Source organism: Marinibaculum pumilum (assembly GCF_042646425.1).
Classification (GTDB): domain Bacteria; phylum Pseudomonadota; class Alphaproteobacteria; order Ferrovibrionales; family Ferrovibrionaceae; genus Marinibaculum; species Marinibaculum pumilum.
In genome coordinates this window covers 1-57141 of the sequence record NZ_JBHRTR010000010.1, presented here as the reverse complement: position 1 = coordinate 57141, position 57141 = coordinate 1, and the positions used below count along the sequence as shown (strand labels likewise).

Sequence of the window (57141 nt, the reverse complement as noted above, 5' to 3'; positions counted from 1 at the left end):
CGGTGCCGTCTCGGGCGCCTGCACCGGCTTGCCGGCCTTGCGCCAGGCACCGAAGCCGCCCTCGATATGGGCGACATTCTCAAGCCCCATGTCCTGTGCGGTCTTCGTGGCCAGCGCCGAACGCAGGCCCCCGGCGCAGAAGAAGATCAGCTTCTTGCCGCTGGCAAAGACTTCCTTGTGGTAGGGGCTCTCCGGGTCGATCCAGAATTCCAGCATGCCGCGCGGCGCATGCAGGGCGCCGGGAATCCGTCCCTCGCGGTTCAGCTCCCGGACGTCGCGGATGTCGACCAGCTGGGTGTCGTCGCGGCCGGCCGCCTCCGCCGCCTGGTCGACGGACAGGGTCTCCACCTCGGCCATCGCCTCGTCCACCAGCGCCTTGTAGCCCTTCTTCATCGGCATCGCCCATCCTCCCGCATCGACTGCGCGTCCTTGCTGTCAGTAATCGTATTTCCAGTTGATCCCGACGGACGAGTTGGAATCCACGCCGACATCGGTTTCCACCTGGATGTTGTCGGTCAAATCAACCTGCACCGCAACCGATCCGGAATTGCTCTCCAACCCCTGGCGCACGCCGACATAGACGTCGTCGGTGATGTAGCGCCCGGCATTCAGCGCCGGCTTGCCGTCGGCGCTGGAGCCGACGCTGAGCACATCCAGGCCCAGTGCCTGCCGCACCTGGCCGGTAATCCCCGCCCCCGGCGACCCACGCCCGGTCAGCGCCGCCAGCGAGGTGGCCACCTCCAGCGCCTCCGCCGGGGAAAGCTGCGCGGTGCGGCGGTTGAACAGCACCGCGGAGATGATGTCGCCTTCCGGCATCGACGGGTTGGAGGTGAGGTTGAGCTTCGGATCGGAGGCGGTGCCGCTGATGACGATGTTGGCGGTCGCCGTCTCGCCCTCGTAGCTCATCACGATGTCGATGTCGGGATTGGGCGGCGTGCCGCCGCTGAAGCCGATCACGCCCTTGGTCAGGTTGAACTGCCGCCCCACCAGGTTGAAATTGCCGCGCACTGCCGTGATCTGGCCGGTAATGCGGGGATTGTTCGTCGTGCCCGCGACCTGCAGGTTCCCCGACCAGGTCGATTCCAGGCCGCGGCCGCCGACCGTCATGCGCGGCGGAATCGTCACCGCGATGTCCAGCCGGGTGCGGCTGGGCTTCGCCGCCTCCCGCGGCTCCTGCGGGTTCAGCGGCGGCGCGCCGGGCCGCGGCACCACCGTCACCGGGATCACCGTGGCCGACGGCGGCAGGCCGCCGCCGATCTGGATGTCGAGGGCCGCGACGGTGACCTGCCCCTCGACCGTGTTGCGCAGCGGCGTGCCCGAAGCCGTCAGGTCGGCGGAGATCGTCGCCGTCGCCAGGTCCAGTCGCGCGGCCACGAATCGCTGCGTGGCGAGCTTGACCTCGAAGGCCGGCAGCGGGTCGCCCTCCAGGTCGATATGACCGGTGACGTTGATCCGGCCGCCGGCGGAATCGCCGCCCTCGGCCCGGATCTCCAGGCGCCCGTCCTCGCCGCCATCGACCCTGGCCTGAAGGTCGGTGACGATCGTGCCGGTGGTGTAGTTGCGGTAGACGCCGTCCTGGATCCGGATGCTGCCCGGCACGCGCGGCTGGCCCAGGGTGCCGCCGATGGTCAGGTCCGCCTCGAAACGGCCGCCGATCTCGCTGTCCACCGGCACGAACACGCCGAGCTGCGCCAGGTCCCCCGACCAGGACAGCCTGCCATCCAGCGCCCCCGCCTCGTCGGGTTCCGGGAACAACGAACCTGCCGGGCTGCGCAGCGGCACGGCAAGGTCCAGCCGCCCCGGATCGGCGCCCAGGGCCTGCCATTCCGCGCGCAGGCCCAGGCGCCGCTCGCCGAGCTGCGCGCGGGCGGTCACCGTCGACGGCGGCAGGCTCTGGTATTCCTCCTGCACCGGCTTCAGGTCGGTGACCTCCAGGACAACGTTCCCCTGCGGCCGGCCGGGGCGCAGCTGCAGGTCAGCTGTCATGTCCGCCGTGCCGGTGAGCGGCAGATCCTCCACCACCAGCCCGGCCAGGGCCAGGGGCAGCTGCGCCACCACGACCTTCGCCTCGATCGCCGCGGGCGCGGAGGTGGCATCGACGGCCACCTTGCCGCCGCCATCGACATCCAGCCGCAGGCCCTGCAGCGCAATCTCCTCGCCCTTCATGGCCAGCGCGGCGCTGCCCTGCTGGCGGATCGCCTGCTTTCCCAGGGAGAGGCGGATCCCCGACAGGTCGGCGGTCAGCTCCGGCGGCAGGCCCTTCAGCGCCGCCTGGGCGGCGAACGAAAGCGGCTTCTTGCGGCCGCCGACATTCAGGTCGCCGGCGCCTTCCAGGCTGGCGCGCATCTGCGCCGCCAGGTCCCCCTCCGCGCGCAGGGTCACCTTGTCGAGGACCGCCTCGGCCTGCTCGACCTCGGTCAGCTCCAGGTCGACCGTGCCGCGCGGCCCGGCCTCCGCCATCACAAGGTCGGCCTGCAGGCGGGCGCTGCGGACCTCCAGGCCGGCGTCCGGCATGGCCAGTCCGCTGGCGATCACGTCGGCGGTGACACCCTGCCCCGCCGGCTTTGCCGCCAGCGTCACACCACCTTTCAGGCCGCCGGAAAGCGGCGCGCCGAAGCGGCCGGTCAGTCCCTTCAGTTCCGCGATGTCGAGATCCAGGCGCCCCTGCGCCAGGCTGCTGTCCAGGTCGACCGCCAGATTGCCGCTCAGCGCCGCTTCCGCCAGCGCGCCGCGCAGGTTCTCGACCTTCAGGGTGCCGCCGTCGGCGGTTATCGCCAGGCCGGTCTGCAGCCGCACGGGCAGGTCCATCGCGCGCCCGTCCAGGGCCAGGTCCATGTCGAGCGGCAGGCCGAGGGACGGCGCCTTCGCCGTCAGTCGCCCGGAGGCCGGCGTGCCGGCCAGGACCGCATCCTGCATCTGCAGCTCCGCATCCAGGGCCGGCGCAGACAGGTTGCCGGCCAGGTCCACCTGCAGGGCCGCCATGCCCGACATCTCCATGCCGGCCAGCGCCGACAGGGCGGACAGGTCGGCAAGGGTCACCTGAAGGTCGGCATCCAGCCGCTCGGCCGCCAGCTGCGCCTCCCCACCGCCGGAGGCGGCGATCGCCGCGCCCTTCAGGCTCAGGTTCGACACCGCCACCCGCGCCGCGCCGTCGCCCCGCGCGTCGAGTTCCAGAATTGCCGTCTCGCCCAGCAGCGGCTGCAGCGGCAGGTCGTCATAGCCGAAGTCGCGGAGGCGGGCCGACAGGCTGGCCTGCCATGCGCCGGGTTCGGCTGCCGCCAGGTCGCTGCCGGAGGCGGTGATATCGGCCTGCAGGCCGCCTTTCAGCGGCACCCCGAAGGCGCTGCCGAGGACTGCCAGATCCGGCGCGTCCAGGCTGGCCCGAAGCGCCGCCGGGCCGGTGGCACCGCCCTTGCCGCTGGCCGTCAGGGTCAGGTCGGGCAGGGTCACTGTCAGATTGTCGAAGGTGAGGGCCTCCGCCTCGGGATCCGCGCGACCGGACAGATCGAGTTGCAGTCCGCGGTCCAGCAGCGCCTGTGCCGACGGATCGGGCAGGCCGACGGAATCCGCCCCGCCCTTCACCGCGATGTCGATCTCCGGCAGTCCGGCATCGCCCAGCGGCACGACCGGGCGGGCGCTGGCTGTCAGGGAGAGGCCGCGCAGCGCCATCCCGTCCTGCGCCACCTGCCGGGCCTCGACCGCAAGGTCCAGGGTCGGCTCCGACATTGTGCCCCCCAGGTCGAGGCGCAGCCGCGGCCCCTGCAGTTCCAGGCCGGGCAGGAAGGCCTGCAGGGCCGCCGCATCCAGCCGGTCGACAGTCAGCGCGGCGCTGACCGGCCCGGCCAGGGGGTCCATTGCCGCCTCGCCGCTGAGGGACAAAGCCGGGGTGGTCAGCGCCAGCTGCCGGATGGTCACCTTGCCGCTGGCTTCCGATCGCGCCTCCAGTTTCAGCTGCTGCGACCCGCCGGCGAGCGGCCGCGCCGGTTCCGGCAGCAGGGCGGCGACATCGCCCTGCAGGTCGATCTGCAGGTCGGTGGCTTCTCCCGCAGCGGCATAGGCGGCGCTGAAACGGCCGTCGATCCGCGCGATCTCGCCCACCCTTGCGGCGATGTCGCCAGTGACCTCCGCCAGGGTCCCGCTGCCGGTGATGCGCAGGCGCACCGGCGCCGTCGGCGGCCATTCCGCCATCGCCGCGATCAGCCCGCCGGCCGGCTCGTTCACCTCCAGCTCCAGGTCGATCCGGTCGGCGCCGGCCGACGGCGTGATCTCGGCGCGGCCGGTGACCCTGCCGCCGACCCCGTCCTTGCGGCGGATGTCCAGGCTGAGCTCCGCCCCTGCCTGCGGCGTGACCGACGCCTGCGCCTGCAGGTCCAGCAGCGCGGCCATGCCGGCGACGGGTTCCGCGATCGCCACATCCTGCAGGTCCACCTCGCCGATTGACACGGCCACCGGCAGGTCGGGCAGCAGGGTGTTGGGGTCGAACGGCGCGGAGTCCTGTGGGGCCTCGTCGCCGCCCGGCAGCCGGGCAATGTCGATGCGGCGCGCCGTCAGGCTGTCGACCCGCAGCACGCCGGACAGCAGGCGCCAGGGGTCCCAGCGCAGCTGCGCCTCCGCCAGGGTCAGCCAGGTGCCCTCTTCATCGGCGATACGCACATCCTGTACCGAGATCGCGCCCGGCAGGCCGGCGGACAGACCCCCTATGGTCACCTGCGCCGTGCTGCCGGAGGTCGCCTCCGCCACCTGGCCGACGATCCAGGCGCGGCCGCCTTCGGTATTCACCCAGGCCAGCAGGCCCGCGACCAGCAGCAGCGGCAGCAGCAGCACGACCGCCAGCACGCCGCCGACGCCCCAGAGCAGGCGGCGCCGCAGGCGCCCGCGCCTGGCAGCGCGGGGTTGCGTCGCGGCCTGGCCCGGCGTGGCACCGGGATCGGGTTCGGCCGAGGGGGGCCGCGCTGCCGGATCGTTGCTCATCTCAGAAGGCCTGTCCCAGGCTGATGTAGAACTCGACACTTCGGTCGATGCTGCGGCGGTTCAAGGGGAAGGCAAGGTCCAGCCGGGCCGGGCCGATCGGCGTGTAGTAGCGGAAGCCGAGCCCGGCCGCCCATTGCAGATGCTCGGAGAAGTCGGGGTAGATGTTGTTGAAGGCATTGCCGCCGTCGATGAACGGCACCAGCCCGAAATCGTCCAGGAAGCGCCAGCGCATCTCTGTCGTCACGGCAAACATCGACTTGCCGCCGATCGGCTGGTCGGAGGCGTTCAGCGGCGAGACGCTCTGATACTTGTAGCCGCGCAGGCTGCCGCCGCCGCCCAGATAGAACCGCTTGTTGGCCGGGATCGAGCCCCGCGTCTCACCGAAGATGGAGCCGACCTGGACCCGGCTGGCCAGGACGAAGTCCCGCGCCTCGTCCAGCGGCAGGTAGAGGGTGCCGTCCACCATCGCCCGCACGAAGGTCAGGGTGGTGTCGGATTCGCCGAAATAGGGCGTCATCTCCAGGTTCAGCTTGCTGCCTGTCGTCGGGTTCAGCAGGTCGTTGCTGGTATCGCGCGTGACCCTGACGGGCAGGCCGGCCAGGCGCACATTCTCGCGCCCTTCGGGCGATTCCACGCGGGACAGTTCGCCGGAAATGCCGATGCTCTGGGTCCAGTTCTCCCACAGCGGCCATTCCAGGCCGGCATAGACGCGGGTGCCCCGCACGTCATAGGCCTCGGTGTCGATCTCGCCATAGGCGGCCTGCAGCGCCAGGGTCTGGCGCGGCGCCATGAACCAGGGCCAGCGAAAGGTGGCGTCGGCGGAATTCGCGACCCGCGAGAACTCGCCCGCCAGGCGCAGCGACTGCCCCAGGCCGAACAGGTTGCGATGCTCCCAGAAGGCACGGACGCCGGGCCCGTCGGTGGTGGAATAGAAGGCGCCGGCACCGATGCTGCGCGGCTTCGCCTCTTCCACCTTGACGTTGACCGGCGCCTCGTCCGTGCCTTCCGGCGGGCGCCGCGGCGGCGCGGCGGTGACCAGGGAGAACAGCCCGCTCTGCGCCAGGTCGTCGCGAAAGCGCTTCACCCGGCTGGCGTCATAGGGCTGGCCGACCGCCCAGGGCACACGTTCGCGGATATATTCGGGATCGACATCCTCGACCCCTTCAATGGTGACCTGGCCATAGGTTATCGGCGGACCCGGATTGACCACATAGTCCAGGCTCATGGTCTCCTCTGACAGGATCACCCGTGCGTCGCGGTCCACCACCCGGGCATAGGGCCGTCCCCGGTTCTTCAGGTAGTCCAGCAGCAGGCCTTCGCTGGCCAGCAGGGTCGAGGAGACCGCGGGCATGCCGATATGCAGGCCCATGATCGAAAGGATGTCCTCCGGCAGGTCGGGCGGCGCCGCGCTGCCGACGAATTTCACGTCGGCTTCCGCCAGCACGAAGATATTGCCCTCGTCGACCTTGAGTTCGACCTCGACCGGCCGGCTCTGGTCGCGGATCTCGACCTCGACCTCCGCATTGAAGAAGCCTTCGCTCTTCAGGATCTGCTCCAGGGTCTGCGCATCCTCCCGCGCGCGCCGGCGCAGCAGGCCGATATCGCTGGGCAGCCGGTCGATCTGGCGCTGCAGTTCGGACGCCTCGTCGAAGACGCTGCGGGCGCTGTCCGTCAGCTGGCCGGTCACCGCCACCGTGTAGGGGATGCCCGCTGCCTCGGTCGCCGATTCACCGCCGGCAGGCGGCGCCTCGGCATCCGGTGCGGACGTGCCGGAGGCCGCCTCGGGCGCGGCCTGCTGTGGGGAGTCCGGCGCCTGCTGGCCCAGCGCCACGCCCTGCAGGGCACAGAGCCACAGGCCGGCAATGCCGGCGAGGGCAAGCAGCGCCGGACGTTGCCGGCGGCGGTCTGGGGGTTCCGGGCGTCGCGCCGGCACTGGCATTCTGTCGTCGCTTCCCTGCCTCGGGGGGACGGACGCCTGCCTCACCGGCCGCCCGTCGCAATGCTGCGACAGGCAGAACAGCCCGGCGACGGGCCCGGCGATAGGCATCGGCGGCCGCTGCGGCGCATCCGCAGGGCCATCTGCGGGAAGGTTCAGCCCGTGGTCAACCGGGCCCGTAGTGGATGTAGTCGGCCCACTGCCGTTCCAGCCGCTTCAGCACGTCGCGGACCAGCACCGCGCTGTCCTCGGAGACATCCCCCTCGACAAAGGCGTCGGCCTGCGAGTTCTGCAGTTCCTGCAGCTGGGTGCACAGGGCCAGGCCCTTGTCCGTGAGCCGCAGAAGGACGGAACGCTTGTCGCGCGGAGAACGTTCCTGCTCCACATAGCCCGCATCGGTCAGCTGCTTGATGTTGTAGCTGATGTTGGAGCCGATGTAATAGCCCTTCTCCATCAGGTCGCGCGCCGTGACCTCCTGGTCTCGGATGTTCGTGAGCAGCAGCGCCTGCATCGAATTCAGGTCATCGACACCCAGGCGGTTCAGTTCGTGCCGGATCACGTCCAGGAACCGGCGGTGCAGCCGTTCGATGGCCCTGGTTATGTCGAGATAGATGTCACTCACGCCTCATCCTCGCCGCGCGCCCTGTCCAACCTCGTTCGGGGAGAAAACCGCGGCAGTGTAGTGCCGGTCGCCAAGCGCGGGCAACGCCGCAGGCAGCCGATGCCGCAAATGCTTCCGCAGCCGCCCTGTCGGGGGCGCGACGAACCTGCCGTTCGAGCGGGGGATCTGGGTACCGCGGCAGCAGCCCGCAGGCCGCTCCGACGGGATGGGCTGGACGACAGCGCGAGACACCCGGAAGGGCGCCCTTGCACCATCCCTCCCTCCGCCGGGAGCGGACCGCCTTCCGGGAGCGGGCCAACGGCGCCGAAGCGCCGCCTCACGGAAAGAAGCGAAAAAAAATGGGGCGGAGGCCGGGGGGTCCGTCCCCCGCCCCAAAGACACCGTTCCCTACAGGACTGGCCCGAAGGGGTCGAACCACAGAGGTGGCTGCGGAAGACAACTGCGGCACGACGGTGTCGGAACTGAAAGCCAAGAACCCAAAACCGGATCACTTGGCATTCGGAAACTTCACTGCCGACCCCCGACAACGAAGCGATAACCATTTGTTAAATACTCCACAGAACCGCAGCGGTCGTCAATAAAAAAATTACCGTTCGTGCGATTTTATACGATCCAATTTGCCGTTTTTAGCTATGATATTCTAGCTTTTGTTTAAACGATTACATTTAAAATTCGCGAACAAATTCACCGCAAATTTATCTGCAATTCGACCGAATTCCCCGCAATCCCGCTCCGCCGCGGCGGCCGCTTGAAGGCCGGCGGCCCCGGTGCCACTTTTGAGGCTCGTTGAAGATCAAAGCGGTGACCTGCCGATGGGAATCATCGAAAGCCTGATCGTTCTCGCCCTGGTCCTGATCCCGCTGTGGCGGGTGTTCGAGCGGACGGGGCGCAGCGGCGCCTGGTCGCTGCTGGCTGCCATCCCCGGCATCGGCGGCCCGATCGCCGCGCTGCTCTGGGGCTATGGCACCTGGCCAAAATACGAAGCTCCGGCGGGTCCCGGGTCGGACATGGGAAGCGGCGGCAGCGATGTTGCGCCGCATGCCCCGCCGCCGCCCCCTGCCGGCCCGTCCGCGCAGTGAGATCCGGTACCGGAAGGAGTTAGACGATGGCATTCCTCGGCGGAGTGGTCGGCCTTGCCCTGCTGGTGCTGACCGTGATCGGCGCCTGGCGGGGCCTGCAAAAGGCCGGATTCAGTGGCGCCTGGTCGCTGCTGCTGCTGGTCCCGGTGGTCAATCTCGTGATGCTCTGGGTCTTCGCCTTCATCAGCTGGCCGGTGGACGATCCGACCGGACGGTCGGTCGCCCGCACCGACTAGGCGCTCGGCATTCGCTAGCGCCGCCGCCGGGCGGCCATCTCCGCCAGGGCCTCTCCCATCATCCTCTGCGGCTCCGGTCCGCCGGAATAGGCATCGGCAAAGCAGTCGATGCCGGCCTCGATGCCGTCCGCCAGCGCCAGTTCCTCCCACCGCGACAGCAGCCGCTTCTGCAGCCGGATCGCCGCCGGGCCGCCGCGCAGGATATCGTCGACGCGGGCGCCGACCGCCGCCGCCAGCCCGTCCTTCGGCGCCACGGCGCTGAGGAAGCCCCAGTCCAGCGCTTCCCGCGCCCCGAAGGTGCGCCCGGTCAGCAGGATGTCCTGGGTGCGGCCCCAGCCGATCAGGCGCGGCAGCAGGGCCGCCTCGATCACCGAGGGAATGCCGACCCGCACCTCGGGCATGCCGAACACGGCGTCCTCCGCCGCGATCCGCAGGTCGCAGGAAGCGGCAATCTCCAGCCCGCCGCCCAGGCAATGGCCGCCGATCGCAGCCACCACCGGGACCGGGCAGGCGCGGATCGCGGCGCAGACTTCGTGCAGCCCGGTGATGAACGCCCTTGCGCCGGCCGCATCCAGCTGCGCCATCTCCGACAGGTCTGCGCCGCCGATGAACGCCTTGCCCGCCCCGGCCAGCACCACGCAGCGCAGCTCCGTATCGTCGGACAGGCCGCGAAAGGCATCCCGCAGCCGGGCGGCAAGCAGGCCGTTCACCGCGTTCAGCTTTCGCGCACGGTCGATCGTCACCCGCACCACGCCGGGCCGCGCGGGATCCGGCGCCACCTGCACCGCGCCGTCCGCATCGCCCTCCGCCCGCGCACCCGCCGTCATCGCGTCACCGCCATCGTTCCGTTCCTCCCGCATCCCGGCCGCGACCGTCACGTCATGACTCGCGCCGCCCGGCAGGCTAGCATCGTCGCAAAATATCGACACGGGGGGAGACAGACATGACCGACCAGCGCATCGGCAGGACCGGCAGGCGCCGCGCATCTGCCCTGGCCTTCGCCGCGGCGGGGCTTCTCGCCCTCGCCGCCGGTCCGGCAGCTGCGGAAGGGCCGGCCCCGGTGATCTTCGTGCATGGCGACAGCGACACCGCCGGACTGTGGATGGTGCAGGCCTGGCGGTTCGAATCCAACGGCTATCCGCGCGACCGGCTGCGCGCCGTCGATCTGGACCGGCCGAGCGCCCGCAGCGATGACGGGGTGCCGCAGGAGAACCGCTCCTCCACCACCGACGTAGCAAGCCAGCTGGGCGGCTTCACCGCCCGCACCCTGATCGAGACCGGTGCCGACAGCGCCGCCTTCGTCGGCAATTCCCGCGGCTGCCAGACCATTCGCAACTATGTCCAGAACGGCGGCGGGCGGCATATCGCCGATGCCATGATCCTGGCGGGCTGCGTGCATCACGGCGTGTTCAACTTCCCCGGCGCCGCGCAGGGCAGCGAATATAACGGTGCCGGACGCTTCCTGACCGCGCTGAATGCCGGGCCCGAAGTGCCGGAGGGCGTGAAGACGGTGACGATCCGGTCCGACCGCTTCGACCTCTACGCCCAGCCGACCGGGGAGTGGATCGGCATGGCCGGTGTGCCGCTGAATGTCGGCCATGACGGCGCGGCGCTGGAGGGTGCGGACAACCGCGTCCTGCCCGGCGCCGACCATCGCGAGACCGGCTATTCGCCGGAGGCCTTCACGATCATGTACGAGGCGATCACCGGCAAGAAGCCCGACACCATCGCGGTGACCCCGGAAGCGGCGCCGCAGCTGGACGGCAAGGTCAGCGGCTGGGCCAACGGCCGGCCGACCAACCGGCCGCTGGCGGGCGCGAAGGTGACGGTCTTCCCGACCGATCCGGAGACCGGCGCACGCGCCGGCAATGCCGTGCATGTGAAGACCGTCGGCGCCGACGGCATGTGGGGGCCGTTCATCGCCGACCCCGGACAAAGCTACGAATTCGTGATCGAGGCGGACGGCTATCCCGTGCACCATATCTACCGCTCGCCCTTTCCGCGGTCCTTCGACCAGGTCAGCCTGCGGCTCTATCCCTATGAAGGCGCGGCGGCGGAGGCGGAAGGCGGTGCCGCCATCGGCATGATGCGGCCGCGCGGCTATTTCGGCGCGCAGCAGGACCGGGTGATGCTGGACGGCGAGACGGCGCCCGGCCTGCCGGACAGCGAGGTGCCAGGGGTCTGGAAGGTGTTCAAGACCCTGCCGGAGGCGGCGCCGCAGACGGTGGTCGGCCATTTCGAGGACGAACGCCTGGCCGGCATGGCCTGGCCGGTGGATGGCCATGTCAGCTGGATCGAGCTGACCTATTGACGGGCAGATCGGCACGGGCGGCGGGTCGGTGATCCCGAACGCGGAACCGGTCCTGCTGCATGGCGGGCCCATCCACACCATGGCAGGGCCGGGGGCGGTCGCCGATGCCGAGGCGGTGCTGCTGGTCGACGGCCGCGTCGCCGCGACCGGCAGCCGGGCGGAGCTGAAGGGGCGGGCCAGTGCCCCCTGCCGGGAGGTCGACCTGCAGGGTGCGACGGCCCTGCCCGGGCTGGTGGACACCCACCCGCACCTGCTGCACTTCGCGATGCGGCGGGGGTCCTTCGTCGACCTGACCGACGCCCGCAACCATGCGGACATCGCCGAGCGGATCGCCGCCCATGCGGCCCGGGTGCCGGCGGGCGAGTGGATCTACTGCACGCCGGTGGGCGAGCCCTGGTACTTCATCCGCCGGTCCTGGCGGGACCTGGCGGAGCGCCGGCTGCCGGACCGTCATGTCCTGGACCGCGCCGCCCCCGACCATCCGGTGATGATCCAGGCCTGGACCCCGGTCACGCCGAACGTCGTCGCCTTCAACAGCCATGCCCTGCGCGCCCTGTCGATCACCGACTTCATTCCCGACCGGGTCTGCGGCGTGGAACTGGAGAAGGACGATGACGGCCGGCTGACCGGCCTGATGCGCGGCCCGGTCAACAACATGTACTGCTTCGATCCCTGGTGGACGCAGATCCAGAGCAAGCTGCCGCCGCCGAGGCTGGACCTGCCGGCGACCACCCGCGCCGCCATGGCGGACTACAACCGCATGGGGGTGACCGCTATCTACGAGGCCCACAACATGGTGGAGCCGCATATCCAGGCCTATGCCGCCCTGCATGCCGCCGGCGACATGAGCCTGCGGGTGATGGCGGCGATGGAGGTGGAGCCCTACGCCTTCGCGCCGTTCCAGCCGAAGACGATGGCGGAGTTCGAGGCCGCGCTGGAGCGTGCCCGCGCACTGAACCGCGACGGCGACGACTGGTTCCGGGTCAGCGGCGCCACCCTATCGGACGGCGGCCCCTGCGGCCCCGGCTTCCTGCGCATCTACGACCCCTATCTGGGGCCCGACGGGGAGACCATCGCCCGCGCGCCGCGCTTCATCTCCGCCGAGAAGAGCGCCCGCTTCGTCGCCTATTGCCGGACGCATGGCCTGCGGGCGAATTTCGTCGCCGGCGCCTATCTGGACATCGACGATTTCCTGGCCGCGGTGGAAGCCGACGAGGGTCGGCAGGCGATCGCCGGCCGCCACTGGCTGATGCAGCACTGCATCCTGATCAGCCCGGACCAGGGCGAGCGGCTGCATGCACTGGGCTTCGACGTCACCACCTCGCTCAGCTTCTCCTGGGGCAAGGGCGAGCTGTACGGCGAACGGATCGGCCGCCATGCCTGGCGTGACCAGGTGCCCGTCGCCCGGCTGCTGCGCACCGGCCTGAACGTGGGCTGCGGTTCCGACTGGGGACCGAAGAACATGTTCGAGCATATCGCGCTCGCCACGACGCAGGAATTCGGCCGCCACCCGGCCGGCGGGCCGGGTCACCGCAACGACGGGCCGGACCATGCCGTCTCCCGCGAGGCGGCGCTGGCGCTGTGGACCCGGCGCGCGGGCGAGGTGCTGCGCTGGCCGGGCCTGGGCACCCTGGCGCCGGGCGCCCATGCCGATGTTGCTGTGGTGGACCGCGACCCGCTGACCTGCCCGGTCGAAGACCTGCCGGCGACGCAGGTCCTGCTGACCCTTTCGGCCGGCCGGCCGGTGCACGACCCGGACGGCCGGATGGCCTGAGCGGGAGCGGCGGCCGGTGCGCGCCGCCCCGGATCAGGAGGGGCACCGCGATGCCGCAGCCGGATCAGGGGCCGGACGGATCAGGGGCCGATCAGGGGGGCCGGCGCCTGCGCGAGGGCATCATGCAGGGTGCGGAACGCCGCCATCGCCTGCGGCACCGCGCGACCGTCGACATCCGCCGGCGGCATCCGCCGCAACGACCGCATCAGCCGGTCGTAGCGGCGCCGGTCCGCCGGCAGGGTGGTGAAGTATCGGCTGCGGAACGCGGTGCGGCGATATAGACCGCGCGCCAATGCGGTCGCCACCACGGCATTACCCTTGTGTGCGCCCCACAGGACCCAGAGGCTGCCGGCGCCGGCCGGCGGCTCCATCACTACAGGCAGCGCATCGGCCACGAACGGGCCGGCGGCGGTCTGACCCGGCGCTGACCGTCCGGTCAGCGCCAGCAGGTCCGCCTTCAGCCGGGCTGCGCTGTCGCACAGCGGCAGCAGGTCGATCAGATCGGGATCGGCCGCCGCCGCCAGCCATTGTTCCACCCGGGCAATGCCGGCATGCAGCGCCGCCAGGCTGTCCGCCAGACCCGCCTCGTCCAGGTCCGGCGACATCAGGCGCGCCATCCGGGGATGCGCCTCCACCGCGCCATGCAGGTCGCCGCAGGCCGCCAGCAGCCGGTCGCGCGGATCGCCGGCGGCCATGCGACCGCGATGACTACCCAGCCCGACCTGTCCGCTCTGTCCGTCCTGCGGGTTCTGCCCGTCCAATACCGTGGTCCCTCTGCGCTCGATCTTGTCCATCCGCGTTGAATCGCTGATCCGGGCGATCGGTTCCGGCTAGAGCATCACGTACAACCCGGCCGTCACGACCATGGAGGCCGCAACCGCCGCCACCTGCCAGCCCAGGTGCAATCGCTCGAAATAGTGAATAACGGGCGGGCCGAAAAGCAAGACCAGCGCAACGAAGCCGTAGAAGCGGATCGCCCGGGTCAGCAGGATCGCGACGAAAAAGCCCCAGAACGAATAGCCGAACATGCCGCTGCCCAGGGTCGCCACCTGCAGCGGCAGCGGGAACAGGCTGATCGACGCCACCAGCCAGAAGCCGCGATGCTGCAGGTCCGCCTCGAACTCCTCGATATGAGCACCCAGGCCGAGCAGCGCGATCAGGTCCTCCCCGATCGTCTTCCCGAAATACATGCCCAGGAAATAGAACAGGACACAGGCCAGCATGCAGCCGGCCAGTGCCGAGGTGGTGAGCCACCAGACCCGCCGCCGCTGCCACAGTGCCACCGGCGCCAGCACGATCTCGATCGGCACCGGGACGACCGAACTCTCCAGGAAGCCGATGACGAACATCGCTTCCGTCCCGACCGGGCCCTCGGCAAGACGCTTCAGTCGCTCCCGCAGCGGCAGCCGGCTGGCCGGCATCGGGGAGATGTCCCCGGTCGACGGGTCTGACCGGTCGATCCCAGACCCGTCGACCGGCGGCCGGTCTTCACGCCCACTCATTCAGACACTGCATGCCGATCGCGCACCCTTCAGTCCGCCCGCCTCATTGTCCTGCCTCGGCCGCGCTGTCCTGCCCGGCGCCTGCCCGACGCCCCCACCCCGCCGCGCCGGCACGCCGGAGAAAGGTGCCGCCAGCCGCGATGACCGGCAGGAGAGACGAGGCAGAGATGGGGTGGCGACAGCGAAGCCGCCAGACGGGAGATTGTTGCAAAACAATCGCAACATGCGCGGCATTCTTGCAACAGTCGGCGAAAAACACCGCCGCGCCGGTGCCGAAACCGCGCCTCAGCTGTTTATTGCGTCGAGGCCCCGGCGGCAATCGTCTACTTTCGTTCTCAGGTACCGTGGCCCGCAACGCACTGTCGAACGCGCCAGGGCCTGTCCAGCGAGACACGGTTGCGGAACTGCACCCGCATACGGTTGAACATGTACCTTTTGCACATCAGTGGTCACCTCACGGCCCGTCGGCCGCACGCCGACCGGACCGGCATTTTGGTGCGGCCGCTGGCCCTGCTCGCCTTCTGTGCCATTGCGGCCACCGGCTCCGCGGCACAGGCGGTGCAGGCGACCGCCGCCGCCAGCCTGCCGCAGCTCGTTGCGACGACACCGGTCCAGGACGCCATTCGCGGCCGGCTCGCAACCCTCGCCGGCGGGCAGCCTGTCGTGGTGCGCCTGCCCGTTGCCCTGTCGAATGGCACCCTGGCCGACGGGACCCGTTCTGACGGCACCCTGGCGGACGGCGGAACCGGCGCGGAGATGCGGCCCCAGGTGGCGCTGAACGGCGGCGATGCGCTGCAGCGGTTCTATGCCGCACGCACCTACAGCCCGGCCTGGGAGGGGGCGGATGCCGAGGCGCGGCTCCGCGCGCTCTTGTCTGCCATCGAGGACAGCGCCGACCATGGGCTTGAGCCGGCGCGCTACCACCAGGCCTTCCTCCGCCAGGCGCTGGATACGGTGCTGACCCAGACGGCGGGCGAGCCGCCCGCGCCGCAGGTTCAGGCGGACCTGGACCTTGCCGCTTCCGATGCCTTCCTGACCCTGGCCCGCCACTACATGGCCGGCCAGGTCCGGCCGCAGAGCTTCGACCCGGAATGGACCATCCATGCCGGCGCGGGCGATGCGGTCCCGCTGCTGAACAGCGCGACGCAGACCGGCAACCTGAAGGACGCGCTGCGTGCGGTGATACCGCATCAGCCGGGCTATAACGACCTGCTCCTGTCCCTTCGGGAATTGCGGGAGATGGCCGCAAACGGGCCCTGGCCGGTGGTGCCGGAGGGAGAGTCGCTGAAGCCGGGCATGTTCGACCTGCGCGTACCTGTGCTGCGGGCGCGACTGATCGCTTCGGGCGACCTGGCCGAGCGGCCCGACACCCCTGTCGCGCCGGGAGCCAATCTCGGCGACTGGGCGGAACATACCGATCTTTCCGCGGCACCGGACGATATCGAGACCAGCGCCATCGCGCCGGCCTCGCTGATGGACGAAGATGGCGCGCCCGCGACCGGACAGTCCGCGACAGCACAGTCCGCGACAGCACAGTCCGCGACAGCACAGGCGGACGCGGACGGCGAACCATCGGCCGACAAGCCGTTTCAGGTGGCGGAGATCTACGACAACGCCCTGGTGGCGGCCGTTCTTCGCTTCCAGCGCCGCCATGGCCTGGAGCCCGACGGCGTGGTGGGGCCGAAGACCCTGGCCGCCCTCAACGTGCCGCTGGCCGACCGGATCCGCCAGGTCGAGCTCAACCTTGAGCGCTGGCGCTGGCTGCCCGCGGATCTCGGGCGGCGCTACGTCCTGGTCAACATCGCCGGCTACGACTACCGACTCGTCGAGGACGGCGTGGAAAAGCTCTACGGCCGCACCATCGTCGGCCGCAGCTACCGCTCCACGCCGGTGTTCAGCGACAAGATCGAGTATCTGGTCTTCAACCCGAAATGGACCGTGCCGCGCCGGCTGGCGGTGGAGGACAAGCTGCCGCAGATCAAGGAGGATCCGGACTTCCTGCGGCGGGAAGGGTTCAGCGTCTATGTCGGCTGGGGCGAGGACGCGCAGGAGATCATGCCGGAATTCATCGACTGGCATTCCCTGTCGAAGAACAACTTCCCCTACCGGCTGGTGCAGTCGCCGGGCGCCTCCAACGCGCTGGGCCAGGTGAAGTTCCTGTTCCCCAACAAGTACGACGTCTATCTGCACGACACGCCGTCGCGGCACCTGTTCAAGCGCGCCAACCGGGCCTTTTCCAGCGGCTGCATCCGGGTCGAGCACCCGCTCGACCTGGCGGAGCATCTGCTGATGTCGGAGCCCGGCTGGGACCGCGCGCGGATCGACGGCGCGCTGCAGCTGGACCGCGAGCGCTGGATCACCTTGCGCGAACCGGTGCCGGTGCATCTGCTGCACTGGACGACCTGGCGCGATCCGGACGGCACCCTGCAGTTCCGCGACGACCTCTATGGCCGCGACTCCCGTCTGGCACAGGCTCTGGCCAGGCAGTCCATGGCCGATGCCGGCAACTGACGGCCGGTGACGGCGGCTGCGTCCCGCCGCAAGCGGCGGCCGGCGCCCGTCGTGCGGGCCGCCCTTGCAGCCACCCTGCTCGCCGTGCTGCTCGCGGCCTGCGGCGGTGGGCCGCCGCCACCGCCGCCACCGGCGACCGGCCTGCCGCAACCCGGCGACTACGATCCCGGCCGCATCGCTTTCCCCGTCCGCATCAACGGCGAGCCGATCCCCTACCGGTTCTTCTTCCGGACCCTGCTGCCCGGCGGCCGGGCGAAGATCGACCTGGGCCGATCCGGCCTGACGCCGGAGATCGCGGCCGGCCACCTGGACACCCGCTTCGGTCCGGTCTGGACCGCCCCGGACCGGCCCGGCGCCTATCCGATGCTGTTCCGCGGCGCGGACGGCCATGTCGAGGCACAGGTCATGATGTTCGTGCTGGTGCCGGCCCAGGCCGCCGCAACCGGCAGCATCGGCGCCTATGAGATCGGCAGCTACCGGGAAGAGCCCTACAAGGGCTTCGCGCAGTACCTGCCTCCGGTCGGCTACATCGAGGTGACGGAGGCGATGACCGCGATGCCGGTCTCCCCCCACTTCACCCTGGGCCAGTTCCTGGCGAAGCAGGAAAGCGACTTCCCGAAATACCTGGTGCTGAACCCCGACCTGCTGGTGAAGCTGGAGGAGATCCTGGAGGCGCTGAACGCGGCCGGTCACCGTGCCGACGGGCTGAACGTGATGAGCGGCTACCGGACGCCGGCCTACAATCGCAGGATCGGCAGCGGCGCCTATAGCCGTCACGTTTTCGGCGCCGCCGCCGACATCTTCCCGGACACCACACCGGCGGACAACCTGATGGACGACCTGAACCGCGACGGCAGGATCGACGTCGACGATGCGCTCCGGCTTGTCGAGATGGTGGAGCGCATGTATCCGGCGGAAGGTCCGGCCGCCCCGCCGGAGCGCATGCTGGGCGGTGTCGCCGCCTACAAGGCCAATCCCTGGCACGGACCCTTTGTCCATGTCGACGTGCGCGGCTGGAACATCCGCTGGGGCCTCGGCGCGCCGGAGAAGGAATAGCGCCGCAAGGCACCGCGCACCCGCACCAGGGTCCGTTGACAGCTTCGCGCAGACGCGCGAGAAAAGTCTAATGGTCTGACCAAAAAGCGGGGAGGAAATGCGAAACGCGCTCTGCGAGATGCTGGACATCGAGTTCCCGCTCTTTGCCTTCAGCCATTGCCGCGACGTGGTGGCGGCCGTCAGCCGGGCCGGCGGCTTCGGCGTCTATGGCGGCCTGCGCTGCACGCCTGAGGAACTGGAGACGGAGCTGTCCTGGATCGACGCGCATGTCGACGGCCGGCCCTACGGCGCCGACCTTGTCTTCCCCCAGAAGCTGGAAGCGGCGCCGGATGCCGCCCAGGACAGCCTGCGCAACCGCATCCCGCAGGGGCATCGCGACTTCGTCGCCGGCATCCTGCGCGACCATGACATCGCCTTCCCCGACAACGACCCGCTGAACCGGGCGCCGGACCTGTCTCACAGCCATGCCGGGGCCTTGCTGGAGGTCGCGTTCCGTCACCCGATCCGGCTGATCGCCAACGCACTGGGCATGGCACCGCCGCAGATGATCGAGATGGCGCGCGCCCATGGCGTACCGGTCGCCGCGCTGGTCGGCTCCGCGCAGCATGCGGTGCGGCAGGCGGAAGCCGGGGTCGACGTGATCGTTGCCCAGGGCACGGAGGCCGGCGGCCATTGCGGCGAGGTCTCGACCCTGGTGCTGGTGCCGGAGGTGTTGAAGGCGCTGCGTGCCGCCGGCCATGCCGCGCCGGTGCTGGCCGCCGGCGGCATCGTCGACGGCCGCCAGATGGCCGGCATGATGGCGATCGGCGCGGCCGGCGCCTGGACCGGCTCGGTCTGGCTCGCCACCACCGAGTCCGAAGTCTCCCAGACCTTCCGCGACAAGATGGTCGCCGCCACTTCCCGCGACACGGTGCGCGCCACCAGCCGCACCGGCAAGCCCAGCCGGCAGCTCCGCTCCACCTGGCACGACGCCTGGGAGGCCGCCGGCGCGCCGGAGCCGCTGGGCATGCCGCTGCAGTCGATGCTGGCGATCCCCGCGCTGAACAAGGCGGAGCAGGCCGCCGACCGCGGATCGGAGAAGGCGAAGGCGCTGGTCACCTACTATGTCGGCCAGGGGGTCGGGCTGATCGACGGCATCCGCTCCGCCGGCCAGGTGGTGCAGGACTTCAAGAGCGAGTTCGCCGACGCGGTAGGCGAACTGGAGGCGCTGGTCGGGTGACCGGCCCCGCCCGACCGGTGAAGCGGTTAAGGGCGGAAGCGGAGCGCATCGTCACGTCCGGAAATCGTGCGGCCGCAAGAGTTCCCCATCCCGACATTAGACTTAGACTGTTCCGAGCCGGCTTCGCCGCGACCCGGCCCCTGGGCGGGGCTGCGTGCAATGCGGCGTGCCTGCCGACCGGACGCCGGTTCGCCGGCTTACCCGCCATCGTTGGCGGGAAAGCCGGGCCGCCGAGGAAGGAACAGGGACGGATATGAAAACGATACGGATCGGGTCGGGATCGGGGTTCAGCGAGGACTTCGTGGAACCCGCACAGGACCTCGCCGAACGCGGGGAGATCGACTTCCTCGTCTTCGAGGCGCTTGCCGAGCGGACCATCCACGAGGCCCATCTGCGCATCAGGGACGGCGTGAACCCGGGCTACGGCATGCTGTTCGAGGAACGGATGCGGCGCTGCGTGGCGCCATGCCTGCGGCGCGGCATCAGGATCATCACCAACGACGGCTCCGCCAATCCGCGCGCCGCCGCCGAGTGGCTCGCCGGCTATCTGCGCGAACAGAATCTGAGTGCGAAGATCGCCATCGTCGAAGGCGACGACGTCCTGACATACTTCTCGGACCGCGCGGACGAGATCTTCGCCCCGGAACTGTTCCAGGTTCATGCCGGAAGCGACGCCTGGATGCCGACCGACCCTGCGATCATCCGGGACAATATCAGCTCGGCGAATGTCTATCTCTACTATGAGCCGATCCGGGAGGCCCTGGATGCCGGCGCCGATATCGTCATCGCCGGGCGGGTCGCGGACCCGTCGATGTTCGTGGCAGCCCTGGCGCACGGCTTCGACTGGGCCCCGAAGGACTGGAACCGGATCGCCATGGGCACCGTCGTGGGCCATCTGCTGGAATGCAGCGGCCACACCACCGGCGGCTACTTCGCCGATTGCGAGACGAAGACCGTGTCGGACCTCGCCAATATCGGCTTCCCGATCGCCGAGGTGCAGGCGGACGGCCAGGTCTTCATCACCAAGCTGCCCGGCAGCGGCGGCAAGGTCACCTGCGACACCGTGCTGGAGCAGCTGCACTACGAGGTGCACAGCTTCTCATCCTACGTGACACCGGACGTGATCGCCGCGTTCCGCGATGTCCGCGTCGAACAGGATGGCGCGGATCGCGTGCGGGTGACGGGCTTCACCGGCCGCGAGCGCCCGCGCACATTGAAGGTGCTGCTCGGCTATCACCATGGCTACAACCTTGTCCTGGCCTTGCGCTTCCGCGGTCATACCGCAATGAAGCGGGCGCATCTTCTCGGCACCGTGTGGTCCGAGCGGCTGCGCCATTTCGGCAACCAGATCATGGACAGCGTCTATCTCTACAACGACCTGCCCTATGCCGCCGCGCTGCGCGAGGATCCCGACCCGAAATATGTCGAGTTCCGCTACAGCGCCGTCGTCCGCACCCGCGAGGAGGCGGAGGCGGTCGCCCGCGCCTTCATGGGCTTCTACCTCAACGGCGCCTATGGCGGCGGCGGCCTGGAAACCAATGTCAGCCGCTACGACCCGCTGATCCCCCTGACGATGCCGCGGGAAGATGTCCGCAGCTCCGTCTCCTACCTGGAGGCCGGACAATGAGGAAGAACGTCAAGCTCTACCAGATCGCCCATTCCCGCACCGGCGACAAGTTCGATGCCTCGCTGATCTCCGTGCTGCCCTACGACCGCGCGCATCTGGACCTCCTGCGCGATGTCCTGACGCCGGAATATGTGCAGACGCATTTCCAGGACATCGTGCGCGGGCATGTGGAGCGCGAGGAAACCCACTACGGCTTCATCTTCGTGCTGCATGCGGCCCTCGACGGCGGCGTGGTCGCCGGACTGCGCCACGACAAGCACGGCAAGTCGCTCAGCGGCTACATGCTGGAGATCGATATTCCGGTTTCCCTGGAGTTCGAGGTGCCAAGGGATATCGCCCGGTAGCAGGCCCGGCAGCAGCACGTTCGCACCGGAGGTCCGGCCGCTCTCCAGGACGGCATGGGCGCGGGCGGCGCCGACACATGCCGAAACTTGGCATGGCCGCCCCGGCGTCTATCCTGGACCCGCCCGGGAGGAGGCAGGCCCGGGCGTACGCAGAGCCGGAAATCCCAGAAAGGATCTACCCCGATGCGCACAGCCACAGCCATGCTCACGCTCGCCACGCTGATGGCAGCGACAGCCGCCGCGCAGGCGGCTGGCCAGGTCGGATCCTTCACGATCGTTGGCGAGGGCAAATGCCAGCCAAAGACCTTTCTCGAATCATCCCAGGTGGGGCCGGCGCCATTTACCGCGTTCCAGTGGACAGAAGGTGAATTTGAGTCGAGCGGCAGTTTCCCGCTGAACGCCAGCACCATGACCTTCTCGGGAAATTCGGCGGTCATCGAGAACCCGGCGAACCTGAACCCGGGCCTGGCGGACGTGAAGGGAGACAAGGTCACCGGCACGATCTACTTCAGCAGCATGCCGAACCTCAATCCCGATGGCGAGCTCGTGTCGCTGAGCTGCAACCACAAGTATAGATGGACGATCGCAGAGGATGCCGTCATCGAGCTCCAGCCCGCAGGTGGGATCAGCGACATCATCAGTTGTGGCTGCAGTCCCGTCTCCGGGCTCGTTCCGGCCAAATAGATCAACTTGCACTCGGATGGAATCATCCGAGCGGCAATAAGTTGATCGATTTCAACAAGATAGCGCATCTTGTCTGTGTCCGAACGGACGCAGGATGCGCTAGTGCCGGTCCGGTGCGGGAACGACGCCTGGCCTACCCTGCCAGCAGCACGATCGCGCCCGAGGTGCGGCGGCCCTCCAGATCGGCATGGGCCTGCGCCGCCTCCGCCAGCGGATAGCGGTGCTGCGGTGCGACCGTCAGGGTGCCGCAGCGGATCGCGGCGAACAGCCGGTCGACGGAAGCGCGCAGGTCATTCGGGTCGGCGACATAGTGGCCGTAGTTCGGCCGGCTGAGCCGGGCGGACTTCGCCGCGAAGCCAGCCACGTCGACCGGGCCGATATCGCCGGAGGCCTGGCCGAAGGAGACCAGGTGGCCGAAGGTGGCCAGCGCCTCGAACGAGCGGCGGAAGGTGTCGGCGCCGACCGCGTCATAGGCCACGTCGACGCCGCGGCCTTGCGTGATCTCCATCACCGCGGCGACGAAGTCCTGCTCCCGGTAGGGGATCGGCCAGGCGCAGCCATGGTCGCGGGCGAGGCGGGCCTTCTCAGCGCTGCCGACCGTGCCGATCACCTTTGCCCCCAGCGCCCGCGCCCACTGGCAGAGCAGGAGCCCGACCCCGCCGGCGGCGGCATGGACCAGCACCCAGTCGCCCGGCTTCACGGTGTGCACCCGGTGCAGCAGGAAGTCGGCGGTGATGCCCTTCAGCAGGCCGGCAGCCGCCGTCTCGTCGTCGATATCGTCGGGCAGCGGCACCACATGCGCCGCCGGCATGGTGCGCAGGTCTGCATAGGCGCCGACCGGCGGTGCGGCATAGCCGACCCGGTCGCCGGGCAGCAGGTGATGCACGTTCGCGCCGACATCGACCACCTGTCCCGCCGCCTCCATCCCCGGCACGCCGGGCGGCGACAGCAGGTCGAAATAGCCGGTGCGGCAATAGACGTCGATGAAGTTCACCCCGATCCGGCTCTGCCGGATCCGCACCTCGCCCGGCCCGGGCGGTGCGGCAGTGACCGCCTGCAGGCGCAGCTGTTCCGGCCCGCCATGAGCGGTCAGCACGATGCCGCGGCCTTCCATCATGGCCCCGGATGCGTAAGCGGGTGCCGCAACATCGGCCTGGCCGCCTTCGATCACCCGCAGCCGGCCGGCGCGGCGCTCGCCGGCGCCCGACAGCAGGCCGCGCACGGCGTCGAAGCCGGCCTGGTAGATGCCGTCCGCCACCAGCTCGGTCAGCTCCGCGGCGCGGTCGGCCGGCGGCTCGAATTCGCATTCCCAGCACCACAGGGTGGCTTCCCCGTCCGTCACCGGCTTCAGCGCGACGGTGGCGACATAGTCGTTCAGCGGGAAGGGGGCTGCCAGGATGCAGTAGGTGAAGCTGCGCTCGGCATCCGACAGGGCCAGCAGCTGTTCCCGCAGCACCTGGCCCAGACCGCCATCGGCATCGCGCAGCCGGAAGCGACGCACGCAACCGACCTGATCGGCCAGCAGGCCGTTCTCGATCTCCGACTGCGCGACGGCCGGGTGCCAGTCCTCATGGCCGTTGAAGTCGCGCAGCAGCCCCCAGACCCGGTCCACGGGCGCGTCGATGATGGTGCTGCGGAGGATGCGGACCACGGGTTCCGCCTGGTGACTATCGTCGTCCCCGGGCCTGACCCGGGGACCCATTCCGCAAGCCTTGCGGCGCGGCACCGCCGGCGGAGTGGATCCTCGGGTCAAGCCCGAGGATGACGGTGAAGCGGCGGCGCCATACACACACGTCGTCACCGCCGGGCTTGTCCCGGCGGTCCATGTCGAGGCCGGACTCAATAGACGGAGCAACGGCCGGACGCCGTTGGGCAACGGCACCATGGACTGCCGGCCAGATGGAGTTGATACCGGGCCCGGCAGTGACGAGTGGGGGGGAAAAGGGCATCGGAACCATGTCCCTCACCCGCCGAGCCGGGCCTTCAGGGCGTTCATGCCGGCCAGGAAGACCCCCTCGCCGATCTGTGTCTGCAGCTCGCGCTCGCGGCCCGGCTCGCAGTCGAAGCGGGCGGTCCATTCCATGAAGGTGCGGCCGGTATCGGTGACCGGGATCAGCCGCATATTGGCGACATAGTCCCGCACCCCCATCGGCGACGAGAGGATCGCGTAGGAGCAGGCATAGTCGTAGTCCGACAAGGACAGCAGCCGCTCGCGGATCTGCCCGCCATCCTCCAGCACGAAGTTGCGGATGCAGCCGATCCGGTCCGACGGCTCGTCGTTCTCGATCCGCGAGGAGGCGACGATCGGCATCCAGTCCGGCAGGCCGTTGAAGTCGCGGATGATCGACCAGACCCGGTCGGGGGACGCGTCGATCACGGTGGAGACGAAGACGTTGACCATCAGTCGCCATCTCCGCCGGAACGGTCGCTGCCACCGCCCTCACCCTCGCCGCCGCCCTCGCGGCGGGCCTGCTCCGCCAGCTTGGACAGCTCCGACCGGCGCGGCTGGATCAGGCTGTCGGCGAAGCGGGAGACGTCGTCGCCCTCTTCGATGCCGATCTGCCGCAGCAGGTAGTCGACCATCGGCGCCTGCGCGCGGTAGCGCAGGGCGGAGTTGATCACCTCGTCGGTGGGCGAGGCACCGCCATTGCTCCGGCCGCCGCCGGAACCGCCGCCGGACAGGCCGTCGACCTGCAGGATGCGGATCCCCTCGATATTCTCCAGCGGCTTCACGCTCTCGCGGATGATGCCGTCCATGCGGTCGATCAGGTGGCGCCGCAGCTGCGCGCGCCGCGCCTCGCCCGACAGCATGTTGTGCGCCTCGTTCATCAGGCGCTCGGCCTCCGCCTCCAGCTCGTGGCGGATCTTGCGGGCGGCCAGCCGGATGCGCTCGGCATCGGCCTCGCCCTGCGCCAGGCTGCGCTCGGCATCGGCGCGGTCCTCCGCCGCCTGCTTCTCCGCCTGGGCGGAGAGGGTGATGCGGATGCCCTCGCGGCGGGCATCCTCCTCCGCCGCCAGCAGGGCGATCGCCTTGCGGCGCTCCGCCACCTCGAAGTCGCGCGCGCTCTCGATCCGCTCCTGCGCGGCGATCGCACGGGCGCGGGCGGCATGGGCCTCGGCCTGGGCGTCGGCCTCCTCCACCTCCTTCTGCGCGAGCGCGATGGCGCGGTCATGCTCGGCGATCTCCAGGTCGCGGCGGCGCTCGATCTCCAGCCGCGCGATGTCGCGCTCGCGGCCGATGCGGGCGGCCTGCAGGGTGCGCTCCGAGGCGATGCGCCGCTGCTCGACCTCCTCGCCGGCCTGGATCGACGCCTCCTCCGCCTCCACGTTGCGGCGGGCCTGCTCGCGCGCGATCTCCGCCCGCTGGCTGGCGCGGCCGACCTCCAGGTCGCGCTGCTGTTCCAGCCGGGCATATTCCGCGTCGCGGTCAATCTGCAGGCTGGCCCTGTCGGTGGCCAGGTTCTTGTTGCGGATCTCGATCAGGGTGTCCTGCTCGATATCGTTGCGCCGCTTGCGCCGCGCCTCGATCTGCTCGGTCAGCCGGGTCAGGCCTTCCGCGTCGAAGGCGTTGGACGGGTTGAAGAACTCGATCGGCGTCTGGTCGAGCTGGGTCAGCGAGACCGCCTCCAGCTCCAGCCCGTTCTGGGTCAGGTCGGCGGCGACCGCCTCGCGCACCTTCTTCGCATAGGTGCCGCGCTGCTCGTGCAGCTCGTCCATCGACATCTCCGCCGCCACCCGGCGCAGGGCGTCGACGAACTTGCCTTCCAGCAATTCCGTCAGGCTCGGCGGGTCCAGGGTGCGTGCGCCCAGGGTCCGCGCCGCCGCGGCGATCGCATCGTTGCTGGCTGCCACCCGCACGTAGAACTCCGCCGCCACGTCGACACGCATGCGGTTGGCTGTGATCAGCGCCCGCTCCCGCTCGCGCGCCACCTCCAGCCGCAGGGCATTCATGTTCACCGGGGTCATCGCATGGACCAGCGGGATCACCACCGCGCCGCCATCGGCGACGACCTTGGTGCCGCCCAGGCCGGTGCGCACGAAGGCGATGTCCTGCGATGCCCGCCGGTAGAACCAGTAGAGCAGGTAGCCGAGGATCACCCCGACCACGACCAGGATGACGATGATGGCGATGATGGTGCCCCAGCTCTCACCCGACATGGCGTTCCTCCCGCATGCGCCGGCGCCGCGCTGCTGCCGCGCCGGTCATGCTGTCTGCTTCTTCTTGATCGACTTGAACCGGCGGGTCTGCTCGGTGAGCGCGATCTCCGTCGGCAGGCGCTCCATCGAGGAGGCGCCGTAGAACCCGTGGCAGTTCCTGGTGTTGGCCAGGATGAACTCCGCATCCTCCGGCTGCGCCACGGGCCCGCCATGGACCAGGACAAGCGCGTCCGGCTTCACCGCCAGCGCCGCCGCCGCCCATTCGTCCACCAGGGCCGGGCAGTCGGCCAGCTTCCGCGCGGTATCTGCGCCGATCGAGCCGCCGGTGGTCAGGCCCAGATGGCAGACGATGATGTCGGCCCCGGCCTGCGCCATCGCCACCGCATCCTCGGCACAGAAGACGTAAGGTGTGGTCAGCATGTCCTTCGCCGCCGCCATCCGGATCATGTCGACCTCCAGGCCATAGCCCATGCCGGTCTCTTCCAGGTTGGCGCGGAAGGTGCCGTCGATCAGCCCGACGGTGGGGAAGTTCTGCACCCCGGCGAAGCCCATCGCCTTCAGCCGGTCCAGGAACTGGTCGAACATGCAGAACGGATCGGTGCCGTTCACCCCGGCCAGGACCGGCGTGCGGGTCACCACCGGCAGCACCTCCTGCGCCATCTCCACGACGATGTCGTTGGCATTACCGTAGGCCAGCAGGCCGGCGAGCGAGCCGCGCCCGGCCATCCGGTAGCGGCCGGAATTGTAGATCACGATCAGGTCGATGCCGCCGGCCTCCTCGCATTTCGCGGAAAGCCCGGTGCCGGCGCCGCCGCCGACGATCGGTTCGCCGCGCGCCACCTGCGCGCGGAACTCGTCAAGAAGCGCGGCGCGCGAGAAGCCGGCCATGGCTGCCCCCTGTTGTCATGTTGCGGTCCCCGTCTGTCGCCATGATCTCCCGGAACTGCTGCACCGCGGCGTCCGCGAAGGCCGGGTCGTTGATGTGATGCGGCACGGACACCAGGCGCCGCCGCTCCGTCGCCTGCACATGTTCGCGCAGGGCCGCGAACAGGGCGCGGTCCGCCTCCGGGTCCCAGAACGGCTGCCCCTCCCGGTCCAGGCCGGACAGCCCGCCCTCGGGCAGCAGGAACCGCACAGGTCCCTCCATCCGGTTCAGCCGCTCCGCGATCCAGCGGCCCATCGCCGCGTTCTCGTCCGCGGTGGTGCGCATCAGGGTGACCTGCGGGTTGTGCACATGCAGCCGCCGGTTCCGGTAGCGCTCCGGCACGGTGGCGCGGGCATGGAAGTTCACCATGTCCAGCGCCCCGCAGGACCCCAGATAGGGCAGGCCGCTGCGGATGATCGCGCCGAAGCGGTCCTCGGTCGCGGCGAAGACGCCGCCCATCAGCAGGTCGCAGACCTCCGTCGTGGTCAGGTCCAGCACGCCGGCCAGCAGGCCGGATTCCGCCAGCTTCTCCATCGACTGGCCGCCGGTGCCGGTGGCGTGGAAGACCAGGCAGTCATAGTCGGCCTCCAGCATGTGCTGCACCGCCTGCACGCAGGGCGTGGTCAGGCCGAACATGGTCAGGCCAAGTGCCGGCCTGGCGGCCATGCTCTCCTCCCGCCGCCAGGCGATCATGCCGGCCAGGGCATGGGCGGCGTTGGACAGCACACGCTCGGAGATCCGGTTGATCCCCTGGACGTCGGTGACCGAGTACATCATGCAGATGTCGGACGGGCCGACGTAAGCGCCCACATCGCCGCTGGCGACGGTGGAGACCATCACCTTCGGCACGCCGACCGGCAGCGCCCGCATCGCCGGGGTGGCGAGCGCGGTGGCGCCAGAGCCGCCGGCGGCGATCAGCCCGCCCAGGTCGCGGCGGCTGGCGACGAAATGCTCGAAGGCCAGCGCCATGGCGGCCACCGCGGAACCGCGGTCGCCGGTGAACACCGCCTCCGCCCCTTGCGGATGATGGCGCGCCACCTCCCGCGGGGTGACCTGCGCCGAAGAGGGCCGGCCGGAGGTGGAGAGATCGACGGTCACCGTGCGCAGGCCCTGCCGGTCCAGGCAGGTGCGCAGGAAGCCCAGCTCGCGCCCCTTGGTGTCGAAGGTGCCGGCGACGAAGGCGGCATGGCCGCTGCGCGCCGCCGCCGGCACCCGGACCCGCGGCCGTTCCTCCGCAGGCAGGTCGCCTGCCGCGGCACGGGACGGCACGCCCCCCTGGTCCGGTTCCGGCGGCGGCGGCGCGGGCCGCCGCGCCACGTCCGGGACCCCTGCGGGGGATCCCGCAGGAGCATCGGCGGGCGCCGGGGCAGCCGTGCCCCAGCGGGTGCGCCCCGCGGGCGCGTCGATCCGGTCCGCCATCCCGGCCGCCGCCGTATCGTGCGGCGCCGCGTGGCTGCGGCGGACCGTGTAGACATTGGCCTCTTCCTCATCCGGGCCGCGGCCCAGCACCTGCGGCCCGGCCGGCAGGTCGGGACCGGCATCGGCCTCCTCCGCGCCGCCGGAAGCGACACCAAGCAGGCGCTGCTGCAGCTCGGTATCGGCGGCCAGCTCAGCCGCCGACATGGTGCGGGCGATGCGGCCGTTGACCATCACCGCGACCCGGTCGGAGACGTCGGTGGCGACGCCAAGGTTCTGCTCCACCAGCAGCACGCTGATCGCGCCGTCGTTCGCCAGCGCGTGCAGCATCGCCGCCACCTGGTCGACGATCACCGGGGCCAGGCCCTCGGTCGGCTCGTCCATGATCAGGATCCGCGGGTTGGAGAGCAGCGCCCGGCCGATCGCCAGCATCTGCTGCTCGCCGCCGGAGAGCTGCGCGCCGCCGTTGCGGCGGCGTTCCTTCAACCGCGGGAAGGTGTCGTAGATGCGGTCGACATCCCATTCCCTTTCGCCGGATCCGCCACGCATGCTGGAGGACAGGCGCAGATGCTCGTCGACGCTGAGGGAGGCCCAGACCCGCCGCCCCTGCGGCACATAGGCCAGGCCCTGGGCGACCACCTGGTTGGGCTCCATGCCGTCGATGCGCTGGCCGGCGGCATGGATGCTGCCGCGGGCGGCCGGCACCAGGCCCATGATGGTGTTGCACAGGGTGGTCTTGCCCATGCCGTTGCGGCCGACCACCGACAGCACGCCGCGCTCCAGGGTCAGGGTCACCCCCTGCAGGGCATGGCTGTGGCCGTAATAGACATGCAGGTCGTCGACCTGCAGCATCGGCGCGCGCAGCTCGCCGCGCTGCGGCCGTCCCGCCAGCGGTCCGCGGGGCTCAGCCATGCTGGCCTCCCAGATAGATCGCCTGCACTTCGGGATCCGCCTCGATCTCCGCCGGGGTGCCGTGCTTGAAGATGCGGCCGTTGTGCATGACCGTGACCCGGTCGACGACCTTCAGGGCGACGTCCAGGTCGTGCTCGATGATGACGAAGCCCAGATGCTCCGGCAGGCCGTGCAGCAGCGCGACCAGGTTGCCGCGCTCGCCCGGCGACAGGCCCGCCGCCGGCTCGTCGAACAGGATCAGCCGCGGCGCGCCGGCCAGCGCCATGCCGATCTCCAGCTGGCGCTGCTCGCCGTAGGACAGGTCGGCGACCCGCGTGTCCAGACGCCGGCTCAGATGCGCCTGGCCGGCCAGCCGCTCCGCCGCCGCCATCGCGAAATCTCCGCCGCGCGGCCGCAGCAGGCTGAAGCGCCGCCGCGCCACGCCGCGGCTGGCGAGAAACAGGTTGTCGCGGACGGTCAGCCCGCGGAACAGCAGGGAATGCTGATAGGTGCGCCGCAGGCCGCGGCGGATGCGGTCGTATTGCGGCAGCTCGGTGACATCCTCGCCGAAGAAGCTGATGCGCCCCCGGGTCGGCGGGAAATCGCCGGTGATCGCATTGAACAGGGTGGTCTTGCCGGCGCCGTTGGCGCCCAGCACCGCGCGCCGCTCGCCCGGACCGACCGACAGGTCGACCCCGTCCAGCGCCACCAGCGCGCCGAAGGTGCGGGTCACGCCGACCACCTCAAGCGCGCGGGACCCGGCATCCCGCGACGCGGTATCTGACGTGGCGGCCCGGCGCCCCCCGGCGATGCTGCCGCCGGGGGGTCCGGAACCGTCCGCCTGCCGTTCAGCGGCGTCCGCCATCGGCGGCCTCCCCCAACGGCAGGCTGTGGCCCGTCATGCTCACTTGCATTCCGGGTTGTCGCGACCGACCGGGCCAAGGTCCAGGAAGGCCTTCCGGTCCATGTTCATGGCCTGGTCGACCTGCGGGATCACCTTCACGACCTTGTTGACCAGATTGCCTTCCGGCCCCTCGACCACCTCGGTCAGGAAGATATCGGCGACCGCCTGCCGGTTCTGGTCCAGCTTCACCATGCCGGTCGGCGTCTGCATCTCCAGGTTCGACAGCGCGGCACGGAACTTCTTCTGCCCGTCCGACAGGTCGCCGTTCACCTCGTCCAGCGCCGCCAGTACGGCCTTGGTGTTGACGTAGTAGCCATGCGCGAACAGCGAGGGCGAGGGGAAGCCGTCCGGAAACTGCTTCTTGTAGGCGGCGACGAACTCCGTCCACTTCGGATCGTCCCAGGTATCGGCGATCGGCCCGGCGGACGGGGTGCCGATGATGAAGGAACGCTGCCGGCCCTTCGCGCCCAGCACCGTCTGGTCGACGGTGATGGAGCCGCCGATCAGCGGCGCCTCGCCGCCGGCCTGCTCGTACTGGGTCAGGAAGTTGATGGCGTCGGCGCCGCCCAGCGCGACATAGATCGCGTCGATGTCCGGCGGGATCGCGGCGATGATCGAGGAATAGTCCTTGTTGCCGATCGGCACCCAGAACTTGTCGACCACCTTGCCGCCCGCCTCGCAGAACGGGACCATGAAGCCGAGCACCTGGGTGTAGGGGAAGGAATAGTCCTCCGCGATCACCACGACCCGCTTATAGCCCTTCTCGTTGAAGGCGTATTCGCCCAGGCCCGCCATCCACTGCGCACCGTCGGTGGAGAAGCGGTAGAAGTTCTCCGCCGGGTCGCGCAGGGTGGTGTCCTGCGCCGCCGAGGTGCCGTTGACGAAGGTCACGCCGGGCTGGGTCTTGGCATAGTCCTTCACCGCCAGGCCTTCGGAGCCGGAGAGGGGGCCGATCAGGATCTCCACCCCGTCATTCTCCACCAGCTTCCGCGCGGCGCGCACGGCACTGTCCGGCGAGGCGTCGGACGAGCCGGTGATCAGCTCGATCTTGCGGCCGCCCGCCTCGTAGCCGGCCTGTTCCATCGCCAGCTTCACGCCACGCATGCCGTCCTCGCCCAGGACGGTGAAGGCGCCTTCCAGGGTGGCCAGCGCGCCGATCTTGATCGGCCCCTTGTCCTGTGCGCCGGCGGTGCCGGCTGCCAGGCTGAGCGCCGCCACTGCGCCGACCAGCGCAAGCGACTTACCTATGCTCTTCATCACCGTTTCCTCCCACATGGTTTGCGCCCTTGCGGGCGTTTGGCCCATTGCCGGGCCTGAAATCCCCTATTGGTCGTACCGGCGGGGAACCGGATCCCTCTCCCGCACGGCGCGCCGCTGCTGCAGCGCGTCGCGGGGCCGTGACAGCAGCTCGCGCGCACGGTCCCACAGGCCAAGCAGGCCGTCGGGCGAGAAGAAGACGATCAGCAGAAAGGCACCGCCGATGACCAGGTTGAAGCGCTCCCGGTCGATCAGGTCGATGGCGAAATTCTCCAGCAGCACGAAGACGATGGCGCCCAGGAAGGGGCCGATCGGATGGCGCAGGCCGCCGATCACGGCGATCACCAGCACGTTGATGATGCGCTGCACGTCCACCGAGCCGGGCGAGATGCGGCCGTTGAACCAGACCAGCAGGATGCCGGCCAGGGCCGCCAGCAGGCCGGCCAGCGCATAGGCCGCGACGCGATGGGCGGTGACGTTGAAGCCGAGCGCCGACATCCGCCGCGGATTGTCGCGGATCGCCTGCATCGACAGACCGAAGGTGGAGCGCGCGACATAGAGCACGGCGCAGAACGCCAGCACCGCGACCCCCAGCGCCAGGAAGTAGAACGCCACCGGCGACCGCCAGTCGATGCCGAAGAGCTGCGGCGGCGCCACCTGGGCGAAGCCGTTGAAGCCGTTGAAGATCTCGTAGTTCTGGCGGGCGAAATAGAAAAAGGCGGTGCCGATCGCCAGGGTGATCATGATCGTGTAGATCCCCTCCGTCCGCACCGAGAGGAGGCCGACCAGGGTGGCGAAGGCGGTCGCGACCAGGATGCCGATCGGCAGCGCCAGCCACCAGTCCAGGCCCAGCCCCATATTGCTCTCGCCGAAGATCGACAGCATGTAGCCGGCCATGCCGGCCACCGTCATCTGCGCCAGGCTGACCATGCCGCCATAGCCGGCCAGGAACATCAGCGACAGCGACAGGGTGCCCAGCACCAGCGCATAGGCGCCGACCTGGAAGGTGAAGAAGTCGCCGGTGAGGAACGGCCAGGCGATCAGGACCACCGCCAGTGCCAGGTACCACGGGTTCAGCCCCAGCCGGGGCACCCGCACCGGATTGCGCAGTCCCAGCGGATCGTCGAGCCGCGGCCCGCGGCCGACCCAGCCCGGCCCCTGCGTGCTGCCCGCGGCACCGCCCCGCATCGCCTGGGGCCGCCGCTGCGCCGCCTGCAGCCGCCGGTCGACGGTGGCGGCCAGGCGGCGCGGCGGCACCTGCTCCGACTGCGCCATCACGCCGCCTCCTGGTGCATGACGCCCGCACAATAGTGGCCGTCATCCTCGGGCTTGACCCGAGGATCCCAGCGCCGGCGGTGACATGCCACCGCCCCACAGCGTCGCTGTCCCGTCGCGATCCTCGGGTCAAGCCCGAGGATGACGGGGAAGAGGGAGGCGCCGCGCGGCCCGCCGTTCCCGCTGTCCAGTCCCCTACGCACGGCCCATGATCCCCTGCGGCCGGAAGGCGAGTGCCAGCACCATGATCAGGAAGGTGTAGACGACGCCGTAGGTCGGCGAATAGGCGAGGCCGAACTGCTCCGCCAGGCCGATCAGCAGGGCGCCGATCGCCGCGCCGGTCACCGAGCCCATGCCGCCGACGATCACCACGACAAGGGAGGCGAGCAGGTAGCGCACATCCTCCCCCGGTGCGATGGAGAGCGCGGTGCCGCCGACCACGCCGGCCAGGCCGGCCAGGCCGGCGCCGATCGCGAAGACGAAGGCGAAGACCAGGTGAACGTTGCCGCCGGAGGCCTGCAGCATCTGGCGGTCGTCCACGCCGGCACGGATCATCATGCCGATGCGGGTGCGGTTCAGCAGCAGCCAGAGCCCGACGCCGATGACGATCGCCGCCGCCAGCAGTGCCAGCCGGTAGGTCGGGTACTTCATCCAGATGATCGCGCCGTTGGAGCGCTGCGCCAGCTCGATCGGCAGGGTGGCGGCGCCGAACAGCCAGTCCGGCGGGCTGAACTGGTAGGTATTGCCGCCCCAGATCCACAGCATCACGTCGGCCAGCACGATCGACAGGCCGATGGTGACCAGGGTCTGGCGCAGGTCCTGCCCCTCCATCCGCCGGAACACCACCAGCTGCAGCACCACCCCGGCCAGCGCCATGGCGATGAAGCCGGCGCCGACGCCGACGAACCAGGAACCCGTCGCCTCCGCCGCGTCGAAGCCGATATAAGCGCCCAGCAGGAACAGCGAGCCATGCGCCAGGTTGACGTTGCGCATCAGCCCGAAGACCAGGGTGAAGCCGGAGGCCACCAGGAAGTAGAGCGCCGCCAGGGTCAGCCCGTTCAGCAGGGTGTTCAGGAACAGCTTGCGCCCGCCGGCATCGGCGTTCGCCACCAGCACGACGCCCAATACCACGACCACCGCCCCCAGCAGCAGCCAGAGCCAGGGACGGTTCGGGCGCAGCAGGCGACCCAGGGTCAGATGAAGCGGTGCGGACATACGGGCGCAGGTGCGGCGGTCAGGAGGCGATGCGGGTGCGGCGCGCCGACATCACTTCCGGTTCGCGGTGGAACTTGCCGTCCTTCATGATCGCCAGGATCCGGTCGCGCTGGCTGAGGATGCGGACATCGGCGACCGGGTCGCCATCGACCAGGATCAGGTCGGCCAGAAAGCCCTCGCGCACCATGCCGAGTTCGTCCGGCGATCCCATGATCTCGCCGCCGCGGCGGGTCGCGGCGACGATCGCCTCCATCGGCGACATGCCCACCATCTCCACGAAGTACTGGATGTCGCGGGCATTGGTGCCGTGCGGGATCCAGGCGAAGCCGTAATCGCCGCCGGGCAGCACGCGGATGCCGCGGCGGTGCATCTTCGACATCGTCTCCACCGCCGTGTCCAGTTCGCGCCGGTACATCATCGCCATCGGCCCGTTCGGGTCGACGCCATAGTCGCCGGCGTCGCGGCTGGTGTGCAGCAGCCAGGCCAGGCCCGGCGCCACGAAGTGGCGGTCCCGCGCGGCCTCCAGCATGTCCAGCGCCTCCTCGTCGGCGAAGGAGGCGTGGTAGATGATCTCGATGCCGTGGCGGACGCACATCTTCACGGATTCGGCGCTGCGGGCATGGGCGCAGATCCGCTTGCCGCGGCGATGCGCCTCGGTGACCGCCATCGCCACCTCCTCCTCCGACATCACCGTCTCTTCCGCGCCGACACCTGCGATCTCCTCCCCCGACAGGTTCAGCTTGATCAGGTCGACGCCGTATTTCAGGAACTGGCGCACGGTGCGGCGCATCTCCTCCGGCCCGCTGACCAGCGCGCCGAAGGACATTTCCGGATAGTCCAGGTGCGGCGGCGCGCTGTCGCCCAGCCCGCCATGGGTGGCGATCTCCTGCCCGTTGGCCAGGTAGCGGGGGCCGGGGATGGTGCCGTCGTTGATCGCGTTTCGGATCACCACGTCCAGCCGCGGCTTCGCCGCCGCGGCGCCGACGCAGGAGGTGAAGCCTGAGTCCAGCAGGGTCTTCGCCACCTTCGCCGCGAACAGGGTATGTTCCTCCGGCGGCATCATCTGGATCGCTTCCAGACTGGCCTGGTCGTTCCAGGAGAAATGGCAGTGCGCGTCGGTCAGGCCGGGCATCAGGGTGGCGCCGGCACCGTCGATCACCGTCGCGCCCATGGTCGGGATGCTGCGCGGCCCGCGGCCGACCTGGCGGATGCGGTTGCCCTGCACCAGCACCTCACCGGCATAGGGATAGTCGCCGGAGCCGTCGAGGATCCGGACATTGCTGAAGAGGATGTTGGGCATCGGCCCCTCCCTCTGGTTTCCTGCCCTGGCCGCGCCGCAGCGCGCCCTTGTCGTTTCGTTCTTGCGGGCGTCGCTGCGCCCGGATCGTCATCCTGAAGCGTCAGTGCACCCGGTGGAAGTGCCGCAGCTCCCGGTTCACCTCGGCCGCGCGCTCGAAGTTCGGCCAATGGCCGCAGCGCGGCAGCACAACCAGCCGCGCCTCATGCAGGCCGTCGGCCAATGCCTGCCCCACCGCCGGCGGCGCCACCGGATCCTCGGCGCCGGCGATCAGCAGGCAGCGCGCCGTGATGCCGTCCAGTGCGGCGGGCCGCGCATCGGCCAGCGCCTCGCAGGTGGCGGCATAACCCTCCGCCGGCTGGCGCATCAGGCTCTCCCGCACCGCGGCGATGGCGACCGGCTGGTCGGCCTTGCTCGCCGCCGACGTGGAGCCGGCGCAGACCGCATCCGCGATCCCCGCCATACCGTCGGCGCGGGCCTCGGTGGCGCGGGTGCGCAGGCCGGCGCGCGCCGCCTCCGGCGGTGCCGGCAGCGCGCCGATCAGCGCCATGGAAGCCACCCGCCCCGGCGCCCGCACCGCCAGATGCTGGCAGACGATGGTGCCCAGCGAATGGCCCAAGAGGTGGAAGCGCTCCAGCCCCTCCGCGTCGGCCAGGGCCAGCACCGCCGCCACGAAGCCGTCGATCGACAGGCGCCCGTCCTTGGGCAGCGGCGAGCGGCCGGAGCCAGGCAGATCGGGCCGGTAGCAGCGGAAGCCGCGGGCGAAGACATTCATCTGCGGGGTGAAGCTGTTGGAGGTGCCGCCCAGGCCGTGGATCATCACGACCGGCACACCGCCCGCCGCGCCGTCGCGTTCCACCTGCATGCCGCCTGCATGGAAGGTCGCCATCGCGCGCTCAGGCCGCCTTCTCGCCCGCTGCGATGTGGCGGACCGGGTTTTCCAGCACGCCGATGCCGTCGATCTCCACCTTCACGACATCGCCGGCCGTCAGGTATTTCGGCGGGTCGAAGCCGATGCCGACGCCGACGGGCGTGCCGGTCGCGATGATGTCGCCGGGGATCAGGGTGGTGCCGGCGGAAATCGCCGCGATGATCGCCGGCACGTCGAAGATCATGTCGCGGGTACTCGCGTCCTGGCGCAGCTCGCCGTTCACCCAGGTGCGCAGGCGTGTATCGGCGAGGTCGATCTCGTCCGCCGTCACGGCCATAGGCCCCATCGGGCAGAAGGTGTCGAAGGACTTGCCCAGCAGCCACTGCTTGTGCCGGCTCTGGATGTCGCGGGCGGTGACGTCGTTTACGATGGTATAGCCCCAGACATGGGCCATCGCGTCGGCTGCGGCGATGCCGCGCCCGCCGCGGCCGATGATCACGGCCAGCTCGCCCTCATAGTCGATGGCTTCGGAAACCGCCGGATCGAAGGCGATCTCCGCGCCGTTCGGCACCACGCATTCGGGCACCTTGGAGAAGATGATCGGATAATCAGGCGACGCGGCGGCACCGGCCGACATGCTCGAATCGAAGCCGGACTTCGCGAACTCCGCGGCATGTTCGTGATAGTTCTTGCCGACGCAGAAGACGTTGCGCAGGGGCCGCGGCGCCGGTGCCTCCAGGGTCACGTCGGCCAGCCGCACGGCCGGGCCGACCGGCTGCGGATCGACCCCGGCGACGGCTAGCCGCGCCAGCGCCAGCACGCCGAGATCGGCATCCTCCAGCCCCAGCTCCAGCGGCTGCACGGTGCCGCCCGCCGGATCCAGGCGGCCGACCATGCGATGGCCGCCATCGTTGAAGGTCACGTAGTGCACCGGCTTCCCTCCCGCCGCCGGCCGGGGCCGGCGCCATTCCCTTGGTCCCTTTAATTGAACCAAAACAGTGCATTTGGCTCAATCGCGGAGGTTCCTTCCCCGTCGCGGTTCACGAAGGCTGGCACCCGGCGGGCCGAAAGTAAAGACGGAATCTCCTGGCGACAGCGGCGCAACGGCACTAGGCTTGAACCAATTTGGTTCAAACTGGCTCGCAAGGCCGCCTTACCCGGATCGGTTCGCCCTTGGCCCCCCTTCCCAACGATCGCGTGCGCAGCGATATCCGCCGCCGCATCCAGTCCGGCGACTGGAGCGCCGGCATGCGGGTGCCGGCGGAACGCGACCTGGCCGCCCAGCTCGGCGCCGCCCGCAACACGGTGCGCCGCGCCCTGACCGACCTGGAGGCGGAGGGGCTGATCCAGCGCCGCGGCAGCCGCAGCCGGGTGGTGAACGGCACCGAGGGCGGCATCGATTCCGAGAGCGCGCGGATCCTCGACGCCGACGCCTTCCTGCGGATGATCGAGCATGTCGGCCCCGGCGACGTGATGGAGGTACGCCTGCTGCTGGAACCGCATGCAGCGGCGATGGCGGCCAGCCGCGCCGGTCCCGCGGAACTGGCCGCGATCCGCCGCGCCGTGGAGGGGATGGAGGCCGCCGACACTGTCGAGACCTTCGAGCATTGGGACGGCCGCTTCCACAAGGGGGTGATGGATGCCTGCCGCAACGGCCTGCTGACCCATATCGCCAGCATCATCTCCCACCAGCGGGAGATGCCGGAATGGATGCAGAAGAAGCGCGAGACCAAGGTCGGCCCGCACCGTGCCCTGTTCGACATCCAGCACCGCGCGATCCTGGACGCCATCGCCAGCCGCGACATGGACGCCGCCGCCCATCACATGCGCGAACACCTGCTGGCGGTCCGCGACCGGGTGTTCGCGGTGGTATGAGTCCGCCGCCCGGAAATTTTCTGCCACGCCTGTCGCCCGCGCCGCCCGGTGCGCGTCGTACCGGCAGTGAGGCCGATGGCCTCGTGCGGAACGGAAGAGCGGAACGATGCGCGTGATGGTGCTGGTGAAGGCGACACCCGACAGCGAGGCGGGCGGCATGCCGGACCCTGCGATGATGGCGGCAATGGGCCGCTTCAACGAGGAACTGGCGAAGGCCGGCATCCTTCTGACGGGCGACGGCCTGAAGCCTTCCTCGGCGGGCAAGCGGGTGGCGTTCGATGGCGCGGACCGTACCGTCATCGACGGGCCCTTTGCCGCCACCTCGGAACTGGTCGCCGGCTTCTGGCTCTGGCAGGTGAAAGACATGGAGGAAGCAATCGCCTGGGTCAGGCGCTGCCCCAACCCGATGCCGGGGCCCAGCGAGGTCGAGATCCGGCCGCTCTACGAGCCGGCGGATTTCGGCGAGGATTGACGGGCCGGTCTCACCGTTCCTGCAGCGCCAGCCTCACGCCGAGGCCGCAGAAGATCGCACCGGTCACCCGCCCCTGCCAGCGCGCAACGACAGGGTTGCGCCGCAGGAAGCCGCCCACCTGCCCCGCGGCAAATGCGAACAGAACCGTGCTGAGCAGACCCATGGCCACGAACAGCAGGCCCAGGATGGTGAGCTGCAAGGCCACCGGGCCGTTCTCCGGCCGCACGAACTGCGGCAGGAAGGCCAGGAAGAACAGGGCCGATTTCGGGTTCAGGATCTCTGCCAGCGTCGCCTGTCGAAAGGCCCGCCCCGCGGACAAAGGCGGCCCGCCGGTGCCGATCGACAGCGGCCGATGGTCCAGGATCGCGCGGATGCCGAGCCAGACGAGATAGGCGGCCCCGGCATATTTCACCATCGCGAAGGCGAGCGCGGACGTCTGGATCACCGCGGACAGGCCGATCACGGCAAAGGCGGTATGGGCAATGTCGCCAAGCGCGATACCCAGGCCGGTGGCCAGACCCGCCCGGATGCCGGAAGCCGACGCCCGCGCCACGGTCAGCAGGACAGCAGGTCCCGGGATCAGGACGAAGCCCAGCAGCACCGCCAGATAGGTCAGCAGGGTCACCTGGTCGATCATGCACCTCTCTCCCCTGCCTCTCGTCCCGGACTGCTCATACCACCAGCGCCGCATCGATCGCCTGCGGCACCGGCATCGTCTGCGCGAAGGACGGCCGCGCCTCGCAGGCATCGAGGAAGGCGGCAAGGCCCGGATGGGCGCTGCGCCAGTCCAGCTCCGGCAGGCGCGGGCCCAGATAGCCGAGCGCACAGCCGACCGCGATATCGGCCAGGCCGAAGCCGCCATCCGGGCCCGGTCCAGGCAAAATGGGCGGGGCATCCGGCACCGTCCGCGCCAGTTCCGCCAGCCCTCCGGCGACCTTGCGCATCTGGCGGTCGATCCAGGGGGCGCTGCGCGATCCTTCCGGCCGCAGGCGCTCCATCAGGATCAGCACCACCGCGTCGCAGATCCCGGCCGACAGCACCTCGAAACGCCGCGCGGCGAAGCGGGCCTCAGGATCGGCCGGCAGCAGCGGCGGCTCCGGATGGCGCAGCTCCAGCCAGTCCAGGATCAGCGACGAATCCCAGACCGGTTCCGCACCGTCGGCCAGCAGCACCGGCAGCTTCTGCAGCGGGTTCAGCCGCTCCGTCTCGCTGCCCGGATGCCAGGGGATTTCCGTCACAAGGTCGAAGGGGATGCCCTTCTCGATCAGCGCCACCCGCACCTTGCGGGCATAGGGGCTGGGGGTGGCCGAAAGCAGCCGGTACATCGGACGCTCATTCATCCTGAAGGCAGCGGGACCCGCCCGCGCGGCGGCCGGCGACTGCGGTCAGGCCCGGCGGCCGACGATATAGCGCGCGCCGTCGGGACCGATACGTTCCGCATGGGGTTCGCCACGCGCCACGGTAAAGATTTCGCCCGCCCGGTAGGTACGGCTTTCGCCGTCGCGGATGATGTCGATGGCGCCGCCGGTCACCAGGGCGCGCACCTCGAAATCATGTACATGGTCCGGCACCACCGTACCGGCGGCCAGGTCACGCGGCAGGATTTCGAAACCGTCGGCGGCCAGCTGCGCCTCGAAAGCGGCTACATTGGCCTGCGGCGCACCGACGATCCCGGTCTCATCCTCGGTCATGAAAGGTCACTCCCTCGATCCTTAGGCGACTACAGCACAGCTCACGCCGGCCTGCCACAGAGGGGGCGTCCGGCGGTCACCACAGCAGAAGCAGCGGCGACAGGGTGAACCACAGGATATAGGCCAGCGCGAGGCCCATCAGGCCGTTCATCCGCCCGTCCAGCCGGCCGCTGCGCAGGCGCCGCGCCAGCAGCCACAGCAGCCAGAGGCCGTGCAGCAGCACGGGCACCGCGACCGGATCGTAGAGGCCGAGGGCCAGGTCCGACCAGAGGAAGAGGCCAGGCAGTACGGCGGAGAGGGCCAGCGCGATCATCGCCAGCCCCGTGGCCCCGGCGGGACCGAGAAGGACCGCCAGGGTCCGCTTGCCCGCCGCCGCGTCGGCCGGCCGGTCCGGCAGGCCGGAGAGGATGATCGCCGGCAGGATCGACAGGCCGAGCGGCAAAGCGAGCCACCACGGTGCCGGATCGGCCCAGCCGCCGCCGAACAGCAGGAAGCCGGGCAGCATCACGCCGATGGAATGGGTCACGGCGACGTCCAGCTCCCCCAGGCCGCGCCAGGAGAGCTTCACCGGCGGCAGGGTATAGCCGATCGCCAGGACCGCCAGGGCGGCCAGTGCCAGGGCCAATGGCAGGGGCGCCGGCGCGGCGGCGCAGAGTCCGGCCGCCGCGACGACGGCGCCGGTGCCGCAGAGCCAGGCGCCGCGGCGCAGGGCGGGCACGGTCAGTCGCCCCGAGACCAGCACCCGGGAACCGCCGCTGAAGGGGCCGAAATGGCGATTGATGCGATCCGAGGGCGCGTCGACCAGTTCGTTGACGAACACCGTCGCGGTTTCCAGCAGGAACAGCACCAGATAGCCCAGCCAGAAGCGCCAGGTCGACATGGCCTCCGGCCCGCCGGCCAGTAGCGCGCCGACCGCATAGGCGGCCCAGGTCATCGGGTAGAACTGCAGCCGCAGCGCCTGCAGCCAGGGCGCGACGATGCGGCCGAGACGGTGCGCCGGCCCGATGCACAGGCCGCGCAGCTCCGCGGCGTCCGCCTCCACCTGCGCCAGCCAGTGGGCGCGCTGCGCCGCCGTCGAACTGTTCACCGGCCCGAAGCTGGCGATGCGGGTCGGCGCGACGCCGCAGAAGCCCAGGGTCGCCCGCGCCAGTGCATTGTGGCCCGGCCGGCCGTAGACGAAGCGGTAGACCGGTGCCGGCGTGTCCATGGTGGTGAGCAGTTCCGCTGTCCGCGGCCCCAGCAGGCCGCGGAAACCGGACATCGTCTCCCAGGTCTCCTCGAAGGCGAAGCCGGGCAGCAGCACCCGGTCCAGGAACGCCTTGGCGAGCGCCGGCGGACCGGCCCACCAGGTCGGCCAGACGAAGACCAGGTGCTGCGCCCAGAGCATCGCCTCGCGGGCCGCGACCAGGTCCGGCTCCTGCATCTGGGCGGTGATATGAGCGGCGGTGACGTCGCGGTCGAAGTGAAGGTCGCGGAGCACCAGGTTGCGCACAGTCGCGCCCGCCCGCTCCGCCCCGGCACGATAGGCATCCGCCAGCGCATCCGACAGCGAACCCGCCCGCGGATGGCCCTGGATCACCAGGATACGAGGCGCTGCGCCGGCACCCGGCCCAGGCGCATCGGGATATGTCACGAGTAGGCCGTCACAGAGTAGGCGGTCACTGGGCAGGCGCCGTCTTCAGGCGGCATCCCGTTGAGCCAGGAGCCCGGGCTGCCAGAGGTCGGAGAGGCGCTGCGCCAGCTCAGACGGCGGTTCCGCGAACAGCACCGCGCCAAGCTCCAGCGCCGCCCGGCGCAGCATGGTGCTGCGCTGGGCCAGGGCCCCGCGCAGCACCTGCGCCTCGGCAGGATCGGCCAGGAAGCCGCCTTCCGCCGCGTCGGCGGCGAGGAAGACGGCAATGTCGTGGTCGTCGCCCAGAAGATCGGCCAGTTCCTTGAACGCCTTGCGCTGCAGCTTCGCCTCCTGCGGCCAGACCGCGGCGGTCAAGCGCAGGTGATAGCCGTGATACTTCACCCGCTTGCGCCATTCGTGGAAGGGTTCGGCCCCTTCCGAGACGGCTGCATCCTGCGCCTCCCGACAGGTGCGGTAGGCCTTGCGGCCACGCGTGTAGGTCTTGCACAAGCCCGCCACCAGCGGCTCCGGGCGGTCGGGAAAGTCGAGTTGGGTCAGCACCGCCCGGCCACCGTCGATGCGGGCCGCCACGTCGCTGCACAAAGCTTCTGCATCGCCCGCCGCGGCGTACCGGGCGTCCCGACGTGCCTCCAGGGCCCTGCGGAGGCGATTGAAGAGCGGCGCCTTCACCGCACCGCCCAGCCGGTCGCGCAAGTCGCCGGCGCTCTCCAGCAGGGCGTCGGCGTCCCGCAGGTCCGACAGCAGGGCCGCGGCATTGCGATAGCGCGCATTCTCCCGGCCATAGGCATTGGCCAGGGCCGGCCGGGCAAGGCGCAGCACAGCACGAAGCCGTTTGCAGGCCTTGCGCGCATCGTGCACCGCCTCGCCCAGGCCGTCGGGCCGTTCCGTCAGCGCGGCGACCGCCTGGCCTGCCTGCGCGTCACAGACACGCAGCAGCTCTTCGCCGAGGGGCGCCGCGGGATCGAGCCGGTAGGACATCGGGCCGACCCGCCGTCCTCAGCCCTTCTCGTAGCGGAAGCCGAGCTTCAGACCGACCTGGTAATGGCCGACCTTGCCGTCCTCGATATGGCCGCGGATCTCGCTGACCTCGAACCATTCCAGGTTCTTCAGGGTCTTGCCGGCCGTGCCGATGGCATTGTCGATCGCTTCCTCGACGCTGCTCTTGGACGAGCCGACCACTTCGGAAACCGCATAGACGTTGTCCATTTCTTCCTCCACCCGTTTGCTGTTCATGGGTGCCTGGACAACGTCGCGGATGCCGCCTCGGTTCCGTGCCGGCCGCTCCGCCCGGCCGCTCCGTTCACCCCGCCAGCAGTTCCCGTAGCGCGGTGTCGATGAAGGCCTGGTCCTCGCCGTTGATCGGGCACATATGGCCCCAGTCCGTCGGCACCGGCCGGCATTCCGCGTTCGGCATGCAGGACACCTCGTAGGCATTGTCGTGCGGCGGGAAATAGCTGTCGGTCGACCCCGGCAGAACGATCGTGCGTGCGGTGATGCCCGACAGGGCCTTCTCGAAATCGCCGCCGAAATTCGGATGGTCGCCCAGGTCGTTGGTGTACCAGGTCCACATCTGCGCCAGCAGGTTGTTGGCGTCGCATTTCAGGAAGAAGGCTTCCCAGAACAGCTCGATATGCGCTTCCAGGGTCGGATGGCCGAACGCCTTGTAGATTTCCTTGGCGTAGAACGCCTCCGAAAAGCCCCAGCCGGCATAGATGCGGCCGATCTGCCGCAGGCCGTCGACCGGCGGCCGGGCGCCGTAGAAGCCGCCCGCCCAGGCCGGATCGCCCATCACCGCCTGGCGGATGCCGTTCAGGAAGACCTTGTTGAAAGCGCCGGTGCGTGCCGAGCCGGCGATCGGCGCCAGCGCCTGGACCATGTCCGGGAACAGGGCGGCGAAGGCATAGACCTGGCAGGCGCCCATCGACCAGCTGGATGCCAGCCGGACCTTCTCGATCCCCAGCCCCTCGGTCAGCAGGCGGTGCTGCGCCACCGCATTGTCGTAGGTGGTGACCCGCGGAAAGCGCACCTGCTCGAACGGCGGCGGCGTGTTCGACGGCGAGGAGGACACGCCGCCGCCGAAATGGTTGGGGATCACGATGAAGTACCTGTCCGGGTCCATCGCCCGGCCGGCGCCGGTCATCACCGCGGCCACGTCGGCCGGCTGGCCGGTGAACCAGCTGGGCGCCAGGATCACATTGTCCTTCGCCGCATTGAGCTTGCCCAGGGTGGCATAGCCGATCCGGGCGTTCGGCAGGACCGCGCCCTTCTGCAGGGCGAAATCGCCCAGCTGGAATGTCTGTTGGTTCATCCGCCCCTCCATCGCCCCGGTTCCGCCTGCATTCTCGGACCGGATGACGGGAGTAGGCAAGCTCCACAAGACGGTCGCCGGGCTGCCTGCCTAACTGCGCGCCGCCGCCCGGCGCTCCGGCACCGCATCCCGCTGCGGGCCGGACGGGCCGCGGACGGCCGGCCGGTCGTCCTGCAGGCGCAGGGCCGGACCGTCGGCGCCGCGCAGTTCCAGGGTCTGGGTCGGGAAGGCGAAGTCCAGGCCGGCCCGGTCGAAAGCCTCGAACAGCTTCCGGTTCACCATGGAGCAGTGCTTCAGATAGCTGTACCAGCCCCGGTCGCTGTCGCGCTGCACCTCGCCGCGTTCGCCCATCAGGTACCAGTGATAGGCGCGGATGTTCAGCGCATAGGCGCCGAAGCCGGAGAAGCTGACTTCCGGCCCGCGGTCCTGCAGGTCGACCAGGGCATCGGCGGCGACCTCGTCGTCGCGCAGCACCCCTTCCACGACCTCCAGGGCGCGGCCGACCTCCTCCGGCCTCGAATGGTAGGGCAGCGCGATGTCCATCTGCCGGCGGATGAAGCTGCGGGCGGACAGATTGTCGACCTCCCGGTCGATGAACAGCATGTTCGGTATCGTCGTCACGTCGCCGCCGATCTCCCGCAGCACGGTGGCCTGCATGCCGATATCCTCCACCTCGCCCAGATGCTCGCCCATCTTGCCCTCGAAGCGGATCCAGTCGCCGACAACGAAGGGCCGATTGATGAAGATCGACAGGGCGCCGAACAGGTTCTTGATGGAGTCCTGGCCGGCAAGCGAGATCGCCAGGCCGATGATGCCGACACCGGCCAGGAAGGCACCGATGTCGATGCCGACCAGGTTCTGCAGCAGGAAGATCGCCAGCAGCACCAGAACGAAGGCCCGCAATGCGCGGCGCAGCGCGGTCACCGCCATGCGCTCGAAGCGGCTGTCGTTGCGGCGCGACAGGCGGGCCTGGACCAGGGCGGAGACCAGGTCGATCAGTTCGATCAGCAGCCAGCAGCCGGTCAGCACCATCAGAGCCTGCAGGATGTCCCAGCGCAGGTTCTGCAGCGCCGGTCCGAACTGGACATAGGCCAGCCCGACCGTCAGCAGGATGGAGAAGACGAACAGCGCCGCCGGGGTCCCGGCGCCGCGGGCGATTGCGGCGGCGACCGGCCGCTCCGCCCGGTCCAGCCTGCGGCAGAGCCGGGCGCTGCCGCTGCGCAGCAGCCGCGCCGCGCCATAGCCCGCGGCGAGCGCGGCCAGCAGCGCCAGCCAGCCCCACCACGGCGTCTCCTCCACGGTCGGGTCGAAGACCTGCAGGAAGCGCTGCCCGCGCTCCGTCTCCTGGTAGATCGGCGGCAGGCGGATCAGGCTGGCATGCAGGGCCGGCAGCTCCGCCAGGCTGCGCGAGGAGAAGCGCCACAGCCCGTCGCTGCCCTCGACAAGGGCCAGGCGCTGTTCCGGCGGATCCTCCAGCCGCTGCCAGATCCAGTCGTGCGGCAGGCCCCGCGGGAACAGCTCGAAGCGGCGGAAGCGTCCCTCCGCCTCCTCCTTCCCGGGCAGGTCGACGGCGGCGATCGGCGGGAAGCGTTCCAGGACGTCGCGCAGCTGCACCGCCATGCCGCGGGCGGCGGCGGTATCGGTGCCTTCCGGTGGGTCCAGGGTCTTCAGGGCCCGCGGCCAGGCCTCGTCGTAGCCCAGGCCGACCTGGTGCATCGCCTCCAGGAAGGTGAGCACCGTCTGCCGCGGGCTTTCCAGCCCGTTCCAGCGGGGATCCTGCAGGGTGCCCTGTTCCTGCGCCGGACGCATCAGCCCGATCAGCAGGTTGCCGCCCGATTCAAGTGCCGCCAGCAGGTTGTCCAGGGCCGACTTCTCGTCCGGTCCCGCCACCTTCTTCGTCGCGGTGCCCGGGACCTCGGGCTGCGCCACCGCCGGTCCCACCCCTGCCCCCGGGATGGCGGCGGCCAGCAGGCAGGCCAGAAGGGCGGCGATGGTGATGGCCGGCGGAAGCCGCCGGCGACGCGGTTTCGACGTCATCCGTTTCCCGTTCGGACGTAGGGGGAGCAGGCGTGCAGGCCTGCAAACGGACCGGCCCCGCCCGAGGTTCCGCAGCCGCCCGCGGCGCCGGCCCGCCGGACGGTCCGCGTCTTCCGGCCGCACCCCTTGCCCTGAACGGCCGGGAGGCCCAAAAAGGCGCGCTGCAAGACTTCACGGCCTGAGGGGGAGGAATGCCATGCAGGCGGCCAGGATCGGTTCGACTGTCCTGCACTACAGCGACACCGGCGCCCAAGGCGGCGCGGGGGGCGGCACGGGGGGCGGCACCGCCGGCCCGGCCCTCGTCTTCGCCAATTCGCTGGGCACCGACCTGCGGGTCTGGGACCCGCTGTTGCCGCACCTGCCGGCCGGCCTGCGGATCCTGCGCTACGACAAGCGCGGCCACGGCCTGTCCGACTGCCCGCCCGGCCCCTATGCCATCGACGACCTGGTAGGCGACCTGTCCGGCCTGCTGGACCATGCCGGCGTGTCGCAGGCGGTGGTGGTCGGCCTGTCGGTCGGCGGCATGATCGCGCAGGGCATCGCCGCGACCCGTCCCGACGTGATCCGGGGCGCCGTGTTCTGCTGCACTGCCCATGTGATCGGCACGGCGGAGATGTGGGCACAGCGCATCGCGGGCCTGGAGGCGGGCGGCATCGAGGGCATGGCCGATGCGGTGATGGAGCGCTGGTTCTCCCCTGCCTTCCGGTCCGAGCGGGGCGAGGAGCTGGCCGCCTGGCGCAACATGCTGACCCGCACCCCGCTGCAGGGCTATGCGGCGACCTGTGCCGCGCTCCGCGACGCCGACCTGACGGCGCAGACCGCCGGCCTGAAGATGCCGGTGCTGTGCATCGCCGGCTCCAACGACGGCTCCACCCCGCCAGAGGTGGTGCAGGGGCTGGCCGACCTGGTGCCGGGCGCACGGCTGGCGGTGCTGGACGGCCCCGGACACATCCCCTGCGTCGAAGCGCCGGAAGCGCTGGGCGCGGAGATCACCGCCTTCCTGAAGGAAAACGGCCTTGTCTGAGTCCGGCGCCGACGACCGCTACGACACCGGCATGCGGATCCGCCGGTCGGTTCTGGGCGATGCCCATGTCGACCGCGCGTCGCAGGCCGTCACCCCCTTCGACGCGGATTTCCAGCGCTTCATCACCGAGGGCGCCTGGGGGTCGGTCTGGTCGCGGCCGGGCCTGACGAAGCGCGAGCGCAGCCTGATCACCATCGCGCTGCTGGCCGCGCTGGGCCATCACGACGAGGTGGCGATGCATGTCCGCGCCACCGCCAATACCGGCGCTACGCCGGAGGATGTGAAAGAGGCGATGCTGCATGTCGCGGTCTATGCCGGGGTGCCGGCGGCCAATGCCGCGATCAAGGTCGCCAAGTCCGCCTATGCCGGCATGGCCGAAGGCGGAGCGGATCGACAGGAGAAGACGAAATGAGCGACGCCAAGCAGGGCGGGCGAACGACCCCGCGCGACTGGGACAGCCATCCCCCCTTCATCCATCCCGGCTACAAATCGACGGTGCTGCGCGGCCCCACCAAGCCGCTGGTGCCGCTGCCGGAAAGCCTGTCGGAGCGGACCGGGCCGGTGTTCGGCCATGACGCCGTCGGGCCGCTGGACGCGGACCTGACCCGCAACGCGATGAAGAACGGCGAGCCGCTGGGCGAGCGCATCATCGTGTCCGGCCGGGTGACGGACGAGGCCGGCCGGCCGGTCCCCAACACCCTGGTCGAGGTCTGGCAGGCCAATGCCGCCGGCCGCTACGTGCATGTCGTGGACCAGCACGATGCGCCGCTGGACCCGAACTTCCTCGGCGCCGGGCGCTGTGCGACCGATGCCGACGGGGTCTACAGCTTCAAGACCGTGAAGCCGGGCGCCTATCCCTGGCCGAACCACCGGAACGCCTGGCGGCCGAACCATATCCATCTGTCGCTGTTCGGGCCGTCGATCCAGAGCCGGCTGGTGACGCAGATGTATTTCCCCGGCGATCCGCTGCTGCCGCTGGACCCGATCTTCCTGGGCACGCCGGAGGGGGCGCGCGACCGGCTGATCGCGGAATTCTCGCTGGACGTCACGCAGCCGGACTATGCGCTGGGCTATGTCTTCGACATCGTCCTGCGCGGCCCCGCCGCCACCCCCATGGAAGACTGAGCGCCCCGGAACGAGAACCAGGCAAGACGCAGATGACCGAACAGAAGACCCGGGGCCAGACCCCGTCGCAGACCGTCGGCCCCTATTTCGCCTATGGCCTGACGCCGGAGCAGTACAATTATCCGCTGGCGCAGATCGCCGCGGGCATCACCGTGGACGAGGAGACCGAGGGCGAGCGGATCAGGATCGTCGGCCAGGTCTTCGACGGCGAGAACCAGCCGATCGGCGACGCCATGATCGAGATCTGGCAGGCCGACGCGAAGGGCCGCTACGCCCACCCGGCGGATCCGAACCGGCCGAACGCCACGTTCACCGGCTTTGCCCGCATGGGCACCGGCACCGACCCGCAGAAGCGCTTTGTCTTCGAGACGGTGAAGCCGGGCGGCCGCGACGGCCAGGCACCGCATGTCAATGTCATCGTCATGATGCGCGGCCTGCTGACCCACGCCTATACGCGGATCTACTTCGCCGACGAAGAAGCCGCCAATGCCGCCGACCCGGTGCTGCAGGCAGTGCCGGCGGAGCGCCGCGACACCCTGCTGGCGCAGCGGGAGGAGACCAGCTACGGCACCGTCTACCGCTTCGACATCCGCATGCAGGGCGACCGGGAAACCGTGTTCTTCGAAGTCTGACCGGCACCCGGACCAATGGGCCTGACCCCGCTTGATTCCACCCTGACCGGCAGCCTGCTGTCCGACCCCGACAGCGTCGCGCTGCTGGACGACCGCGCCGCGGTCGCGGCGATGCTGCGGGTGGAGGCCGCATTGGCGGTGGCGCAGGGACGGCTGGGCCTGATCCCGGCCAACGCGGCCGACCGCATCGCTGCGGTGGTGCCCGGGCTCGACCTGGATCCGGCGACCTTGGCCGAGGGCAGCGCCGATGCCGGGGTGCCGGTGCCGGCGCTGGTGGCGCAGCTGCGCGCCGCCGTCGGCGGCGAGGCCGCCGCCCATGTGCATTTCGGCGCCACCAGCCAGGACATCGTCGATACCGGCCTGGTGCTGCGCCTGCGCGACCTGCTGGACCTGTTCGATGGCCGGCTCGCCGCGCTGATCTCGGCCTTGGCCGGACTCGCCGACCGCCACCGCACCACGGTGATGGCCGGCCGCACCCGCACCCAGCAGGCGGTGCCTGTCAGCTTCGGCCTGAAGGCGGCCGGCTGGCTGCTGCCGCTGGTGCGCCAGCGCACCCGGCTGGCGGAGCTGCGGCCGCGCCTGCTGCTGCTACAGTTCGGCGGCGCCGCCGGCACCCTCGCCGCGCTGCAGGATCGCGGCCCCGCCGTCGCGGCGGCGCTGGCGGAGGAACTGGACCTGGGCCTGCCGGCCATGCCATGGCATGCGCAGCGCGACGGGCCGGCGGAATTGGCCGGCTGGCTGTCGCTGACCACCGGCGCGCTGGGCAAGTTCGGCCAGGACGCGATGCTGCTGGCGCAGAGCGAGGTGGCGGAGATGCGCGAGAGCGGCGATGCCGGCCGCGGCGGCTCCAGCACGATGCCGCAGAAGGCCAACCCGGTCTCTGCCGAGGCGCTGGTGGCGCTCGCCCGCTTCAATGCCGGCATGGTCGGGCAGATGCATCAGGCGCTGGTCCATGCACAGGAACGCGACGGTGCCGCCTGGCAGCAGGAATGGCTCGCCCTGCCGCAGATGCTGGTCGCCGCCGGTGCAGCACTGCGCCACGCGGCGGCGATGGCCGAGGGGCTGCAGGTCGACGCCGACCGGATGCGCGCCACCCTGGACGCTTCCAACGGCCTGCTGCTGGCGGAGGCGGCGAGTTTCGCCCTGGCCGCGCATATGCCACGGCCGCAGGCGCAGGACCTGGTGAAGCGGGCCAGCCTCACTGCCCTGGCGGAAGACCGCCACCTGATGGACCTGCTGGCCGGGATGACCGATGCACCGGTCGACTGGCAGGCGCTGAAGGACCCGGCCGGCTATCTGGGTGCCGCCGACAGCTTCATCGACGGCGCCCTCGCCGCGTCCCGGGCCTGACGGATTGGCCGCCGCGACACCCTCCGCCATGCCGCCCGCGGGCGCGCCGCCGCGACACCGGCCGTTCATCACCGCCTTGGGCATCGGCCAGATCTGTTCCTGGGGTACCCTGTTCTACAGCTTCCCGCTGATGGCCCAGATGATGGGGCCGGAACTGGGCTGGTCGAAATCCGAGATCTACCTGGCCGCGAGCATCGGTCTCGGGGTGTCGGGGCTGGCGGCCTATCCGGTGGGTGCCGCGATCGACCGCGGCCATGGCCGGCTGGTGATGGGCCTGGGCGCGGTCCTGGGCGGCCTGCTGCTGCTGGCCTGGTCGCAGGTCGACAGCCTGATCCTGTTCTACGCGATCTTCGTCTGCCTGGGCTGCGTGCAGGCCGCCACCCTGTACGAGCCCGCCTTCGCGGTGACGATGCGGCGGGTCGGCCCCGATCAGGCGCGCCGTGGCATCACCGCGATCACCCTGTGGGGCGGCTTCGCCAGCACGGTCTTCGTACCGCTGATCCAGCTGTTGCTGGACCAGTTCGGCTGGCGCGGCGCGCTGATCGCGCTCGGCGGCCTGAACGTGATCCTGACCGCCGGCCTGTATTTCTGGGCGATCCGGCCGGCGCGCGATGCCGTCGCAGCACCGCCGTCCCGCGACGCGCCGCCACCGCTGCAGGGCCGGAAGGCGGTCGCCTGGGCGGTCCGGCGGCCGGTGTTCTGGCTGCTGGCCTTCGCCTTCGTCGCCTTCACCGCGACCTTCTCCGCCTTCAGCTTCCACATCTATCCGCTGCTGCTGGAACGCGGCATGACGACCGCCAGCGTGGTCACGGTGATTTCGGTGATCGGGCCGGCCCAGGTGCTGGGCCGGATCGCCATCTGGGTGCTGGCGCCCACCGCCCCGGTCCGCACGGTCGGTTCGCTGATCGTCGCGATCTTCCCGCTGGCGCTGATCGCCTTTACCGCTTTGCCGGCGCAGCTGGCCGTGCTGGTGGTGGTTGCCGCCTTCTGGGGTGCCGCGAACGGCATCATGACCATCGTCCGCGGCCTGGCGGTACCGGAGATGCTGAGCCGCCAGGCCTATGGCGCGATCAACGGCGCGCTGACCGCGCCTTCCCTGGTGGCGATGGCGCTGGCGCCGCTGGCGGCCGCGGCGCTCTGGTCGGCGACCGGCAGCTACGACGCGGTGCTGCTGGCTCTGGTCGGCGGCGCCACCGTCCTGACCCTCGGCTTCTGGACCGCGGCCGCGATCTCCCGCCGTCCCGGCCAGGGCGTCGCCCCCGACTGACCTCGACGCCCTTCGTTCGCCGACCGGCCATCTGCCACGGCTGACCGAGGCGGGCGAATTGCCACGGTCTCCGCCTCATTATTGCGAATGGTTATCACTTTCTTTATCAATACCGGGCCGGCCAATCGGGCCGGCGCGGTCAGTTGCGAAGGAGAGATACATGTTGACAGCCAAGCTGGCGGCGGCAGGCCGGTCGACGGGCCAGAGCCGGGCGGGCCGACGGGCGGCAGGCGCGATCCTGCTGGCGGCGGGCCTGGGCCTGGCCACGTCCGGCGCGATGGCCGCACCGCCGAAGGCCGAAGACGTGCTGACGACCTATGCCGATATCGCACAGGCGGGCTATGCCGACTCGCTGGCCACGGCGGAGGCGCTGGACGCCGCGATCGGGAAGCTGATCGCCGACCCCACCGACGCGACCCTGCAGGCCGCGCGCGAGGCCTGGCTGGCGGCCCGGGTGCCCTACCAGCAGACCGAGGTCTATCGCTTCGGCAATGCCATCGTCGACGATTGGGAAGGCCGGGTGAACGCCTGGCCGCTGGATGAGGGGCTGATCGACTATGTCGATGCCGCCTACGGCACAGAGAGCGACGTGAACCGGTTCTACGCCGTCAACGTGATCGCCAACCCGCAGATCCAGGTCGGCGGCGAGACCATCGATGCCGGCACCATCACCCCGGCCCTGCTGCAGGACGTGCTGCAGGAGGCCGGCGGGGTCGAGGCCAATGTCGCCACCGGCTATCACGCCATCGAGTTCCTGCTCTGGGGCCAGGACCTGAACGGCACCGATGCCGGCGCCGGCGACCGGCCTGCCAGCGATTTCGCGAAGGGCGATGCCTGCACCGGCGGCCATTGCGACCGCCGCGCGGCATACCTGAAGGCGGCGTCGGAGCTGCTGATCGCCGACCTGAAGGAGATGGTGGCGAACTGGGATGCCGACGGCGCGGCCCGCAAGGCGCTGATGGAAGGCGGGCCGGAAGGCGGCCTGGCCACCATCCTCACCGGCATGGGCTCCCTCTCTTACGGCGAACTGGCCGGCGAGCGGATGAAGCTCGGCCTGCTGCTGCACGATCCGGAAGAGGAGCATGACTGCTTCTCCGACAACACCCACAACTCGCACCTCTACGACGCGGTGGGAATCCGCAACGTCTATCTCGGCCGCTACGATCGCACCGACGGCAGCACGGTGGGCGGCGCCAGCCTCTCCGAGCTGGTGAAGGCGAAAGACGCCAAGCTGGACGCGGAGATGCGCAAGCAGCTCGATGCCACGATCGCCGCGATGCAGGCGATGAAGGCGCGCGCCGAGAGTGGCGAGGCCTATGACCAGATGATCGGCAGCGGCAACGATGCGGGCAATGCCGTCGTCCAGGCGGCGATCGACGCCCTGGTCGCCCAGACCCGCACGATCGAGCGCATCGTGCCGGCGCTGGGCCTGCAGCAGATCGCGGTCGAAGGCTCCGACAGCCTCGACAACCCGAACGCGGTGTTCCAGTAAGGGCAGCGTTCCGATCAGGACCGTATCGGCCGGCAGCCATGATTGCCGGCCGGCCGGCTCTCTCTCGACTGAACGCCGCCGAACCATGTGCGTAGCGACACCAAGACCATGATCCGGCAGCTGTTCAGTGCAGGACGGAGGTCGCCAGCCGCAAGGCTGGCGGCCTTCGCACTTCTGGCCGGGCTGGCATGCGGCGGCGGCGGGCTGCTGGCACAGCCGTCCGACCCCCTGCCCCATAGAGACGATCTGAGCCCGAAGGACCGCAGCCGTGTGGCCGCCGTGGTTGCGCCCACGACCGACTTCTCCGTCGCGGAGCGCTTCGAGGCGATGCAGGCCGGCGCGACCACCTCGCGCAAGCTGGTGAACCGCGACGCCTTCTCCAACTTCCACGACAATCTGAGCTTCGAGGAGGAGGAAAGCTTCAAGCTCGGCAACGCCCTGTTCCGCAAGGTCTGGGTCTCTTCCCCCGCCTCCACCCAGGCGTCGGACGGGCTGGGGCCGCTGTTCAACTCCCGCTCCTGCCAGCAATGCCACCTGAAGGACGGGCGCGGCCATCCGCCGGCCGTCGCCCCCCAGAATGCAGAGACCGGCGACGCGGAATCGATGTTCCTGCGGCTGTCGATCCCGCCGCAGACCGATGCCGACCGCCAGGCCCTGGCCGAAAAGCGCCTGCTGCGCATTCCCGAGCCGGTCTATGGCGGCCAGCTGCAGGACAAGGGCCTGCCCGGCATCCCGCCCGAAGGCCGCATGGAGATTGCCTACGAGGAGATCCCGGTCGAACTGAACGGCGGCGAGGTCGCGCACTTGCGCAAACCGACCTACAGGATCTCCAGCCTGGGTTACGGCCCCATGCATCCGGACGTGATGCTGTCGCCGCGGGTGGCGCCGCAGATGATCGGCCTGGGTCTGGCGGAAGCGATCCATCCCGGCGATATCCTGGCGCTGGCCGATCCCGACGATGCCGACGGCGACGGCATTTCCGGCCGGCCGAGCTTCGTCCGCGACCCGGAAAGCGGCGAGATCGTGCTCGGCCGCTTCGGCTGGAAGGCCTCCACCGCCACCCTGCACCAGCAGACCTCCGACGCCTTTTCCGGCGATATCGGCATCTCCTCCCCGCCGCGGCCCGAAGGCTGGGGCGAATGCACCGTGGCGCAGACGGCCTGCCGCACCGCGCCGGACGGCATCCAGCCGGCGCTGGGCGACAGCGAGGCGCCCGACCCGGTGCTCGAGCTGGTCGCCTTCTATTCCCGCAACCTCGCCGTCCCGGCCCGTCGCGATGTCGAGGACCCGCAGGTGCTGCGCGGCAAGAAGCTGTTCTACGCGGCCGGCTGCACCGGCTGCCACACGCCGAAATTCGTCACCCGTCGCGATGCCGCGCAGAAGGGCCACGACTTCCAGCTGATCTGGCCCTACAGCGACTTCCTGCTGCACGACATGGGCGACGGCCTGGCCGACGGCCGGCCGGTCGGCGATGCCTCGGGCCGCGAATGGCGCACCGCGCCGCTCTGGGGCATCGGCCTGACGGAAACGGTCAGCGACCATACCCTGTTCCTGCACGACGGCCGTGCCCGCAACCTGCTGGAGGCGATCCTCTGGCATGGCGGCGAGGCACAGGCCGCCCGCGACGCGGTGGTGGCGATGCCGCCGGCCGACCGCGCCGACCTCCTCCGCTTCCTGGAGTCGCTATGAAGGCCCTTCTCGCAATCCTCCTGCTGATCGCCTCGGCACAGCCCGGCAAGGCTGCCGAACCGCTGCCCGACACCGACCTGCGCGGCCTGGTCGTGGCTGCGCTCACCCATTACATCCGGCCCGGCTTCGCCGCCCTCGCGGAAGCCTCCGCCATCCTGCGGGACCGCACCGGCGCGCTGTGCGAGGCGCCGTCGCCGGTGGCACTGGACGGCGCCCGCGCGGCCTTCACCGACACCGTCCGGGCCTGGTCCGGGGTGGAATATGTCCGCCTGGGCCCGATGACGGAGGCGAACCGTGCCGACCGGCTCTACTTCTGGCCGGACCGCAAGGGGATCACCCTGCGCCATGTGCAGCGCGACCTGGCGGCAGAGGATCCCGGCCTGCTGACCGCGGAGGGCATGGCGGAGGCGAGCATCGCCGTGCAGGGCCTGCCCGCGCTGGAATTCCTGCTCTACGGCAGCGGGGCCGAAGACCTGGCCGCCGCACCGGCCCGCTATCGCTGCGCCTTCGCCGCCGCTGTGGCGGCCAATATCGCCGCCATTTCCGCCACCGCTGCCGCCGAATGGCAGGACGAGGACGGCTTCTCCGCCCTGCTCCTGTCCCCCGGGGCGGAGAACCCGCTGTACCGGAATGCGGAGGAGGCGGCGGTGCGGATCACCGACATCCCCGGCACCGGCATCCATGCGCTGCGGGACCAGAAGCTGCTGCCGGTGATCGGCTCCGGGCCGGAGGACGCCCGCCCCAACCTGGCGCCGTTCCGGCGCAGCGGGCTGACCAACGTGGCGCTGCTGACCAACCTGCAGGGGCTGAAGATGCTGGCGGACCTGGGCGGAATCTCCGCCGCCACCCGCGACCGGGCCCCCGCCCTGCAGACGGCGATCGACACCGTCTACAGCAACAGCTTCGCGGCGATGGATTCCGTCGAAGGCCTGCTGGGCGAGGCCGCCGCCGATCCCGAACGCCGCAGCCCGGTCAACTATCTCGCCCTGCTGACCGACCGGCTGCGCAGCCTGCTGCAGGACCAGATGCCCGGCGAACTCGGCATGAAGGTGATGTTCAATGCCTATGACGGCGACTGAGCCCGACGGCGCCGCCGCTTCCTCTCGGATCGATCGGCGCCGGCTGCTGGCCGGGGCCATGGCATGCGGGGCGCTGGCCGTCACCCAGCTGCCACGGCGCAGCACGGCCGCACCGGCGCTGCCGCGCTTCGCCGCGACGGCCGCCGCGCCCGACGGTGGCTTCGCGCTCTGCCTGATCGACGGCGACGGCCGGATCTCCCTCCAGCTGGCCCTGCCCGGGCGCGGCCACGGCTTCGCCTGGCATGCCGCCAGCGGCCGGCTGACCGCCTTCGCCCGCCGCCCGGACCGGTTCGCTGTGGCGCTGGACGGCGCGGATGTCGCCGCCCTGCGGTTCGACGCACCGGAGGGCCGGCATTTCTACGGCCATGGCGTCTATTCCCCGGACGGCAGCATCCTGTACGCCTGTGAGAACGACTATGACGGGGCGCGCGGGGTGATCGGGCTGTACGACGCGACCGCCGGCTATGCCCGCCTGGGCGAGATGGAGAGCGGCGCCATCGGCCCGCACCAGATCGACTGGCTGCCGGACGGCCGCACCCTGGTCGTGGCCAATGGCGGCATCGAGACCCATCCCGACTATGGCCGCACGAAGCTGAACCTGCCCACGATGGAACCGTCAGTCGCGCTACTGGACAGCCGAAGCGGCCGACTGGCCGCGCAGGACGCCCTGCCGGCGAAGCTGCACCAGCTGTCGCTGCGCCATCTGGCGGTTGACGCGCGGGGGCGCGCCTGGATCGGCGGCCAGTACGAAGGGCCGAAGACCGACCTGCCGCCGCTGGTCTCCGTCTTCGATCCGGCCACCGGCCGGCTGGCCGCACTGGAGATGCCGCCGGCGCTGTCCGCCCGCTACCGCACCTATATCGGCTCGGTGATGGCCAGCGGCGATGGCCGCCTGGTCGCCACCTCGTCGCCGCGCGGCAGCATCGTCACCCTGTGGGATATCGCGACCCTGCAGCCGCTGGCCCATCACGCGATCGAGGATGTCTGCGGCCTCGCCGCCTGGGGCGATGGCTTCCTGGCGACCGGCGGCGGCGGCGACCTGGTCCACCTCACCCGCGCGGGCGCGGAACCGGTCGGCCGCCACCCCCTGCACTGGGACAACCACGCGCTGGCGCTGTAGCGCGGCTCGATTGTCGCCGCACTCCAACCGTCACCGTCATCCTCGGCCCCCGAGCCGAGGACCGTGGCAAGGCGGCGAAGCTGCGCGGCCTCCCCGTCCCGACATGCCCCTCGGGTCAAGCCCGAGGGCGACGGCAGCAGGGAGGCGCGTCGAAGAGAAGCGATATGTGAATCCCGTGGGGCTCGACCCAGTGCTGTCCGGCACGATTTCGGATGACGGGGTGCATGGCATTGATTCTACTTGGAAACGAGCGTTCTGGCGGAATG

General features: G+C 70.1%; 49 protein-coding genes (1 of these 49 only partly in view). 22 read left to right on the top strand and 27 right to left on the bottom strand.

The window, feature by feature from the left end:
* The 4 genes from ACFOGJ_RS03845 to ACFOGJ_RS03830 form a co-directional block, all read right to left on the bottom strand.
* Positions 1–399, bottom strand: the 5' portion of a protein-coding gene (locus ACFOGJ_RS03845; protein ID WP_379898268.1) for a rhodanese-like domain-containing protein. 21 nt of this gene lie to the left of the window's left edge; the window shows 399 of its 420 coding nt (coding positions 1–399); its start codon is at positions 397–399; its stop codon lies off the left edge, out of view.
* A gap of 36 nt (positions 400–435) precedes the next feature.
* Positions 436–4971 (bottom strand): translocation/assembly module TamB domain-containing protein, encoded by a 4536-nt coding sequence (locus ACFOGJ_RS03840; protein WP_379898267.1) that lies wholly within the window; start codon positions 4969–4971, stop codon positions 436–438.
* A gap of 1 nt (position 4972) precedes the next feature.
* Complete coding sequence (locus ACFOGJ_RS03835) at positions 4973–6910, bottom strand: autotransporter assembly complex protein TamA (RefSeq protein ID WP_379898266.1); 1938 nt, start codon at positions 6908–6910, stop codon at positions 4973–4975.
* 163 nt (positions 6911–7073) lie between these two features.
* A complete protein-coding gene (locus ACFOGJ_RS03830; RefSeq protein ID WP_379898263.1) occupies positions 7074–7529 on the bottom strand; it encodes a MarR family winged helix-turn-helix transcriptional regulator in 456 nt (151 codons plus the stop codon).
* An 812-nt stretch (positions 7530–8341) separates the two neighbouring features.
* Here ACFOGJ_RS03830 and ACFOGJ_RS03825 point away from each other — a divergent pair.
* Positions 8342–8608, top strand: coding sequence for a hypothetical protein (locus ACFOGJ_RS03825; protein ID WP_379898262.1), 267 nt, complete (start codon positions 8342–8344; stop codon positions 8606–8608).
* Positions 8609–8634: 26 nt separating this feature from the next.
* Positions 8635–8844 carry a hypothetical protein gene (locus ACFOGJ_RS03820; RefSeq protein WP_379898260.1) on the top strand — a complete coding sequence of 70 codons (210 nt, stop codon included), beginning with the start codon at positions 8635–8637 and terminating at the stop codon, positions 8842–8844.
* Positions 8845–8858: 14 nt separating this feature from the next.
* Here the strand turns inward: ACFOGJ_RS03820 and ACFOGJ_RS03815 are convergent, their stop codons facing one another.
* The gene (locus ACFOGJ_RS03815) at positions 8859–9722 is read right to left on the bottom strand and encodes an enoyl-CoA hydratase (protein ID WP_379898259.1); all 864 of its coding nucleotides are present in this window, start codon (positions 9720–9722) and stop codon (positions 8859–8861) included.
* Positions 9723–9787: 65 nt separating this feature from the next.
* Between ACFOGJ_RS03815 and ACFOGJ_RS03810 the strand changes: the two genes are divergently transcribed.
* Together ACFOGJ_RS03810 and ACFOGJ_RS03805 are read left to right on the top strand one after the other, a co-directional pair.
* Positions 9788–11155, top strand: a complete 1368-nt coding sequence (locus ACFOGJ_RS03810; RefSeq protein WP_379898258.1) for a hydrolase — start codon at positions 9788–9790, stop codon at positions 11153–11155.
* 28 nt (positions 11156–11183) lie between these two features.
* Positions 11184–12929 (top strand): amidohydrolase, encoded by a 1746-nt coding sequence (locus ACFOGJ_RS03805; protein ID WP_379898256.1) that lies wholly within the window; start codon positions 11184–11186, stop codon positions 12927–12929.
* A gap of 80 nt (positions 12930–13009) precedes the next feature.
* Here ACFOGJ_RS03805 and ACFOGJ_RS03800 read toward each other — a convergent pair whose 3' ends face one another.
* Together ACFOGJ_RS03800 and ACFOGJ_RS03795 are read right to left on the bottom strand one after the other, a co-directional pair.
* Positions 13010–13723: a hypothetical protein gene (locus tag ACFOGJ_RS03800; RefSeq protein WP_379898255.1), complete on the bottom strand. Its 714-nt coding sequence runs from the start codon at positions 13721–13723 to the stop codon at positions 13010–13012.
* A gap of 36 nt (positions 13724–13759) precedes the next feature.
* Positions 13760–14431 carry a YqaA family protein gene (locus ACFOGJ_RS03795; RefSeq protein WP_379898254.1) on the bottom strand — a complete coding sequence of 224 codons (672 nt, stop codon included), beginning with the start codon at positions 14429–14431 and terminating at the stop codon, positions 13760–13762.
* A gap of 495 nt (positions 14432–14926) precedes the next feature.
* Here ACFOGJ_RS03795 and ACFOGJ_RS03790 point away from each other — a divergent pair, with 495 nt between their 5' ends.
* The 6 genes from ACFOGJ_RS03790 to ACFOGJ_RS03765 all read left to right on the top strand — a co-directional run bounded on the left by ACFOGJ_RS03790 (position 14927) and on the right by ACFOGJ_RS03765 (position 21872).
* On the top strand, positions 14927–16942 hold the full coding sequence (locus tag ACFOGJ_RS03790; protein ID WP_379898274.1) for a L,D-transpeptidase family protein: 2016 nt from the start codon (positions 14927–14929) through the stop codon (positions 16940–16942).
* Between the two features lie 6 nt (positions 16943–16948).
* Positions 16949–17998, top strand: a complete 1050-nt coding sequence (locus tag ACFOGJ_RS03785) for a D-Ala-D-Ala carboxypeptidase family metallohydrolase (protein WP_379898251.1) — start codon at positions 16949–16951, stop codon at positions 17996–17998.
* Between the two features lie 97 nt (positions 17999–18095).
* Complete coding sequence (locus ACFOGJ_RS03780; RefSeq protein ID WP_379898250.1) at positions 18096–19217, top strand: nitronate monooxygenase; 1122 nt, start codon at positions 18096–18098, stop codon at positions 19215–19217.
* 253 nt (positions 19218–19470) lie between these two features.
* On the top strand, positions 19471–20844 hold the full coding sequence (locus ACFOGJ_RS03775; protein ID WP_379898249.1) for an acyclic terpene utilization AtuA family protein: 1374 nt from the start codon (positions 19471–19473) through the stop codon (positions 20842–20844).
* Complete coding sequence (locus ACFOGJ_RS03770) at positions 20841–21188, top strand: AtuA-related protein (protein WP_379898247.1); 348 nt, start codon at positions 20841–20843, stop codon at positions 21186–21188. Before ACFOGJ_RS03775 ends, ACFOGJ_RS03770 begins: the two co-directional genes overlap by 4 nt.
* Before the next feature lie 183 nt (positions 21189–21371).
* Complete coding sequence (locus tag ACFOGJ_RS03765; RefSeq protein WP_379898246.1) at positions 21372–21872, top strand: hypothetical protein; 501 nt, start codon at positions 21372–21374, stop codon at positions 21870–21872.
* A 133-nt stretch (positions 21873–22005) separates the two neighbouring features.
* Here ACFOGJ_RS03765 and ACFOGJ_RS03760 read toward each other — a convergent pair whose 3' ends face one another.
* From ACFOGJ_RS03760 to ACFOGJ_RS03705, 12 genes are all read right to left on the bottom strand, one after another.
* A complete protein-coding gene (locus ACFOGJ_RS03760; RefSeq protein WP_379898244.1) occupies positions 22006–23523 on the bottom strand; it encodes a zinc-binding dehydrogenase in 1518 nt (505 codons plus the stop codon).
* A 312-nt stretch (positions 23524–23835) separates the two neighbouring features.
* Complete coding sequence (locus ACFOGJ_RS03755; protein ID WP_379898243.1) at positions 23836–24273, bottom strand: SRPBCC family protein; 438 nt, start codon at positions 24271–24273, stop codon at positions 23836–23838.
* Positions 24273–26030 carry a flotillin family protein gene (locus ACFOGJ_RS03750; protein ID WP_379898241.1) on the bottom strand — a complete coding sequence of 586 codons (1758 nt, stop codon included), beginning with the start codon at positions 26028–26030 and terminating at the stop codon, positions 24273–24275. The genes ACFOGJ_RS03755 and ACFOGJ_RS03750 overlap by 1 nt, the downstream gene beginning before the upstream one ends.
* Before the next feature lie 45 nt (positions 26031–26075).
* Positions 26076–26918 carry a phosphoenolpyruvate hydrolase family protein gene (locus tag ACFOGJ_RS03745; RefSeq protein ID WP_379898239.1) on the bottom strand — a complete coding sequence of 281 codons (843 nt, stop codon included), beginning with the start codon at positions 26916–26918 and terminating at the stop codon, positions 26076–26078.
* Positions 26887–29283, bottom strand: a complete 2397-nt coding sequence (locus ACFOGJ_RS03740; RefSeq protein ID WP_379898238.1) for an ABC transporter permease — start codon at positions 29281–29283, stop codon at positions 26887–26889. The genes ACFOGJ_RS03745 and ACFOGJ_RS03740 overlap by 32 nt, the downstream gene beginning before the upstream one ends.
* Positions 29276–30127, bottom strand: coding sequence for an ABC transporter ATP-binding protein (locus ACFOGJ_RS03735; protein WP_379898236.1), 852 nt, complete (start codon positions 30125–30127; stop codon positions 29276–29278). Before ACFOGJ_RS03735 ends, ACFOGJ_RS03740 begins: the two co-directional genes overlap by 8 nt.
* Positions 30128–30166: 39 nt before the next feature.
* Positions 30167–31423: an ABC transporter substrate-binding protein gene (locus tag ACFOGJ_RS03730; protein WP_379898234.1), complete on the bottom strand. Its 1257-nt coding sequence runs from the start codon at positions 31421–31423 to the stop codon at positions 30167–30169.
* Between the two features lie 66 nt (positions 31424–31489).
* Positions 31490–32698: a branched-chain amino acid ABC transporter permease gene (locus ACFOGJ_RS03725; protein WP_379898232.1), complete on the bottom strand. Its 1209-nt coding sequence runs from the start codon at positions 32696–32698 to the stop codon at positions 31490–31492.
* Positions 32699–32893: 195 nt separating this feature from the next.
* The gene (locus tag ACFOGJ_RS03720; protein WP_379898230.1) at positions 32894–33913 is read right to left on the bottom strand and encodes a branched-chain amino acid ABC transporter permease; all 1020 of its coding nucleotides are present in this window, start codon (positions 33911–33913) and stop codon (positions 32894–32896) included.
* Positions 33914–33932: 19 nt separating this feature from the next.
* The gene (locus tag ACFOGJ_RS03715; protein ID WP_379898229.1) at positions 33933–35213 is read right to left on the bottom strand and encodes a metal-dependent hydrolase family protein; all 1281 of its coding nucleotides are present in this window, start codon (positions 35211–35213) and stop codon (positions 33933–33935) included.
* A 100-nt stretch (positions 35214–35313) separates the two neighbouring features.
* Entirely contained in the window at positions 35314–36099 is a 786-nt protein-coding gene (locus ACFOGJ_RS03710; RefSeq protein ID WP_379898227.1) for an alpha/beta fold hydrolase, read from the bottom strand.
* Positions 36100–36106: 7 nt separating this feature from the next.
* Positions 36107–37012, bottom strand: a complete 906-nt coding sequence (locus ACFOGJ_RS03705) for a fumarylacetoacetate hydrolase family protein (RefSeq protein ID WP_379898226.1) — start codon at positions 37010–37012, stop codon at positions 36107–36109.
* A 242-nt stretch (positions 37013–37254) separates the two neighbouring features.
* Here ACFOGJ_RS03705 and ACFOGJ_RS03700 point away from each other — a divergent pair, with 242 nt between their 5' ends.
* Positions 37255–37956 carry a FadR/GntR family transcriptional regulator gene (locus tag ACFOGJ_RS03700; RefSeq protein WP_379898224.1) on the top strand — a complete coding sequence of 234 codons (702 nt, stop codon included), beginning with the start codon at positions 37255–37257 and terminating at the stop codon, positions 37954–37956.
* Positions 37957–38062: 106 nt separating this feature from the next.
* On the top strand, positions 38063–38428 hold the full coding sequence (locus ACFOGJ_RS03695) for a YciI family protein (RefSeq protein ID WP_379898222.1): 366 nt from the start codon (positions 38063–38065) through the stop codon (positions 38426–38428).
* A gap of 10 nt (positions 38429–38438) precedes the next feature.
* On the opposite strand, the gene ACFOGJ_RS03690 is transcribed toward ACFOGJ_RS03695, so the two are convergent.
* The 8 genes from ACFOGJ_RS03690 to ACFOGJ_RS03650 all read right to left on the bottom strand — a co-directional run bounded on the left by ACFOGJ_RS03690 (position 38439) and on the right by ACFOGJ_RS03650 (position 46097).
* Positions 38439–39065, bottom strand: a complete 627-nt coding sequence (locus ACFOGJ_RS03690; protein WP_379898221.1) for a LysE family translocator — start codon at positions 39063–39065, stop codon at positions 38439–38441.
* A gap of 34 nt (positions 39066–39099) precedes the next feature.
* A complete protein-coding gene (locus tag ACFOGJ_RS30315; protein WP_449288571.1) occupies positions 39100–39753 on the bottom strand; it encodes a glutathione S-transferase N-terminal domain-containing protein in 654 nt (217 codons plus the stop codon).
* Between the two features lie 60 nt (positions 39754–39813).
* Positions 39814–40119 (bottom strand): cupin domain-containing protein, encoded by a 306-nt coding sequence (locus tag ACFOGJ_RS03675; RefSeq protein WP_379898220.1) that lies wholly within the window; start codon positions 40117–40119, stop codon positions 39814–39816.
* A gap of 76 nt (positions 40120–40195) precedes the next feature.
* Complete coding sequence (locus ACFOGJ_RS03670; protein ID WP_379898218.1) at positions 40196–41752, bottom strand: NAD(P)H-dependent oxidoreductase; 1557 nt, start codon at positions 41750–41752, stop codon at positions 40196–40198.
* Between the two features lie 45 nt (positions 41753–41797).
* Entirely contained in the window at positions 41798–42730 is a 933-nt protein-coding gene (locus ACFOGJ_RS03665; protein ID WP_379898217.1) for a CHAD domain-containing protein, read from the bottom strand.
* An 18-nt stretch (positions 42731–42748) separates the two neighbouring features.
* Positions 42749–42985 (bottom strand): dodecin, encoded by a 237-nt coding sequence (locus ACFOGJ_RS03660; protein ID WP_379898216.1) that lies wholly within the window; start codon positions 42983–42985, stop codon positions 42749–42751.
* Between the two features lie 67 nt (positions 42986–43052).
* The gene (locus ACFOGJ_RS03655) at positions 43053–44060 is read right to left on the bottom strand and encodes an alpha/beta fold hydrolase (protein WP_379898215.1); all 1008 of its coding nucleotides are present in this window, start codon (positions 44058–44060) and stop codon (positions 43053–43055) included.
* 90 nt (positions 44061–44150) lie between these two features.
* The gene (locus tag ACFOGJ_RS03650) at positions 44151–46097 is read right to left on the bottom strand and encodes a mechanosensitive ion channel family protein (protein WP_379898214.1); all 1947 of its coding nucleotides are present in this window, start codon (positions 46095–46097) and stop codon (positions 44151–44153) included.
* Between the two features lie 196 nt (positions 46098–46293).
* Here ACFOGJ_RS03650 and pcaD point away from each other — a divergent pair, with 196 nt between their 5' ends.
* The 10 genes from pcaD to ACFOGJ_RS03600 all read left to right on the top strand — a co-directional run bounded on the left by pcaD (position 46294) and on the right by ACFOGJ_RS03600 (position 56875).
* Entirely contained in the window at positions 46294–47121 is an 828-nt protein-coding gene (gene pcaD, locus ACFOGJ_RS03645) for a 3-oxoadipate enol-lactonase (RefSeq protein ID WP_379898213.1), read from the top strand.
* Positions 47114–47533, top strand: a complete 420-nt coding sequence (gene pcaC, locus ACFOGJ_RS03640) for a 4-carboxymuconolactone decarboxylase (RefSeq protein WP_379898212.1) — start codon at positions 47114–47116, stop codon at positions 47531–47533. Before pcaD ends, pcaC begins: the two co-directional genes overlap by 8 nt.
* On the top strand, positions 47530–48246 hold the full coding sequence (gene pcaH, locus ACFOGJ_RS03635; RefSeq protein ID WP_379898210.1) for a protocatechuate 3,4-dioxygenase subunit beta: 717 nt from the start codon (positions 47530–47532) through the stop codon (positions 48244–48246). The genes pcaC and pcaH overlap by 4 nt, the downstream gene beginning before the upstream one ends.
* A 32-nt stretch (positions 48247–48278) precedes the next feature.
* Positions 48279–48878, top strand: a complete 600-nt coding sequence (pcaG, locus tag ACFOGJ_RS03630; RefSeq protein WP_379898208.1) for a protocatechuate 3,4-dioxygenase subunit alpha — start codon at positions 48279–48281, stop codon at positions 48876–48878.
* Between the two features lie 15 nt (positions 48879–48893).
* Complete coding sequence (gene pcaB / locus ACFOGJ_RS03625) at positions 48894–50228, top strand: 3-carboxy-cis,cis-muconate cycloisomerase (RefSeq protein ID WP_379898207.1); 1335 nt, start codon at positions 48894–48896, stop codon at positions 50226–50228.
* Between the two features lie 28 nt (positions 50229–50256).
* Positions 50257–51495 carry an MFS transporter gene (locus tag ACFOGJ_RS03620; protein ID WP_379898206.1) on the top strand — a complete coding sequence of 413 codons (1239 nt, stop codon included), beginning with the start codon at positions 50257–50259 and terminating at the stop codon, positions 51493–51495.
* Between the two features lie 277 nt (positions 51496–51772).
* Positions 51773–52987: an imelysin family protein gene (locus ACFOGJ_RS03615; RefSeq protein WP_379898273.1), complete on the top strand. Its 1215-nt coding sequence runs from the start codon at positions 51773–51775 to the stop codon at positions 52985–52987.
* Positions 52988–53074: 87 nt separating this feature from the next.
* Positions 53075–54676, top strand: coding sequence for a di-heme oxidoreductase family protein (locus ACFOGJ_RS03610; protein ID WP_379898205.1), 1602 nt, complete (start codon positions 53075–53077; stop codon positions 54674–54676).
* A complete protein-coding gene (locus ACFOGJ_RS03605; protein WP_379898204.1) occupies positions 54673–55755 on the top strand; it encodes an imelysin family protein in 1083 nt (360 codons plus the stop codon). The genes ACFOGJ_RS03610 and ACFOGJ_RS03605 overlap by 4 nt, the downstream gene beginning before the upstream one ends.
* Positions 55742–56875: a DUF1513 domain-containing protein gene (locus tag ACFOGJ_RS03600; protein WP_379898202.1), complete on the top strand. Its 1134-nt coding sequence runs from the start codon at positions 55742–55744 to the stop codon at positions 56873–56875. The genes ACFOGJ_RS03605 and ACFOGJ_RS03600 overlap by 14 nt, the downstream gene beginning before the upstream one ends.
* The last annotated feature ends 266 nt before the right edge of the window (positions 56876–57141 follow it).

What these genes read in the sequence shown, in the direction of transcription:
- ACFOGJ_RS03650 (WP_379898214.1), bottom strand. Translation starts at nt 46,097, where the DNA reads ATGACGTCGAAACCGCGTCGCCGGCGGCTTCCGCCGGCCATCACCATC.
- ACFOGJ_RS03675 (WP_379898220.1), bottom strand. Translation starts at nt 40,119, where the DNA reads ATGACCGAGGATGAGACCGGGATCGTCGGTGCGCCGCAGGCCAATGTA.
- ACFOGJ_RS03820 (WP_379898260.1), top strand. Translation starts at nt 8,635, where the DNA reads ATGGCATTCCTCGGCGGAGTGGTCGGCCTTGCCCTGCTGGTGCTGACC.
- ACFOGJ_RS03660 (WP_379898216.1), bottom strand. Translation starts at nt 42,985, where the DNA reads ATGAACAGCAAACGGGTGGAGGAAGAAATGGACAACGTCTATGCGGTT.
- ACFOGJ_RS30315 (WP_449288571.1), bottom strand. Translation starts at nt 39,753, where the DNA reads ATGTACCGGCTGCTTTCGGCCACCCCCAGCCCCTATGCCCGCAAGGTG.
- ACFOGJ_RS03800 (WP_379898255.1), bottom strand. Translation starts at nt 13,723, where the DNA reads ATGGACAAGATCGAGCGCAGAGGGACCACGGTATTGGACGGGCAGAAC.
- ACFOGJ_RS03745 (WP_379898239.1), bottom strand. Translation starts at nt 26,918, where the DNA reads ATGGCCGGCTTCTCGCGCGCCGCGCTTCTTGACGAGTTCCGCGCGCAG.
- ACFOGJ_RS03715 (WP_379898229.1), bottom strand. Translation starts at nt 35,213, where the DNA reads ATGCCCAACATCCTCTTCAGCAATGTCCGGATCCTCGACGGCTCCGGC.
- ACFOGJ_RS03720 (WP_379898230.1), bottom strand. Translation starts at nt 33,913, where the DNA reads ATGTCCGCACCGCTTCATCTGACCCTGGGTCGCCTGCTGCGCCCGAAC.
- ACFOGJ_RS03780 (WP_379898250.1), top strand. Translation starts at nt 18,096, where the DNA reads ATGCGAAACGCGCTCTGCGAGATGCTGGACATCGAGTTCCCGCTCTTT.
- ACFOGJ_RS03795 (WP_379898254.1), bottom strand. Translation starts at nt 14,431, where the DNA reads ATGAGTGGGCGTGAAGACCGGCCGCCGGTCGACGGGTCTGGGATCGAC.
- ACFOGJ_RS03735 (WP_379898236.1), bottom strand. Translation starts at nt 30,127, where the DNA reads ATGGCGGACGCCGCTGAACGGCAGGCGGACGGTTCCGGACCCCCCGGC.
- ACFOGJ_RS03835 (WP_379898266.1), bottom strand. Translation starts at nt 6,910, where the DNA reads ATGCCAGTGCCGGCGCGACGCCCGGAACCCCCAGACCGCCGCCGGCAA.
- ACFOGJ_RS03615 (WP_379898273.1), top strand. Translation starts at nt 51,773, where the DNA reads ATGGCCGCACCGCCGAAGGCCGAAGACGTGCTGACGACCTATGCCGAT.
- ACFOGJ_RS03665 (WP_379898217.1), bottom strand. Translation starts at nt 42,730, where the DNA reads ATGTCCTACCGGCTCGATCCCGCGGCGCCCCTCGGCGAAGAGCTGCTG.
- ACFOGJ_RS03765 (WP_379898246.1), top strand. Translation starts at nt 21,372, where the DNA reads ATGCGCACAGCCACAGCCATGCTCACGCTCGCCACGCTGATGGCAGCG.
- ACFOGJ_RS03755 (WP_379898243.1), bottom strand. Translation starts at nt 24,273, where the DNA reads ATGGTCAACGTCTTCGTCTCCACCGTGATCGACGCGTCCCCCGACCGG.
- ACFOGJ_RS03740 (WP_379898238.1), bottom strand. Translation starts at nt 29,283, where the DNA reads ATGGCTGAGCCCCGCGGACCGCTGGCGGGACGGCCGCAGCGCGGCGAG.
- ACFOGJ_RS03695 (WP_379898222.1), top strand. Translation starts at nt 38,063, where the DNA reads ATGCGCGTGATGGTGCTGGTGAAGGCGACACCCGACAGCGAGGCGGGC.
- ACFOGJ_RS03605 (WP_379898204.1), top strand. Translation starts at nt 54,673, where the DNA reads ATGAAGGCCCTTCTCGCAATCCTCCTGCTGATCGCCTCGGCACAGCCC.
- ACFOGJ_RS03750 (WP_379898241.1), bottom strand. Translation starts at nt 26,030, where the DNA reads ATGTCGGGTGAGAGCTGGGGCACCATCATCGCCATCATCGTCATCCTG.
- ACFOGJ_RS03600 (WP_379898202.1), top strand. Translation starts at nt 55,742, where the DNA reads ATGACGGCGACTGAGCCCGACGGCGCCGCCGCTTCCTCTCGGATCGAT.
- ACFOGJ_RS03825 (WP_379898262.1), top strand. Translation starts at nt 8,342, where the DNA reads ATGGGAATCATCGAAAGCCTGATCGTTCTCGCCCTGGTCCTGATCCCG.
- ACFOGJ_RS03775 (WP_379898249.1), top strand. Translation starts at nt 19,471, where the DNA reads ATGAAAACGATACGGATCGGGTCGGGATCGGGGTTCAGCGAGGACTTC.
- ACFOGJ_RS03840 (WP_379898267.1), bottom strand. Translation starts at nt 4,971, where the DNA reads ATGAGCAACGATCCGGCAGCGCGGCCCCCCTCGGCCGAACCCGATCCC.
- ACFOGJ_RS03620 (WP_379898206.1), top strand. Translation starts at nt 50,257, where the DNA reads ATGCCGCCCGCGGGCGCGCCGCCGCGACACCGGCCGTTCATCACCGCC.
- pcaG (WP_379898208.1), top strand. Translation starts at nt 48,279, where the DNA reads ATGACCGAACAGAAGACCCGGGGCCAGACCCCGTCGCAGACCGTCGGC.
- ACFOGJ_RS03770 (WP_379898247.1), top strand. Translation starts at nt 20,841, where the DNA reads ATGAGGAAGAACGTCAAGCTCTACCAGATCGCCCATTCCCGCACCGGC.
- ACFOGJ_RS03655 (WP_379898215.1), bottom strand. Translation starts at nt 44,060, where the DNA reads ATGAACCAACAGACATTCCAGCTGGGCGATTTCGCCCTGCAGAAGGGC.
- ACFOGJ_RS03725 (WP_379898232.1), bottom strand. Translation starts at nt 32,698, where the DNA reads ATGGCGCAGTCGGAGCAGGTGCCGCCGCGCCGCCTGGCCGCCACCGTC.
- ACFOGJ_RS03690 (WP_379898221.1), bottom strand. Translation starts at nt 39,065, where the DNA reads ATGATCGACCAGGTGACCCTGCTGACCTATCTGGCGGTGCTGCTGGGC.
- ACFOGJ_RS03710 (WP_379898227.1), bottom strand. Translation starts at nt 36,099, where the DNA reads ATGGCGACCTTCCATGCAGGCGGCATGCAGGTGGAACGCGACGGCGCG.
- pcaH (WP_379898210.1), top strand. Translation starts at nt 47,530, where the DNA reads ATGAGCGACGCCAAGCAGGGCGGGCGAACGACCCCGCGCGACTGGGAC.
- pcaD (WP_379898213.1), top strand. Translation starts at nt 46,294, where the DNA reads ATGCAGGCGGCCAGGATCGGTTCGACTGTCCTGCACTACAGCGACACC.
- ACFOGJ_RS03810 (WP_379898258.1), top strand. Translation starts at nt 9,788, where the DNA reads ATGACCGACCAGCGCATCGGCAGGACCGGCAGGCGCCGCGCATCTGCC.
- pcaB (WP_379898207.1), top strand. Translation starts at nt 48,894, where the DNA reads ATGGGCCTGACCCCGCTTGATTCCACCCTGACCGGCAGCCTGCTGTCC.
- ACFOGJ_RS03730 (WP_379898234.1), bottom strand. Translation starts at nt 31,423, where the DNA reads ATGAAGAGCATAGGTAAGTCGCTTGCGCTGGTCGGCGCAGTGGCGGCG.